Consider the following 49779-nt stretch of genomic DNA (forward strand, 5'->3'; position numbering starts at 1 on the left):
TCTAAAGGGTTGGGCTTCGAAAACCCGCAATCCTCTCAGACAGGAGGCAATCCTTGCTATGCCTCCCTACATGCCGCGCCAGCGGCTTCGTTCAATCCCTGATGCGCACCGCCTTATCGTCCAGGAAGTCAATCGACAAGCGTGGAGCATCTGCTCAGAGGCTACTAGCCCCAGCGATCATCGATCCTTTCGCGAGGCGTGCCAGCAGCCCTTCCACGAAACGGCGGCGCCAGAAAACGGAGCGCCGATCCAGCGCATGACGACTACGGGCAATCTGCTCCACAAAAGGGCGCAAGTTTGTGCTGAGCGCAAACGTGGTGGGTTGGGTTCGACGGGCCAATCACTCCTGGTGCCATTGGGCTTTCGACGCATGACACTCGAGGCCGCAACTGCGCGATAATGCCCGGAGGGTTCTGCAAAGCTCGGAGGGAGAAGCGGTCATGGTAAGTCTGGTGATTGCGAAGATCACCGCTCGTAGAGGAGCTTGGACCCACCACGACCGTGACGAAGATTAGGACGGATGTCTCTGCAGTCAAAGAGTTGTTTAGATTGGACAAGAGTTCCGGAAGCCGCTGATTCGCGGTGCGGTCCAGGAAATTCTCGAAGCCGAGATGACGGAGACGCTGGGTGCGGAGAAATACGCAGCGAGGGACGACTTGACTATCCCTCCGGCTGCTATTCCCGCTCGTTGATCACATGGGTCCGCAAGATCGAGCTGAAGGTACCGCAGGACCGGCAGGGACGGTTCTCGACCGAGCTGTTCGAGAGTACCAGCGCTCGGACAAGGCGCTGGTGTTGGGGCCCTGGCGGAAATGGACGTGCAAGGCGTCTCGATGCGGAAGGTGAAGCAGGTCACCGAGGGGCTGGTTGGTTACTCGGCCTCGGCGATCAGCGCGATCAACAAGCGGCTGGATGCGTCGCTGAGGGCGTTCTGCGAGCGCAAGCTCAAGGAACCGTTCCCCTATCTGATCCTGGATGCGCGCTATGAGCGGGTGCGCGAGGACGGCATCATCGCAAGCCAGGCGGTGCTGATCGCGATCTGCATCGACTGGGGAGGCCGGCGCAAGTGCCCGCGGTCGAGCTCGCGAACCGAGAGAGCCGATCGATTTGGAAGGCCTTTTTGGAAGGCCTGAAGACCCGCAGCCTGCATGGCTTGGAGTTCGTCGTCTCCGATGATAATCCCGGGCTTGAAGGAGGCATCCCCGAAGTTCTCATCGGCTTCATCTGGCAACGCTGTACGTGACTGCCATTGGCTGATTCCGTTCTCGTCGGTGATTCGCGATCGGCGAAGTAAACGAGATGCTGGGGCGCAAGGAGCGGGATCAGTTGGAGGTCTTCATCACTGGCTCGCTCAAACAGCTCGTCCCAGATGAGCACGTGCTGGCGCGGGTCGATCGCGTGCTCCATCTGTCTTGGCTGAGGCAAGAGATCTCCGACTGCTATTGCGCGAACGACGGTCGGCCAGGCATCGATCGAGCCGCGGTACGCCTCCGGGTTTGCGCAATGGCATCGTACACGATCGCAAGCTGATGCGTGAGGCTCAGATCGACATCGCCATTCGCCGGTTTGCTGGTTATGGCCTGCACGAGCAGCTACCGCACGATTCGAGCCTGACGCGTATCCGCCAGCGCTGGGGCGAAGAGCGATTCAGGAGGATCTTTAAACATAAGGTCGAGGCCTGCCTGAAGGCCAAGATCGCAACAGCCGAAGTGGTTCACATCGATGCTTCGCTGATCCGCGCCAACGTGAGTTGGGCAGCATGTGGTGGATGTGCTGAACGAGAATCATAGCGAAGATGAAAGCGAGACTGAGAGAAAGGGCCGGCACGGCGGCAGGTACAAGAAGATCTGCACCACCGATCTGGATGCGACAATGGCCACCAATGCCCGAAACCGACGGCTGGGGCCCGCTTGCAAGCAGCACACTGCCATCGACGACAAGGTCGGCGTTATTCTGGACGCCGCGGTCACGACTTGACACACGAACGAAGGGAAGATGATCGAGCCGCAAGTCAATGAGGTTGAAGCGATTAAGGGGATCGACACCAGGTGGTCACCGCCGACGCGGGCTGCCTACGCTAAAGTCTACAGTGTGCTCGAGCGGCGCGGCATCGATGCCCTGATCCCAGGTAAAGCCGAATCAATCAAGAGTCCCGTACCGCTCGGACGCTTGCCGTACGACGCCAAGAACGACATCTTGAAGTGACCGCGAAGACGCATCTTGCGCCTCGCGCGGTCCATCAAGCACGGCCGTTTCTTTTACTCAGAAGGCGAAGGATTGCGCCCGGTGTCCACTCAAGGGCGATTGCCTATCCCAAAGGGCGGGTTAACAGAGCGGTCGTTATCGGTGACGATTATCCGGCACTGCTCCGCGCCCGCTGCCGTCGCGAGCGATGGAGTAAGGAGGATCGACGGCTCTATCAACGCCATCGCTGGCGCTCGGAGGGCGGCACGGCGAAGCCAAAACCTGGCACGGACTGGCTCGCCATACGGCGCGGTCTACCGAATATGAAGATCCAGGCCCACCTGAGCGCCGCCGCCATCAATCTAAAGCGGCTGGCAGCCGCTCTGCAGTCGCCATCGACTTTGCGGGGGCACATAGTCGAGCGGGTTGCGCAGGAAGCATACCGCGTTTCGGAATTTTCTGCAGCCCGCGACCTACCATCTTTCAGCATAGTATTCCTAGCTGGTTTTCGTGTGCAGTCCTCGACCAAAATCGTTGAAGTTCAGATCGCCCGGCAATCGGCGGCCGTCCGCGAATGATAGCCGCGCCGTCAAGATCGCCGTGATCGTTGCTTTCGAATGTCCCATCGCAACCTCATTCGTCTGGTGGTAACGACGATCCATTGAGGCTGCCATGACGAGCTCGTACAGAATGGCGCGAAAGGGTAAATCGGAGATAGCTCGAAGCTGCGCATAATCGTTCCGCATCGGTTTGTACAGTATTGCTGGCGAGAGCGCGGCGTCTGCGCTAGCCACTTCCGCAGTCTTGTCGGCTCAAGCGGGTCGTGGAGTTCGAACTCGCGCTCGCAATGGCTCGAGCGCGCCTTCGCCCCGATCTCGAGATCGCATCGTGACAACCGAATTCGTGCAGGTAAAGCAGGCAAGCATTGCCACCCGGTTCCAGCCTGTGACAAGACTGGCGGTGTGTTGGTCGTCTTAGTCGGCCAGCGTTGCTGGCGTCGTGCCTTGGTCAAATCCGCATCGTCTCGCGAGAAAGCAGTTCTATGTTGCCGTTGCACGAAGTGATGATCACCTATCCGAACTGGAGGCTGCGGTCGCAATCATAGTTTTGACATGTGCCGCTCACTTAGGCGCACAACAAAGGTCAGCCATTCGACCGTCTTGATTTGCGCCGACAGATCAAGCCATGCAATCCCTCGCGCATCTCTGGATTGATGGGAGTGTCGATTTCGATTTCGTAGGGCACTTCGATGACGGTTTCTGAATGACGCCCGTTCTTGGAGAGTGCGTATTTCAATGCCTGGTCGCGGGTTACGAAGAGGCCGCCAAAAGCGCCGTTCTGCTCGCGGACAACCCAGTTGCCACGCCTATTTCTGCCAAAAAAGACGGTTGACGTATCCACTAGTTTCATCCTGCTCCCACGCCGCGGCCGTTCGACGGGTTTCGGCCCGAGATTGTCTTATCGCTACAAGAAATAGCATAGCGCGTGCCCAGCCCATCAATGTCGATGGAGAAAGATGCCAAAGAATGGAAAGAGAATCTCCTACCAATTCTGTAGGATAGCCAGATTGACCGCGCTTTATTTTCGTTTCTCTACGAGTCATGATGTTGAAGCTTTGAGACAGCGTTGCGATGGCTTCACTGGCCTGGAGGGTGTGCGCAAGAGCGCCCGTCACTTTTCGAGGGCACCTGAAAGCGCAAGATTCGAAGGCGTTGCCCACGCGCATCCATGTACAGCCTTGGGATGCAGGAGCATCTTCCGATCAGTGTCGCCGGTAGGGGCTGCCGGCCTTTTCCTGCAATCGTCGTATGTTGCGGGTTCGTATGCTGCGCGCGCATCGGGTCCACTCACCAACTGACTGCTTGGAGCGCCGGTGCTGGTGTTCTTGCTGGTCTCGTCGGCTGTTGCGCCGTACCCGTCTCTTGACCTACGTCCTCGAAGCGGGTGAACTAAGCGGCTGAGGCACTGCGGCCACAAACTCGATCTCGAACGCGCCGCCGCGGGCCGGCTCGACCGGACCAAGCGTCGGCCGCGATTCTGCGACCACTATCGCCGGTACGAAGCCCGTTTGATAGGCGGCATGCTTCGGCTCACGGCGAACGACGCCATCGAGCAGCATTGAGCGCGAAACGCCAAGTCGCCTGCCGTCGCGCCAACCTGGCGCGGCGACCGCAAGTGTCCAGGACGATCTTGCGTTTCTCATCCTCCGACCAGTGCGCCGTTGGTCTGCGTTCATTACTTCGAGCCGCTCGACTCGGCACTTCGCCATCACGGGGGGGCACCTCCTCACAGCACCTCCGTGGCAAGATGACGGCACGAAGTATTCAAAGCGGAGGTTTCGGAGGGTTATCTTACGTGAACAGCGCCCACGCGAGGCGGGCGGCAATATGTTTGCCCATTTCCTCGACGTGGCCTATATTGTAGCCGGCAACCCAGGTGGCAAGCTTGGCACGGGCGTCATCCAGATCGAAGAACAGGGTATCGTTGAGCAGCTCATCGCGCATCCGGCCGTTGAAACTCTCGATGAAGCCATTCTGCATCGGCTTTCCCGGCGCAATGAAGTGCCAGTCGATGGCTGCGGTCTTGCTCCAGGCCAGCATGGCGTTGCAGGTGAACTCGGTACCATGGTCGGACGCGATCATTCCTGGCTTGCCACGTCGTTCGACGATCGCCGTCAGTTCGCGGCGACGCGCTGTCCTGAGATCGACGTATCCGAAATGGCCCCCAGAAACTCTTCGGTCACGTCGTCGACGATGTCGAGAATGCGGAAGCGCCGGCTGTTGGCGAAGTGTTCGTGGACGAAGTCCAGCTGCCAGCGTGCATTGGGCTTAGCTTCCACTAGGATCGGGGCCCTCGTCCCCACGGCCTTGCGGCGCGGACGGTGAGCCCTTCCTCGCGATAAAGCCCGGGATCCGGTTGAGCCCCGATGGTTCTCCCTCCCGCCGCAGCAAGACGAACAGCCGGCGGTAGCCGAAACGCCGCCGCTCGTTGGCGAGATCCGCAACCGGCCGCGCAGAGCTGTGTCTGGAGGGCGGCTGGAGCCGTAGCGGATCATCTTCCGGTCCGCGCCGACAATCGAACAGGCCCGCCGTTCCGACAAGCTCATGACCGTCTGCAGATGCGGGACCGCAGCGCGCTTGGCGGCGGGCCCTACCATTGATTTTGGAAGAAGCTCGCGAAGGGCGGCCGCATCGAGCATCTGCTCGGCCAGGAGCTTCTTCAGCTTCCCGTTCTCCTCTTCTAGCGCCTTTAACCGTTTGGCCTCGGAAACATCCATGCCGCCGAATTTGGCCTTCCAATTGTAGATCGTCGCCTCGGAGATTGCATGCTTGCGAGCCAGGTCAACCGTCTTTGCCCCAGCCTCATGCTCCTTCAGCACCGCGATAATCTGCTCTTCCGTGAACCCTGCTGGCTTCATCTGTCCGTCCTTCTTCTGAGGCCGGCAAACTGGATCGTTTTGGTTAGAGTTTTCGGACAGATTCCTGGTACGAGCGAAGGACGAAAAGGTCTTAAGGTTTCGGAAAGTCAAAACGCGATCATTCTCAAAGCAGAAGGATGGAATGCCTGTGGCGGACTGGAAGAAGTACAACAGACTGCTGCCCACGAGATGCATCGGTTGGAGGCAGATCAAGAATAGAACGCGAAGCTGCGGAAGGCAGTCGCCGATCTCAGCAACGAGATGCTGCAACACGCCATCCACCGAAAGCTCTGAGGTAACCGTCAATCTCACGTCCGGCAATCTCCGCGTACGAAACCAAAGGAGGAAGCAGAACGTGCTTACGTAGCAAGAACTAAGCAATCGTCAGGCGGCGTATCAATTCCAATCCGGTATCGATGTCCTCAAAATCGGTATTGGCGTCGCCACAGGTTACTACGCAACATTAATTAATCAACTAGAATTGATCGTCTTGAGGGAGGAGACATACTCATGTGTCGCATGAAGTTCTCATGGCTGATTCTGCTGCTCGCATTGCCTGGTTTTTCGCCCTCGGCACATGCAGGAGCCGACGACGCCCTGCTTACTTCGATCCGCAAGACGGGCGAAGTCAAAGTCGCAATGGGATCGGCGCCCCCTTGGATGTTTGTTTCTCCAACGGGAGAGCCCAAGGGTATTACAGTTGACTTGATGAACAAGGTCCTCAAGGGCATGGGCCTGCCAACGCTTACGCCGGTGCTCACGGCGTGGGACGCCATGATTCCTGCACTGCAGGCCCGCCAGGTCGACTTCGTGGCCCCTGGCCTGAACGTCACCGAAGAACGCTGCAAAGTGTTGGTGTATTCCGCGCCCACTTTCATCATGCATGACGCGCTGTATGTCCTGCCGGACAATCCGAGGCAGCTTGCGAGTTACGCGGATGTGGCGCGCAACCCGGATGTCAAGCTGGCCGTGGTCACAGCGTCTACTCAGCAAGCATACGCGTTGTCCCATGGAATAAAGCCGGAGCAACTCGTGCGCGTCACTGACATTCAAGCTGGTGCTGCGACAGTGACCGGCGGCCGGGCAAATGCGTTTGCAGTCGGCCAATTCAGTATCGCTGATCCTGAGCAGAAAGGCCTGCACAGGGAGGTGGACAGCCAGTCTCCGATCAGTGTGCTCGGCGTCGCGTTCCGTAAAGAAGATGTGCGTTTTCGCGACGCCTTCAACGAGCAGCTTAACTTGTTGCGTGGTAACGGCGTGATGAAGGAGCTCTACGCCGGTAAGGGCATCGACTGGGATACGCTCGCCAGGCTCACGAAGGTCAGCGACGTCATGCCAAGCTGCGAGTGAGGAATGATGGCCGTCCTGGAGTATTGGCCTGTACTCTTGCAGGGCCTGTGGGTCACCGTGTGGGTCGCATGCTGCATCATCCTTGCTGCAGCACTCGGCGCGCTCATTCTCGGCCCGCTGCGGCTCTCCAGCTCCCGAGCGGTGCGAATAGCGTCGATCCTCTTTATCGAGTTCATTCGCGGTCCGTCGGCGCTGGTTCTCCTGTTCTGGGTGTTCTATGTGCTGCCGCTGATGCCGGGGATGCCGCAATTAAGTCCTCTGTTGGCCTCGATCCTCGTGCTGTCGCTCGATGGAGCGGTATACGGCGCCGAAATCGTGCGTGCTGGCGTTGAGGCCGTGCATCGCGGGCAAACCGATGCGTGCCATGCACTTGGGTTGAACAAAACGCAGAGTCTCACGAAGGTGGTTTTGCCGCAGGCGCTTTCACAGATCGTGCCTGGTTTCGGCAGCCTGGCGAGGGACATGGTCAAATGGACCGCGATCGTGAGCTTCGTTGGCGTGCATGACGTGCTCTACGTTGCGAACAATGTTCGCGGCCAAACGTTCGAGACGGTCACTGTCTATTGCCTGGTTGCTGCGGCTTACTGGATGCTGTGCCTGCTTTGCGCTGCTGCTTTTCGCGCGCTCGAACATGCGCTTCCGCTGAACCGTGCCTTGCGGGCCGCGCGCGTCTCGGTGCAGGTTCGAGCCAGCGCGGATGCGCTGACAGGAGCCGCTCAATGACGTGGGATTGGAGCTACGTCCTGCAGATCCTGCCGCGCTTGATGGTGGGTGTTTGGTACACCGTCCTGGTAACGTTTGCGAGCTCGGCGATTGCGCTAATACTCGGTCTCCTTCTTGCGATCCTCGAGAGCGTGAGTACCAAGGTCGGGCGAGCTTTCGTGCGCTTCCTGCTTGAGCTCTTCCGGGGAGTGCCGATCCTTGTGCTGCTGTATTTCGCTTTCTATGTCCTGCCGGAGGCGGGGCTCACGTTTCCGGCAATGCCCATTGGCATCGGCGTGTTGGGTATCGTCTATGCGGCTTTCTGCTCGGAAGTGTACCGCGGCGGCCTGATTACGATCCCCGCCGAACTGCGCGACGCGTGTGTGGCGCTCCATTTGAGTTCGTATGTTACATGGCGTTGCGTGCTCGTTCCGCTCATGATCAAACGATCTATCCCGGCCCTGCTCAACTACGTACTCGGGCTGTTCCGGACAACGGCGTTCTTGTTTGCCATCGGAGTACCTGTGCTGCTGGGCGAGGCTCAAGAGGTTGGAACCGAAAGCTTCCGTTACCTTGAGCCCTTCACCGTCGCAGGCGTCATCTATATCGCCATGAATTTCCCGTTCCTCTATCTCCTCTCCCGATTCAAGGACGAGCATGTCTAGCACCGTGGAATTTAGCCAGGCAGCACCTTTCGCGCACGCGGCGGCTGCAGCTTACGCAGTACATGAATCCACTCCTAAATCAAAACAGGCCATGTGGGCTATCGAATTCGAAAAGGTCTCGAAATCATTCGGCGCTCACAGCGTTCTGATCGATCTCGACCTGCAAGTGCAGCCAGGCGAAAAGGTCACGCTGATTGGCCCGAGCGGCTCGGGAAAGACGACCGTGTTGCGTCTGGCAATGACGCTTGAGAAGCCCACCAGCGGCGATATCCAGGTTTTCGGAGAAAGCATCCTCTTCGATGCAGCGGGCAAACCGCTCTCGGGCTTGCAAGAAGCGCGAATCCGACGCCGGTGCGGCATGGTGTTCCAGCAATTCAATCTGTTTCCGCATTTGACTGTGCTGGAGAACCTGATCTTAGCGCCAACGACTGTGCTGGGTCAGTCCAGGGCACAGGCTGAGAAGAGCGCGCTGGAATTTCTGCGCATGGTCGGACTGGAGAGCAAGGTGCATGCATATCCAGCTCAGCTGTCCGGAGGTCAGCAGCAACGCATCGCGATCGCGCGGGCGCTAATCTTGAAACCCGAGATACTCCTGCTCGATGAAATCACATCGGCCTTGGACCCTGAACTCGCTGGCGAAGTTCTCGACGTCGTGCGGGCTGTCGCGAATGAGACGAAGGTCACGCTGCTGATCGTCACGCACGAGATGCGGTTTGCACGCGAAGTGTCCGACCGCATCGCCGTGTTTGACGCTGGCCGCATCATCGAGCAGGGCTCGCCAGACAAGATCTTCACAAATCCCGAATGTGAGCGCACACGCGCATTCCTGCAGTCCGTCCTGAACCATTGAAGGTCTTCCATACCCATGCAGATCATTTCCGACCTCGTCCGAGCCCGCGCCCAGGATAGCGGCCAGCGTGTGTTCTGTTCTTTCCGAGGGCAACAAACCACCTTTGAACAACTGCGCAACGGCGTCCAGGAAATGGCCGGCGCTCTGACGGAAGCTGGCATCAGGCCGGGCGATCGGGTTGGCCTCATGATTGGTCCTTCGGTTGAGCACATCGAGCTGTTTCTCGCAGTTTCATGGATCGGCGCGATCGCTGTGCCCTTCAGCATCCACTTGAAGGCAGCCGGACTTGAGCTACAGCTCAACAGCTGCAGGCCACGCGCACTGCTTGTCAACCGCGTGCATTCCGATTCCATTCGGCAAGCCTTGTCTGCGATGCCCCATCGCCCGTTGGTAGTGTGGTTCGAGGATGGTGTCGATCGTCAGGGTGAGTTCCACCTCGATGCGCTTCTGCGCACCAGCCGCTCATCGCGCGTCGCTGTCGCGCGATCCCTGGATGACCCGTACGTGATCGGCTACACGTCGGGCACCACAGGCGCACCGAAGGGGGCTGTAGTGTCGGAACGGTATTTCTGGATCGGCGCAAAGAATGCCGGCATTCTCTCGGATGCTCAACGCGACGACACGTTTTTTCTGTGGGAGCCCTTCTATCACGGCGCGATGTTGACAGTCGCGATCGCTCTACAGCAGGGGCTGCGCACTCACATGGTGGAGCGTTTCAGTGCCTCACGGCTATGGGACCAGATCGCGGAAGCTGGCGCAACCAAATTCCATTATCTGGGCGGCATGGTCAACATGATCTTGGCGCAGCCGCAGGTCGAAAGCGAACGGGATAATCGGGTGTCGATCGCGTGGGGGGGCGCGTGCCCGGTGGACAGCTGGCGTAAATTCGAAGATCGATTCCAACTCAAGGTACGCGAAGGATATGGACTTACTGAGGGGCAAAATTTCACCCACATAAATTTGCGCGGCGTAGTTGGCTCGATGGGCACCCCAATCGAGGAGCTCGATAGCTGGATTGCTGATGATCAAGGTAAGCCCGTTGGCCCAGGAGTAATTGGAGAAATCGTGCTCAAGCCCAAAGTCGCGGGCGTTGGCATGACCTGTTACTACGGAGAACCGGAGAAGACTGCTGAGGTGCTGCGGGCCGACGGATGCATCTATACCGGTGATCTGGGTATGACCGACGAAGCCGGCAACTACTTCTTCAAGGGCCGGAAAAAGGATGCGATGCGCCGCCGCGGCGAGAACGTCTCAGCGTGGCAAGTCGAACGTGTGATCAATGCCGCGCCTGAAGTGGAAGAATCGGCGGTCGTCGGAGTCGATTCCTCTCTGGGAGAGCAAGAGATCCTGGCAGTCATCAAGCTGCGCAAAGGAGCGAAGCCGGATCCGCTCACGATCGTGAAGTTCTGCGACGAGCGGCTCGCCTATTACCAAGTGCCGCGGTTCTACCAATTCGTAGATGAACTACCGCGTGGCCCGTCACAACGGATCAAGAAAAACGAAATTATCGTCGATATCGAGAACGCATGGGACGCCGAGAAGGCCGGTGTGAAACCGACGCGAACTGTTTAAGGAGCCAACAATGAAAAAAGGCCAGAAATTTCCTCATCATCCCGACGATCTACTGTCGACTATGCACGAGCGGATACTCGTGCTTACCTTCAATAGGCAGGAACGCTACAACGCCTGGACCGAAGCCTTGCGCGATGAACTCACGCGCAGGCTACTCGAAGCGGACAACGACGCGAATGTCGACGCGCTCGTGATTACAGGAGCTGGCGACAAGGCGTTTTGTGCCGGGCAGGACCTTGGTGAATCGGAAGAAGAGTCAGACGAAGCGCACATGGAGTTGTGGGTGCAGCGGCTCACCGCGTGCTATGATGCCGTCAGGGAGTTCAGCAAGCCGCTCGTGGCTGCAATCAATGGTGTGGCAGCGGGCTCAGGTTTCCAGCTGGTGCAGTTTTGTGATTACACCGTCGCCCACCCGGCGGTGAGACTGGGCCAAACCGAAGTGAGCTCCGGGATTCCGAGCGTCTTCGGCACGTGGCTGATGTGGGAACGAATCGGCAGCCGGGCCTACGAGCTTTCGCTCCAGGGCCGTCTCATGGAAGCTGAAGAAGCAAAACAACTTGGCTTCATCAATGAGATGGTGGAGCAATCTAACGTGCTCGATGCTGCATTGAACGCTGCCCGCCGTTTGGCCAAGCTACCTCGCGTAGCATACAGGATCTCGAAATCCGCGAACCGCCAGTTCGACCAGGAGCGCTATACCAACGCCCTCAGAATGTCCGTTGCTGCGTTGCGGGAAGCGTTTGAGACCGGCGCCCCCCAAAAGGAGATTAGTGAGTTCTTCGAGAGCCGACGTACCCGGAACACTGGCGCACAGGGCTTTTGACCAGCGCGCGGTGTCAAAAGTTGAAAAATTCCTCCACAGGCCGGAAGATCGTCCTTCGGAAATCATAAGCGAGTCATGCTGCTCAATAGGCCACATAGTTATAACGCCTGGTCGGAGGCACCGCGCGATCAGTTCACGCGCAAGCTGCATTCAGCTGACAGTGACCCCGTCGTCGACGCGGTGATTATCACATGGACAGGAAACGATGCGTTCTGCGCTGGTCAAGATCTGTACGAAAGGCAAGAGAGCTCCGGCGGCGGCTATATTGACTCGTACTCTCAGCGCATTTCGGCGGGCTACGAGGCCCTCAAAGGCTTAGGGAAGCCACTCATTGGTGCGCTGAACGGCGTTGCGGCGGGGTCGGGTTTCCAGCTCACTCACTTCTGTGACTATGTGATCGCGCACCCATCGGTGAGGGTCGGCCAGACGGAGGTCAGCGTAGCCATACCGAGCATCTTTGGCACCTGGCTGATGGGGGAGCGGATCGGCAGCCGGGCCTGCCAATTGGCACTGCAAGGGCGCCTAATGGACGCTGAAGAAGCAACGCAACTCGGTTTCATAAACGAGTGGAGCAGTCTAAAACGCTCGATGCTGCATTGGAAGCCGCCGGCGGTCTTACCAAGCAATCGCAGGGCGCGTTCAGAATCTCGAAAGCGGCCAAATGCCAGTTTGACCAGGAGCGCTACTCAAATTCGATTGAAGATGCCCCTAATGACTCGCACGAGACGTTTCCCAAAGGGAAACGCTCAATTGTGGAGCGCCGGCGCGGTGAAAAGCGGATACGTACGCCACCTGAGGAGCAATAAATGGCCGCAACGCCTCTCTACCTGAACGCCAGCGCTGTTCGCGCCTGTCTTTCCGATGAGGAAGTCTATGAGATCGTCAGCAGTACGCTACGCCAGTTGAATACTGGACCAGTCGTGAAAGGACCGAAGGCGGGTTTTAGTGTCGAGATCGACGGAGAGACCTACTATATGGGAAGCTTGGCCGGTTGCGTACTCTCAAGCTCTGCGGCCGGGCTCAAATGGTTCGTCGTGCCGGGCAAGAACCGGCCACGGAATTTGCCGCGCGTGCCGGCAACGATTCTGATCTGTGACGCAAAGACTGGACTGCTCGACGGCGTGCTCGATGCCACGCAGCTGACCTGTGATCGGACGGCTGCGATGGCTGTTGCCGCAGCGTTTGCATGTGGACAGCGCCCACTGAAGAGTGCCGCGGTCATTGGGGCTGGCCACATAGGCCGTGCCCTCGTGAAGTTCTTGGCGGCGACGCAAGCTCTCGATCACATCGCCGTGGGGGCACGGACAGAATCGAGCGCACGGGAAGTGTGTGAACATGTAGCCTCATCTCTTTCACGAGATGTTGGGCTCTGGGCGACCTCGGACGTCCGTGAGGCTGTTCGTGACGCTGACGCCGTTTTCACTGCCACAGCCGCGTCCGAAGATAGCGATCTTGTCCGTACAAAGTGGCTCAAAGGCGACGCGATCGTATGCTCGCTTGGCTCACGGCGAGAAGTCGACCTCGACCTTCTCACTCAAGCCTGGATCGTCGCTGATGAACCTGAAAACGTGCAGATGCGGAGCAGCAATTTTCGCGAGGGCGGCGTAGCGTGGGGACGAATTGCAGGTGACGTCGGCAGCCTGATGTCAGGCCAGCTTCGCCTTCCCGAGAAGCAAACCAAAATCTACCTCGCCCTAGGAGGACTTGGCGTTCTCGATGTGGCATTAGGAGCCCGCGCGCTCTCGAATTCGAGGCTTAAGGGCCTCGGAATTCCACTCGAACCAAGCGGACTATAGCGGTGGCCAACTTGGACGCGCTGGTCAGGGCTGCCGGTATGGCCGGCCCAACACCAAGTCTGGCTCTCCAGCACCGTGGTCTCAAAGTCTTTGATACCGGACCAGCGCGCTCGCCGGCCCGGCGCCGTTTTGGCGATGCAAGCTGGGCGCGAGCTCCTGGCTCGAGTCGCGTTGGCCTAGGATGCTTCGACGTCGGTTTCGGGTGCTCTCGGTGGCATGGAGAGCGTTTGCTACCGGCACGTGAATGTCGACCAGGAATGAGAACAGCCAACGAGCTTTTATATGTAGCTCAATACGAGCGCTTGCGCTCGAGATGGAAGACATGTCCGTTTGGGGATCATGGTCCGGCAACGACAGATGGATGACCGCCATTGCGGTGATTGGCGGTGGCAATATGGCCGATGCCCCGGTCGCCGGCCTCGTAGTCGCTAAAGGATGTCCGTGTTCTCGTGAAGCGAAGGGCCGTAGCGCTACAGCCTACAGCCCCGGAGCTGGGTATACCACCTCGCGACCAAACAGCATCTAGACCGTCAAATTCCGCCGGAACGTCTCTTATCCGACACCATGACCGCCGCATTGTCGCGCTGATCTCGCTGGCTGTCGCGTTCGGAGGCGCGGCTGCACTCACGGCGCTCGCTTGGCTCGGCTTGGTCACGCCAAGCGTTTTGCTGGCTCTCTGCTTTGCTATCGGCAGCGGCATGGCGCTGATGGGACCGGCCTGGCAATCCTCGGTCAGTGAGCAGGTGCCCCCAGAGACGCTGCCTGCCGCCGTCGCATTGAACGGGATCAGCTACAACATTGCGCGCAGCGTGAGTCCCCCAATGGCCGTATTGTTGTTGCGGCGTCCGGCGGAGTGGCGGCCTTTGCGCTTAACGCCTTGCTTTACTTACCGCTAATCCTCGCGCTCTTGTCATGGAAACGGGTCGCCGAACACTCACGTCAGCCGCCTGAAAAGCTTAATCGCGCTATTGTTTCCGGCGTACGCTACATTGCCAATTCCCGATCGATCAAGATCGTGCTGACTCGTGCCATGGTCACGGGTGTGGTCGGCGGCGCGATCATTGCGTTGATGCCGCTGGTGGTGCGGGATCTCCTGCATCGCGGCGCCCAGACCTACGGCATTATACTCGGCGCCTTTGGCTTGGGCGGAGTGATCGACGCGCTCAATATCACAGAGGTCCGGAAGCGCATGAGCGGCGAGGCCGCGATACGGGCCTCCGCGCTCTCAATGGGGGGCAATTGCCGCCGTTGCGATGAGCGGCGAGCCGGTATTGACCGAAGCCGCGCTGGTTCTGGCGGGGGCGATATGGATGATGTCCTGGGTACTGTTCAACATTGGCGTGCAATTGTCGGCGCCACGTTGGGACATGGGGCGTTCGCTTGCTGCCTACCAGGCGGCCAGCTCAGGTGGCATTGCCGTCGACAGCTGGGGCTGGGGCTATTTGACCGATTCCGCCGCGCTCCTGATTGTGACAGCCTTGATGACAATTTCGCCCCTCTTTGGAATCCGGCTCCGCATGCCACGCATCAGCGCGCCTTACGAAGAGGCTGAGGTGGTTGAGCATCCCGAGGTGCCGCTGGCCTTGACGGGACGCAGCGGACCCGTGGTGGTTGAGATAGAATATCGGGTTGCACAGGAAAATGCGCAACCTCATGCAGGATGTCCAGCTTTCCCCCCAACGTACGGTACCTACGGCTGGTCGATTGCGCGCGACATCGCCGATCCCGAATCGTCGACCGAGCGTTACCACTGCCCGACCTGGTTCGACTACTTGCGCCAGCGCAACCGCTCGACCCAGTCAGAGCGCGCAATGGAACATCAGGCAATTGCTTTTCACATCGGCTCCAACCCGGTACGTGTCCGCCGCATGCTAGAGCGGCCGTTCGGCTCGGTAAGATGGAAGGATGACACGGCCTGATCGCGCGGCCGGGCGAAGTGCTGCCGGTGGTTACAAGCCCGGCGGGAGGCAGTACTTAGCCTTCCGTAAGCCAATCTGAACAACGCGTCTGGGGCGGCGAGTTGGCAGCTAATTTGGGCTCCGCCGCTGCCTGGTGAGCCTGTTAGCGTGCGGGTACCTCGACCGCGCCTAGGACGGCGCCGGCCACAAAATCTTAAGAGAGCCAGAGCCGGCATCCTTATTCTCAAGCGGAATGACATGGGACCTAAAACTCAATTGCGGGGCCGATATGTGCCCGCTAGATTCGCAGCTCAACATCACCTGTGGTGCGCGATGGAATGAGTCGCACGGCTAGAGTCGGAGAGGGCGGGTGCTCAGTCTGTGGCAACGCGATGAACAATAGCAGCCAGACGGACGTGGACGCGAAAATCGCCTCCCAGCATGAGACTAAGGTCGCAGTCATTGGCGCCGGCATCGTGGGGCTGATGACGGCGCTAGAAATTCAGCGGACAGGGCGGCGCGTGGTCGTCATCGATCCGGGCGAGCCAGGCGGCAGGCAAGCTGCATCCTACGGCAACGCCGGATGGATCAGCCCCTCAGCGATCATGCCGGTCTCGGTGCCCGGACTTTGGCGTCAGGTGATAGTATACTTGATGGATAAGTCTGGGCCCTTCGTAATCCGCTGGGCATATTTGCCCCGTCTACTGCCTTGGCTCCTCAGGTTTCTCTGGGCCGGTCGGAATTGGAAGAAGGTTGAAGAGTGTGCAAAGCTGCGCTTCGAGCTGTCGCGACACAGTCCAAGAGACCACCAAAATATTGCGGCCGAGGCGGGCGTCGGCCATCTCATTGAACAGAAGGGGCTGCTATCCGTCTGCCGGAACAAATCAGAGTTTCTCGCTAACAGCTTCGCATGGAACATGTGCCGGCGGCTTGGGGTGAAAATCACCGAATTCGATGCGGCCGATCTCCGAAGACTCGAGCCGAATATCTCTGAACGCTACCAGTATGGCGTACGGATCGATGAGGGCTGTCACTGTACGGACCTCGAAGCCTACTGCCGAGCGATTGCCGAACTGATTCAAGAGCGCGGCGGAGAGTTTATTCGGGGAAAAGCAACGGGCTTTGAAATTTCGGACGGTTGTTTGAAGGGCGTAAACATTGCCGGACGTGCCGTGGAATGCACGCAGGCCGTGGTGACAGCAGGCATTGGTTCGAGAGAATTGGCGGCCGCCGTCGGTGTTCGTGTTCCGCTCGAATCGGAGCGTGGATACCATGTCGTAATTGCAGAGGGGGGGAATACAATCACCCACCCGATAATGCCGTCTGATGGCAAAATGGGTATCACGCCAACACGGCAAGGGTTACGCATCGCGGGTCAGGTAGAGCTTGCAGGTGTCAAAGCTAGTCCCGATTGGCGGCGCGCAGAGCTTCTGCGTCAGTTCGTACCGCGTGTTTTTCAGGCGCCGTTCGAATCCGATGAGGCAATTGATCGATGGATGGGGCATCGCCCCTCTACACCTGACGGCCTGCCATGCATCGGCGCCACCCGCTCCTGCCGCGGCTTGTTTTACGGATTTGGCCATGGCCACACAGGTCTGACGCAAGCACCGGCGACGGCTAAGCTGCTTGCAGCACTCGTCGCGGGGCAGGAGCCTCAATGCGATTTATCTGCGATGAGCGTCCATAGATTTTGAACAAAGTCATTGTGATGGCAGTCGGCAAGCGCTGGATGAACCAGCATTGCCCCCGAGAGTAGCTGCTGAAATCTCACGTTCGGAAGGCGCGGGGTGGTTTTTACGGGCTATCGCGACAACACGGCTGCGCTCGCCTCAACCGGCCATCAACGCAGTTAAAGATCAGTCCTTCCGAGCGCGAGCGCGGCATACAACGCTAGCGGTGTTATGGCAGTGAAACGGGCGGAGGGTGGCTTTTGCGCTAACGCAGGCTGCCGCTCGGCATGGTAGAAGCAGACGGTTGCTTTACGCCTGGCGACGCGTGACGCGTCGGCTGCAAGCAATCACCGGACTGCCTATTTTGTCCTGCCGAACTGAGGCGCCCGCGCGCCGGGTTTTGGCCGCCGCGGTTTCCATTGCGACACCAATCGTTCGTAGCTTCGCTCCGCCTGGGCGGCAATCAACATCTCACGGGCGCGCAGCGCCTTGATGTTGTAGGGATAGGCTGGTTCGCGGGTGCGGCGGTCGGGACTGGGAGCCGCCCATCACAGTCGCATCAGCAAGATCGGCCGCAGTCACGGGCGCGCCATGCTGCGGCCTTGGCCTCGGCCCAGGCCGCCTCGACCCGTCCACTGCATGCGGCGGATGTCCAGCTTGAAGTTGCATCGCGCGGGTCTTGTTAGCGACCAGCGCCGGGCGCGCCCACAGGTAATCCTCGCCCTTCGTCACCAAATGCCAGCAGAGCACCGTGAGCTTGCGAGCCACGGCCACCGCGGCGACCTGATGGCCACGCCGGGCGCGCCGGGTTCAGCCCGAAATAGCTCACCAGCTTCCGAGGGCTGTAGAACCGGCTGATGTCACCGATTGCCGCCACTATGCCGGCGGCGACCGCCAGATTGACGCCGGTGATCGTCATCAATCTGTTGCCCGCGAGATCGTCGATGGCGTCCTGCGCGATCTCACGGTCGAGCAGAGCCAGGTCTTCCGCCAGCCGATCAAGCTCACGGACATGCCGATCGATGGCCGCGCGCGGTGAGGCTCAATGAGGAGATCCGGCGGCGCACTTATGTGGTGCGGATCTTCCCCAATGCCGAGAGCTGCTTGCGGCTGGTGCGCGCCTTGACCGTCGAGCGTCACGAGACTTGGCTCGAGGATCATCGCTATCTGAACATGGACCTGCTGAAGGAACACAAGAAGGAGGCACTACGCCAGGCGGCCTGACGATGCTCAGGCCCACCAAGGGGATGCACGCCGCCCCTCTCCACCGCCGTCGCTCGCCAGCGCAACGCTTTGGGCAAGCGAGCGACGACGGCTCCGAGGGGATGGGTCGGCCGGACCCATGTTCAATATTGCTGAATTTGACGCACAGAACGGCCCCGCGATCAACCTCATTCTTCGCTGCTCGCCGGCAGGCGGCGAGCGGCCTCGGGCACCTCATAGTTGTAAATTATCTCCCCGGTCTGCAGCGGTTTCCGCGAGCAGCCAATCCCGGAAGACGATTAGGGGCGGGTGCGTTGTTCGCTCGGGGGGCCATACCAAATAGTAACGCTCCGCGCTTTCCATTGGCAGGTTGAGAGCGCGAACGAGTTTGCCGCTCGCCAACTCGTCCTGAATAAGGAAGGTTGGCAGCAGTGCGACGCCCACGCCGACGAGAGCGGCCTGGGAAACGGTGGCAAATTGATCGAAGTACATTGTCTGTCCAGATCCACCCGCTATGTTCTGAGCCGCGAACCACTGCTCCCAGGCGTTGGGCCGCGTCGAGATACTCAGCCGCGGTGCCTTCTTCAGATCACCCGCCGCGCGAAATCCGTACTGCTTCTTCAGCTCGGGGCTGCAGGCCGGGATAACCTGCTCGGACCGCAACAATACCATCTCAACGCCGGGCCAATCCTGCGGTCCGAAATGGATAGCTGCGTCCAGAGCCTCGGTTCGGAAATCGAAGTAGGTCAGGCGCGTTGCAAGATTTATGGTGATCCCCGGATTCTGCGTTAAAAACTTGGGAAGGCGCGGCGCCAGCCAGCGCGTGCCGAAGGTTGGCAAAATCGCGAGATTGAGCGTGCCGCCTCTAGGATTGGCCCGAAGGTTGAATGAGGCGGTGCTGATCTTGCGCAACGCTTCGCGAATTTCTCGCGCATAAGCTTCACCAGCAGTAGTCAAGCGGATGGACTGGCGTTCACGGGTAAAGAGTTCGACCTCGAGCTGCTCCTCAAGAAGCTTGATCTGCCGGCTGACCGCGCTCTGGGTAAGGCTCAGCTCCCTGGAGGCCAGGGTGACGCTGCCTGTTCTGGCGGCTGCTTCAAATGAGGCTAGCAGCGCGGTCGACGGCAGGAAGCGGCGGGGCGTGTGCATGTTCATTCCATGTAAGAATGATCTCTTGAGGAAAGATCGTTTGATTGCATTGAAAACACAACAATAATCTCTGTGGCCACATACCAAATTTGTATGTGCCGGTGGGGCATTTTGGCAGCGAGAGAATCGGTGATGGAGCGAGTGATGGCTGCGGCAATCTCATCCGGATGACATCCGCGATCTGTTCTCGGTCGCGATGCCCGGCATGTATCGCGCGGAGGTCCCGCGTGGGACGCTTCTCGAGCTTTTCGCTGATGCCGAGGAGCCTGGAGAATTCCAGCTAAATCTCGGGGCCGACGAGCAGAAAAACTGCGCTGCGCAATCCAATCAGGCTCAGTTTCAAGCCGCGCTAGGTGTCGTGGCCTCGAAGGGTTGGAGCTAAACGAACAAGCGGAGAGAGCTTTGCCGGAGCGAGTGCTGAAGCAGCTTAGGTCTCTCGAGATGGCCTTGGCCTAAGCAGAAACTCAATTTACGCGCGCGCTGCTTTCAGCCGGCCAATTGACTTTGATATGCAGCCAATCACAGAGGTCTGCAAAAAGTTTAAAATTAACGCTTCACGGGAAAACCACCATGTCAGCTTCAACGGAAGTGCAAGCCCACAATCCCAATCTGTCTGGCGAAGTCGATAGCCTGCTCGCCGAACTCGGCGTCAGCCGGATCCGCTATAAAGATGGTCCGCTCAATGTGCATACCCCTATCACCGGGGAAATTATCGGACAGGTCGCGGAAACAAGCCCGAGCGAGGGGCTCGCTGCAATCGAAGCAGCGCATAGGGCTTTCCGCGCTTGGAGATTAGTGCCCGCGCCAAAGCGGGGCGAACTCGTACGGCTGCTTGGCGAAGAATTACGGGCCAACAAGGAGGCGCTCGGCCGGCTGGTTTCGATCGAGGTAGGCAAGATCGTCTCGGAAGGACTTGGCGAAGTCCAGGAGATGATCGATATCTGTGATTTCGCCGTGGGGCTGTCTCGCCAGCTGTATGGACTTACGATTGCTACCGAACGGGCTGAGCACAGGCTGATGGAGAGCTGGCATCCGCTCGGCGTGACCGGAATCATCTCGGCATTCAATTTCCCAGTCGCAGTGTGGGCGTGGAACGCAGCACTTGCGCTGGTGTGCGGCAACACCATTGTCTGGAAACCCTCGGAGAAGACGTCATTGACGGCGCTTGCAACGGAGGCGCTGCTTGAACGTGCGCTAAAGAGATTCGATCCCGATGGTGGGGTCACGCAAGGCCTGTCAGCAGTATTGTTCGGGGCGCGCGAAATTGGCGAACTCCTCGTTGACCACCCAAAGGTCACGCTGGTATCGGCCACCGGTTCGACAGATATGGGCCGCGCGGTCGGTCCACGGCTTGCAAGACGCTTCGCGCGAGTGATTTTGGAGCTCGGCGGTAACAATGCGGCGATTGTTGCGCCTACCGCCGACCTCGACTTGGCGCTCCGCGGTGTTGCCTTTGCTGCTATGGGAACGGCTGGCCAGCGCTGCACGACCCTGCGCCGGCTGTTCGTGCACGAGAACGTTTACGACGCCTTCTTGCCGCGGCTGAAGCGCGCCTATGCGTCCGTCACGATCGGAACCCCGCTTCATGCGGGCACCCTAGTCGGTCCCTTGATTGATGAAGCCGCGTATCGCGCTATGCAAACTGCACTTAAAGCAGCGAAAGCCGCAGGCGGGACCGCGCATGGCGGTGAACGTGTTGCCGTCGACGGAGCGGTTGCCGCCTACTATGTCCGCCCCGCCCTTGTCGAGATGCCGGCGCAATCCGGACCGGTCGAGCACGAAGCTTTCGCGCCTATACTTTACGTGATGAAGTACAGTGACTTTGAGACTGCGCTCGAGTTACACAACGCTGTTGCGCAGGGCCTTTCTTCCTCGATTTTCACCAATGACTTGCGTGAAGCCGAAACCTTCCTGTCGGCGCGTGGCTCAGATTGCGGCATTGCCAATGTGAATATTGGTCCGTCAGGTGCGGAGATCGGCGGTGCATTTGGCGGCGAGAAAGAGACAGGCGGCGGGCGGGAAGCCGGATCCGACGCATGGAAGTCTTATATGCGCCGCGCGACGAACACAATTAACTACGGCCGGACGCTGTCGCTCGCGCAAGGCGTCAAGTTCGACGTGATCTGATGGAGAACTAGTCGTGAATGCTCCCCTTCAAGTACGATCGTCGGAGTTTCGACCGGCGAGCCGTCTTGCGCCGATCGGCGTCTCCGAGATCCTGAAGATTACAAGCCTCGCCAGCGACCTCAAGCGAGACGGCAAGGACGTCATCGTCCTTGGGACGGGCGAGCCTGATTTCGATACGCCAGATCACGTCAAGGAAGCCGCCAAACGCGCGATGGAGGCTGGCGCGACAAGATACACCGCGCTCGATGGTACCCCTGAGCTGAAAGCCGTGATCCGCGCGAAATTTGAGCGCGACAATAGCATCGAGTTCGCGCAGGACGAAATTACGGTGTCAGCCGGAGCAAAGCAGATCCTGTTCAATGCTATGATGGCGACGCTTGAACCCGGCGACGAAGTCATCATCCCGACGCCGTACTGGGTGACTTATGCAGATATTGTCCTGATCATGGGCGGAAAACCGGTGTTTGTGCCGTGTCAGGAAGCCAGGGGTTTTCGTCTTACCGCGGAGGATCTCGATCGCGCTATCACACCACGCACGCGGTGGTTGATATTGAACTCGCCATCCAACCCCTCGGGGGCGGCCTATTCTGATGCAGATTACCGGCCCATCCTTGATGTGCTGGTGGAGCATCCGCATGTCTGGCTCATGGCGGACGACATTTATGAGCACATCGTCTACGACGAATTTCGCTTTGCTACCCCTGCTGCAATCGAGCCGTCGCTTCGGGACCGCATCTTGACCGTCAACGGCGTTTCCAAAGCCTATGCCATGACGGGCTGGCGGATCGGTTACGCCGGCGGTCCGAGGGCGCTCATTCGCGCCATGGCTGTCGTCCAAAGTCAATCGACCTCCTGCCCATCATCGGTAAGCCAGGCTGCCGCCATCGCGGCGCTCAATAGCCCCTCGGCCATTCTCGTCGAGCGATGCCGCTCCTTCGAGGCGCGGCGCGACCTCGTGGTTGCATCCTTGAACAGGATCGAAGGCATTACCTGTCGGGTGCCTGAAGGCGCGTTCTATACCTTTGCCAGTTGCGCGGGACTCATCGGCAGGAACTCGCCGGATGGCGCACGTATCAAGAGTGATACCGATTTCGCCGAATATCTGCTGCGCAGCGTCGGCGTCGCCGTTGTTCCAGGATCGGCCTTCGGGCTCGCCCCGTACTTTAGGATCTCGTACGGCACCTCGGCTATCGAGCTGGAGGAGGCATGCCGCCGGATTGCGCTTGCGGCGAGCCGGTTGACTTAATGTGGAGCATGGAGAAGAGCCTACGGAGCGTATGCTAGAGTTGCCCCCGTTAGACCGGACACTCGGCTGGTTTGAGTGACGCAATGTAATCCCGCGGTGAGCGGTAGCCCAGCCGGGAGTGCGGGTGTTCTGAGTTGTAATCCTCCATCCATTGGTCGATCCGCAGCAGGGCGGTGCTCGCGTCACGGATCGGGGTCACACGAACATAGTCACGCTTGAAGGTCTTGACGAACGCCTCCGCCCCATGCCGTTGCTCTCCGGGCTTTCGACCGGCGTGAAGCAGGGCTCGAGGTTCAGGGCGGCGGCAATCTCAAGGGTGCGATAGGCGGCGAAGATGGATCCATTGTCGGTCAGGCATTGCACCTTGCGCGGAGCCCGGATGTCGGCGAACCGCTGCTCGACACAGTGGACCATCATGTCCTGGATCATCTCGCCGGAGATCCCAGCCGTTGTGGCCACCCAGCTGATGACCTCGAGGTCGTGGCTGTCCAGGGCAAAGGCAACCCGCACCATCCAGTGAATTCCAGCGCGTCCGAACACCAACGTTCGTTGGAGCGGCTTGTTATAATCGTTCCGTCATGGGCCCGCGGGATGCGGGGCCCTGTATGCCGGGCCAGCAACAAGCCGCTCTTCTTCATCAGTCGGTAGACGCGCTTGGCGTTGATAGGGTTGTGGCCGGCGGATCGCCGCTCGCGCTTGAGGAGCGCGGCGATCGCGCCGGTATCCATAGCTTGGGCGGCTATCCACCAGGCGACGGATATCAGACGTGAGCTCCGCATCCCCGGCGCGGGTCTGGCGACCGCGCTTCGGACGCTTGCCACCCGCTCGCTCAACCAGGTTGGAATGGGCCACCCCGAGGGTCTCTGCAATCCGTTTCACGGGGTATCCTCCGGTGCCTGCGATCGCGACAGCAAGGTCGTTTTTTTCACCCTTGCAAGATCAAGAGCCTCCTTGAGGATCTCGACCTCCATGGTCTTGCGGCCCAGCAGGCGTTCGAGGTCTCGAACCCGTTTCCTCCAGCCGCCGGACCTCGGACGCGGCGACCACATTCTCGTCGGCCCGCACCGCTTCCTTGCCCCCTTCACTCATCAGCCGTCTCCATCGGAAGACCAGGCTCGGGGAGAGCCCATGCGACGAGCAACATAGACATGCCCGGTTGCAGCGTCTCGTTGACGGCCAAGAGCTGCTCCGTCGTAAACTGCCGCCGCCGGGCAACGCGGGTGATGACTTCCGCCTTCGAAAACGTGTCGGACATAGGCGTATGCCTAGGATTAGGCCTAGCTCCTCCGGCTAACGCCGGTGTCCGGTCGAAACGGAGGGCAGTTCATATGCATTTGGTGGTGCGGCTGTCTGGTTAAGCTTGATGACAGGTGCTTGAAGTTTTATAAGTACTTGATGGACATTAGACATTTCCGTTATTTCGTGGCAGTGGCGGAAGCCCTCAGCTTCGCGAAAGCCGCTCGCGACCTGAATATGAGCCAGCCGCCTCTTTCGAAGCGGATTGCCGATCTGGAAACGGAGTTGGGCGTAAGACTATTTGACCGGTCCAGCAAGAAGGTCGATTTGACCAAAGCCGGCGAGACATTTTTGCCGCAAGCGCAAGCTGCCGTGCGAGCATTTGATGCTGCCCTGCGTGGGGCACGGTTGTTGTCACCGAGCCACTCACGTCGCCTTCGGATCGCACTTCCGATTGAAACTTCGCGAAGCGTACTGTCAACCGTCGTATGCCGCCTGCAGCAGGAGCAGGTGGAAGTGCAGCTCGTTGAGGCGACTACAGCAGAACAACATCGTCTCTTAGGGTCTGGAGAAGTAGACATTGGTGTTCTTCGTTACCCATTCGATAAGCGCGGGTTTCGGGTCTCGGCCCCGCTAGGGCAGCCGCTCGGCGTGGTGATGTCGGCCGAGCATCCACTTGCAAAAGTGGATAGGCTGTCTCTTCACGATTTAAGACCCTATGCGCTAGTACAGTTTCAGCGCCACTTGGCGCCAGGCCTCTACGATGAACTGCTAGATCTTTGCCGAGCTGGAGGTTACGTCCCACCGCGCGTTCTGCATAGCTCCAGTATGGTGAAGGCGTTCCTCAGGACGGAGCTTGCAGTGGCGCTAGCGACGGAGCGGCTTGTGAAGCGGCGCGTTGGAGCCGAATTCGTCTGGAAACCTCTGGAAGGCTCACCAATCCATTGGTGGACATCGGTCGTCTGCAGACAAGATGAGTGCGTTGGATTAACTCGTGTGGCTGTCGATGTGATTTTTGCTTCTCTACAAAAATACGAAAACTGGGTTCCTATGCCTCGTCCGGCTTCAGTCCGGCGGACTGAGACGAAGTCCAAAGACAAAAAGCCCACGAAGCAACGCTTAGCCTCGTAAACACGCACTGAACCAAGTCAGGGACGGTCTGCTCATGTCGCCTTGTGTAAAGCTGCTATTCTAGGCCTCATTACTTGGCTCTAAACGCCTCACGCGGGCGGACAACAGCGCTGCACAGTACGTTTTGAGAATTTCATAGAGTGTTGTGGTACTGTCGCGATTGGGCCACCGGTGCTCTAATGGGAGGCCGGTCGTTTTCGCCGGCCACATTACCGATAACGTATCTAGAGACGATCTGAATCTTGAGCAGCACGAAATCACCCGGCCAACCGGTCAGTGCCACATCAACCAACGTCGCAGAGCGAAACATTTTCAGTGTTCCTGCACCATCAAGCAGGCGCAGCTAATTAGGCCGGAGCCACAGCCCTGCGCTCCGGGTGATTTTTGCGCGTTCCCGCGGCTATCCGGTGCTGATACTTGCTGGTCCCCGGCTCTTCTCACGCCTCCAAGCTTCCGGCAACTAATGCCGTGCGGAATCTTTGGTTAGTGCGCAAATCGCGAGCCGCTCCGGCAGTACGCGCAACCCTGCACGATGCACGCCACGATCTTGTTCTGAACCGTCAACGCGCAAGCACAAATCCTAACTACGAATCTTTGCCTACTCTATCGCGACGGTCGCGCGGACGAAGCTCGATGGCCTGCGCCGATCGAGCTTCGAGGAGTTCAAGTAGCCGCGGCACTTCGAAGTTGAACAGTGCCTATCTCGTTAATCGCCAGCGTTCCCGCGGTTGCGTCGCCCGTCAGCACGACCTGATATACGTCGCGAGCGCGCTCGAGAGTTTCGCGCATCTCGGACACGTCGCGCAGCACGAGGGCTGGATCTCGATCCGCGGGATCGCCGAATCCGCCGCCGCCATTGGTCGTGCCGCGCACAGCCTGACCTTTGTTAATAACCCGGACGCCGAAGCCTGGAATCCGTTCCTCCTGTCCGTCTTCATTTATGATGTATGACTCCGCGAGCGCTCCCGGCTGCCCTTCGAGCACGCCCTTCGGCGCGAACACTTGGCCGTCCGAGCTGGTGGCGACCGTCATCGCCCCTTCGCGCACACGGTAGCGTGTCTCTAAGGCCAGGCCGCCTCGTTGCGCACCAGCCCCACCACTCCCAGGCACGAGGCGTAGGTGGTCGACGATCATGGGAAACTTGATCTCGTTGATCTCGACACTATCGCGATAGGTCAGCCCCGATGCTGCGGGGATGCCGTATGTTCCCCAGCCATCAGCGTGCGGCGATGCCGGCCCCCCGTTCGAGGCTAATGTCATCTGGCTGATGTAGGGACGCCCGCCGTTTCGAAAGTCGGTGCCGGAAATGACCGCGGAGGCGACGCTCATGCATAGGCCACCTTCGGCCAATCCGATCCCCCCGCCCAACCCGGCGAGCGCAGACTGGACGAGGTTGACAAGTCGATCGGCAACATTCGTCGTAGCGATCGAGCAACTCGCCGGAAAGCGCGGAATACCTATAACGGAATTCTCGCGAAGCAATACATTGATACGGCGGAAGGCGCCAGAGTTACGAGGCAGACCGGCTCCCAGACTATGGTAAATCGCCGCCACGACGCTGCTGCGGGCGGTTGCTTCGGTCTGGTTGAAGCCGGCCTTGACGCAGTCTCCGTTGTGGCGGAGGTCGACAGTGATTTCGCACGCGGCCGGATCAACGTCGATTACAGCCTTGACCGCGACACCATCGGGCAAGAAGCCCGGCACGGGATCGTGCTTTGATTCTACGTCAAAACGGCCGCGCGGCAGGGCCGCGATTCGCGCCGCCATAAGGCGCTCGGAATAGTCGAGCCATTCCTTGACAAAAGCCTTGATCTTGGCGGTCCCATGCTCACGGCAGAGCTCCTTTAGCCGGCGCTCTGCGATACGTGCCGCGCCGAGCGTCGCAAGGAGGTCGCCGCGCCATTGCTCGGGAACGCGGATGCGGCGCATGCCCAAACGCATAACGTCGTCGATAGTGCGCCCGTTTCGTTGCAGCCGCATGCAGGGAAAGATGATCGCGCCCTCCTCGTACACGTCCTTTGCAAATGGATGGTAGGTAGTAGGCAGGCTGTTGCCGATATCGGCCTGGTGCGCCTTGGCACAAGCTGTGAAGAGATGTTCGCCATCGACAAAGACCGGCACCATGACGGTCTGGTCTGCGGGGTGCGTATTGCCCGTATAAGGATCATTGTCGATGAAAGCGTCGCCGTCTGACAAATCGTCATGCAGCCGCGCGATGTTGGCGGCTTGCATATGCGAGTTGAAGGTATGCACGGGCAGGCCGTCAGCGACGGCGACGAGTTCGCCATCGCCGGTCACAATCGAGCAAGAAAAGTCACGTCCGTTGCTCACAATCACGGAACGCGCAGAACGCAGAACCGTATTGGTCATTTCCCTGACGATCGCCTCGAATCGATTGGCCAACACGGCGGCCAAGACAGGATCGGTGAACGTAGACTGGCCTGGCTTTGGCGGCTTCTCGCTCGACGTTACACTGAGTTGGTGGTTCATCAGTTCACCTCTGTAGTTTCAGGATGTAGCTGCCGGTAGGGGAGAGGCAGGCGGATGCGTTCGGTGGTACGACTATGGTCGTCGTTGGCTCGAGGATGATGGCAGGACCCGCGACCTCCTCATCTAGCCGAAGGGCAGGCCCATCATAAAAGGGCGTATCGACAAGCCCACGTCCTGGGAAATAGGCGTTCTGCCGCTTGAGGAGACACTCGCGCTTCTCACCCGTAATCGGCCGTGCCACTGGACGCGGTAAGGCGACACGTAATCGCACTTTCCACGTCAGGAATTCGACGACCCCGTCTGGATCGTCAACGCCGAAGGTTCGCTCATGCGCTTTGTGAAAGCGCTCTACTAGATCGGCCGGGTTAAGTTCGTCACCAAGTGCGACACCCGGAAGAGGAACCTCGAGTTCCCAGATTTGCGCTCGGTAGCGCGCGTCCACCGCGATCTCGAAGCTGCAGGCTGCCTCCCGGGCAATCTTAAGTCCGGCCCGCAGAGTATCGAGTGCCGCATGTGCCCGCGCCAACGCCTGCCGAATGGCGGCCTGGTCAAAGGAGTCGGAATTCGTGATACTGCTCGCGGCCTCCTCCGCGACAACGTCCGAGAACTGCATGCCGCAGGCGCTTAAGGCGCTCGCGGTTTGCGGCAGGAGGACCGTCTTGCAGCCGAGAGCCCGGGCCACTGAGGCGATGTTCAGCCCCGCAGCCCCACCGCCCGCCACGAAGACGCTTTCGCGGGGATCTACGCCTTCGGAAACAGTGATATCCTGAATGGCGGAGATCATGGTCTCGTCAGCGACAGTTAAGATAGCGAGCGCCGTCTCCTCCACCGAGAGCGAGAGCGCGTCGGCAACAGTTGCTACGGCTGTCCGCGCCGCAGAGGCATCAAGGATGATGCGACCGCCCAGGAAAAGGTGTGGATCGATGTAGCCGGCGACCACTGCAGCGTCGGTCACTGTAGGCAGGATGCCACCGCCTGGATAGCAAGCCGGACCTGGCACCGATCCGGCGCTCTGCGGCCCGACATGCAACAGGCCTCCATCGTCAACCCACGCTATTGAGCCCCCTCCAGCGCCAACACTGCGGATATCCACGGATGACAGGGCGAGCAGTTCCCCGGTGTAGCGCTGGCCGAGCCACGTCTCACGCGTGCGGACGACCTCGCCACCCCGGATCAAGCCCACGTCGAAAGTGGTGCCGCCGGTGTCGCATATGATGACATCGCCGTTTGAGGTGACCCGGCCCGCATATTCCCGGGCCGCCAGCGGCACCATGGCCGGTCCGGATTTGGCGAGGTGAACCGGCCGGCACGCTGCGGCCGCGACCTCTATGCAGCCCCCCACCGTCGTCGAAACGAGCAGGTCGCCCGAAAAGCCAAGCCGCCCGAGATCGGCCGCCATGTCTTCCAGGAACTTCTGCATCACCGGCTTGAGCGACGCGTCGAGCACGGCAGCCGAGGCGCGGCGATATTCGCGCGGGATTGGGAGGATCTCGTGCGAAAGGGTTACGGCAACTCGCGGAGCGTGCTCGGCGAGGAGTTGCGCGATTCGCAGTTCGTGCGCGGGATTGACGATGGACCACAACAAGCAAACGCCGACAGCCTCAACGCCCAGCCGCTCCAGCTCGCGCGCTGCGGTGACGACGCCGGCTTCGTCGAGCGCCGCCTCGACGCCCCCTTCGGCGTTTATCCTCTCCGCAATCTCGAAGGTCAGCCGGCGGGGTACATAGGGCTCGGGAAATTGCGAGCGGAAGTCGTGCGCGTCCTTCTTGCCACCCTCCCTGATGTAGAGAATGTCCGGAAAACCCGCCGTCACAAACAAGGCGGTCCTTGCGGTTAAGCGTGTTACGATGGCGTTGGTGGCGCGCGTCGTCCCAAAAATCAGGCGGCTCGCTCGGCGGATCACGTGCTCAGGCGTCAGCTCGAGCAGAGCCGCCGCCGCGGAGATCGCGCCATACATTCCCTCGAAGGCACGCTTGGGCGTCGTCAAAGCCTTGCCAATGGTAAGTCGGCCAGTGTCGTCCTGAATGACGGCGTCCGTAAACGTTCCACCAGTGTCGATCGTGATCACGTAAGACATCGTAGCTTGCGCCCTCCAATGGTCGATGACGGTCGCCACGCGACCGGGGGTTACTTTTGTTGTGCTAAACCTCGAACTGCTGTCAGCGAGCGCCACTCACATGGCTGCGGCCGCAGATTGCATGAATATGGTGGTGCAGCCGATGTGTCGTTCGCCCGAATCCGTAAGAGTGGTCGCGCCGGACGCCATTAAGTCCGAGCTTAGTAGATCGGCCGGTATCAGCATGACCGCGGCCAGAAAGCATGCGTCCGCGCAGGGCGCTACTGAGTGCCAGCCAGGAGAATTGTTTTGGTACTCGGCAAGCACAAGCTGGCCCAACACTAAGCTACCCGCCTGGCCTGTGCTTCGCTCCCACCTTGCGTCGCCCTCGCGTAAACTGCTGCTCCGCATCTTCACGCCGCGGCTTGCGCTTGCACTTCCGTTGAAGCGAACATGGCTGCTTTCCCAGGATAAGGGTGAGTTCGTTTGATTGCAGGCGTCGCCGTAAGCCACGTGTGGCGTGGTTCTCCTCAGGCTAAGGCGATCTGGGGACATCCAAGCTGCTTCAGGGCTCGCTGCAGCGAAGCTCTCTCGGCACACTCGTAGAGCTCCACTTCATTGTGGACCATGGCACCGAGCGCAGCTTCGAACTGATTCCGGTTGGATTGCGCAGCATAGTTCTTCTGCTCGTCAGTCCCGAGGTTTGACTGGAATATACCTGCAGCACTTACAGGCAGGAAATCCTCGTAGACGATCGGATCAAATCGAAGGAAGCCGTCCGCGATCAGTTCGTCCAAGCATGAGGGTAGCGGGCCGCCGCGGTTTGATGCGAGCCCGGCTGCAGTTGCCGAATAGCGGAAGAAGGCCAGCCCCCTAGAGCGCAATTCAGCCCAGCTGTCCGGAAATGACCTGAAGTGCTCCGATAGTTCGACTTCGTAAACCGCCGCGTTCATGCCTGCAGCCCCGATCTGGAAATCGCGGCGGGCGGACGCGAGCAGCTCATCATAGAGCTTGCGGCCTTTAGCTGTCAGCGCGATGCCGCGCTGCTCGATCTCGCCAAAGCGAGCACTATGCGTTCCGACAGCGTTGTCGCTCCCGTTTTGCTTGAAGACGATGGGCTCTTCCAATGCCTTGAAGCTGGTCTGCCGCAGGAGGATCGGACACTTGCGGCGCGGCGGTCCTTCGATCACCGCCTTGGCCGTAATACCACGAAGTGGCATGCCGGCCTGGACGGCATCGATGTCGAGGGTCCGTGGTGTCAGGTGATTGATGTGCGGTCCCTTGAAGCTGACGATGTCCGCGATCAATCGGTGAGCACGATGCAGTTTTCGATAGGTATTAAAACCAACGGTCGCGTCGCTGTGCCAGCGGAAGGTTTCCAAGGCCCCGCAGACGAACTCCTCGGCTTGCGGGGGCGTCAACCCGCCTTCGGCTTCAAAGACGCCGACAAGCTCGAGGACACGCTCCGTGAGAATACGGCGAGAGGAAAGGATTTTCGCAGCCTCGGCGCGAAGCGCAACATCTTGGATCAAGTCGAGTCGGAGCAGAGATGTAAATACTCGGAACGGATTGCGGCGAAGCGCTTCCTCACCAATGGGCCGAAAAGCGGTAGAATGAACTGGAACGCCGGCCACCGATAAATCGTAGTAGCCGACAGGGTGCATGCCCATCACGGCAAAAACACGACGAATCTCGAACAGCTCTTCCGCCGTCCCGAGCCGGATGGCGCCATGACGTTCGACACCGAGCCTTTGGAGCTCGCCACCCTGTTCAAGGCACGCGCGCAACGGGGGATCGGCGCGCAGTGTCTTAGCATTGACATCAGCGACAAGCTCCAGGAGCGTTCCATATTGCGGGACCTCCGCACGATACATGTCAGACATCGCGCGTGAGAACAGGTCGCGGATGTCATCCGGATGAGTGTGCAGTGCGGCCATCAATAGCTCCGTTGCTGGTCTTCCGGCGCCCTCGGAGGCCTGACCGGCGATACTGTTTTGGTATATTCAGCTCGGACACTATTCTCGTGTTTTCGATGCAATCAAACGATCTTTCCTCAATAGATCATTCTTGTCCGGAATGAACGTGCGCGCGCACCCGGCCGCGTTGTTGTTGCGAAAAGTCATCGCGCGAAGGTGCGAAAACAATGCCTCGACGGCGGGATCGTGAGCTCTCCAATATTTGAATTCTGTGTGGCTGCTGAGCGGAGAGTGATTTAGGAAATGCAAAATCAGGTTAGCGGCGTCTTTGTCGAAATGCACGAGCATTCTCGGCGCGCCAGCCAGGCGGCGGGAACACGCAAGGCTCAGGGAAGACAATGGAAGACGTTTGTCATTCTTGCTGTCTCTCCCGCAGGTGCATTGCCGGCTCGCCGCGTTGAGGAGACTGGCGGCACAAATGTACGTCTCTTTGCAGGAGCGTTTTGCGTGACCTGGATGACGGGGTCTGCAAGCGTGCGCCGGTCCCATTGTGATTTGCATACTTCCACCCTCACTGGTTGCTGGCCACTGACCGCCGCCGCGCGATCGGCCAGATCGTAGCGTGTGTCGGCGGTTCATTCCGGATGAGAATGATCTGTTGAGGAAAGATCGTTTGATCGGTTTGGAAACATTCGAATAACCTGAGCCTCAACATGCCAAGCAGTATATGCGGCTAGCCGAAGGCGCCGGACTGCCACGGAGAAATCGATTGCCGAGGGCGCGCCCATCCAGATCACGTCCGGAGATCTGTTCTCGCCGCGCAGAATCTTCGATGCGCAGCGAGCATCGATTTACGTCCAAGAATGACAACCGATAAGGAATTCAAGGTGAGTCGAAGCTTTGCAGGTTCGAATGCTGCGACGGGGTTTGCCGGGTTTGGGCAGAGATCTAAAGAGAACTTTGCGCGTGCGCGGCACGTCTTTCCTGATGGCACGTCGCGAGTAACCATCGAGCGGGATCCGGAGCCGCTCTATATCGAGCGCGGGTCTGGCAGCTACCTGTTCGATGTCGACGGCCGGCGGTTTCTCGATCTCAATTGCAACTTCACGATGTTGATCCACGGTCATGCGTTTGCGCCCGTGGTGGAAGCGATCGCTCATCAAATTCTGCGCGGCAGCTGCTTCGCAAATCCGACAGAGGGCGAGATTGAGCTCGCTGAACTGCTTTGCGGGCGCATTCCGCAGGTTGATCGTGTTCGCTTCGTAAATACCGGCACTGAGGCCGTGCTCTTTGCAATTAAGGCTGCGCGGGCGTTCACCGGGCGATCGAAAATCGCCAAAATTGAAGGTGCCTACCATGGTGCTTACGATTGGGTGGAGGTAGGACAGGCGTCGGCGCCGGACAATTGGGGTGATCCGGCTGCACCCAAATTTACAGCCAATTAGCGCGGGATGCCGGCAAGTGTGGTCGATGAAGTGGTCGTGCTCCAGTTCAATAATGCCGAGAACGCGCGCCGGCTATTGTCATTGCATGCGCATCATCTGGCCGCCGTAATTGTGGATCCGATGCCAAGTCGTGGCGGTCTAGCTGCACCGAAGTCGGAATTCACTGCTGCTGTTCAGGAAACAGCCCGCAATAATGGCATTCTAGTGATTGCTGACGAGGTTCTGAATCTAAGGCAGGGTTTTCACGGTGCTGCTGCCCGCTATGGTCTTGTTCCCGATCTTGTCACTATGGGCAAGATTATTGGCGGCGGTTTGCCGATTGGAGCAGTCGGCGGCCGTCAAGACGTAATGAAGGTATTTGACGCCTCGGCGGGCCGGCCGAGGCTGCCGCAAGGTGGTACATTTTCCGCCAATCCTCTGTCGATGACCGCGGGCCTTGCCGCTATGCGGCACCTGGATCATGCGGCCTTTGCACATCTTGAGATGCTTGGAAACATTGTCCGTGACGGGATTACCCGGGCCGTCGAGAAGAGGGGGGTGTCGCTATGCGTGACCGGTGCTGCCTCACTCTTCCGAATTCATCCCATGGCACAGCCGCCGAACGAGTATCGTGAAGTCTATCCTACATCCGGCGGCGCAATTGTAATGAAGGAGCTCACGCGCTTTTGCGGGAAATGGCATTATCCTGCCGTGCAACGGTACCGCTGTCATATCGACGCCAATGACTCGCGCCGACGCCGAGTTCATCGTCGACGTGTTCGCAGGCTTTCTCGATAATGATCAAGGCAAGTTAGACGTGATTGAGGTACAGAAGTGACTGAAGCGACAGTTGCACAACGTATCGCCCGTGCCTTGCAGCGTCATGGCGTCAACGTGATTTTCGGCCAGAGCCTGCCGTCGGCTGTAATTTTGGCCTGCGAAGCAATGGGTATCCGGCAACTCGCCTACCGGCAGGAAAACATGGGCGGTGCCATGGCGGATGGTTTTGCGCGCGTATCCGGCCGGATCGCGGTCGTCGCAGCTCAAAATGGGCCCGCCGCAACCTTGCTCGTGCCGCCTCTCGCCGAGGCTTACAAAGCGAGCGTGCCTGTGATTGCGCTGGTGCAGGAGGTCGAGCGCAATCAATCCGACCGGAATGCATTCCAGGAACTCGACCATCTGGCGCTTTTCTCTTCCTGCGCCAAATGGGTGCGGCGGGTCATCACTGCGGATCGGATTGACGATTATGTCGATGCGGCCTTCGTCGCTGCGGGCAGTGGCCGGGCGGGGCCCGCGGTTCTGTTGCTACCAAACGATTTGTTGCGCGAGACGGCGGTGGCGCCAACTCGCGAACGCCGATCGAGCATTGGTGAATGGCCGATCGACCGGTCGCGGCCGAGCGACGCCGAGATCCACACCGCCGCCGTGTCGATCGCAACCGCAAAGGCTCCCGTCTTGATTGCCGGCGGAGGTGCAGCGTCTGGCGCCGCGGCTGCCGCGCTCGCGAAGCTGCAGGACCGCGCGCATCTGCCCGTCTTCACGACCAACATGGGCAAAGGCGCGGCCGACGAAACGCACCCGCTTTCCGCGGGCGTTCTGGGCGCCCTGACCGGTCCTCGCTCGCTTGGAAAGCAAACGTTGCCGATCTTGCAAGCTGCGGATCTCATCGTTTTGGTCGGGACGCGCACAAACCAGAACGGAACGGACAGCTGGCGGCAACTCCCTGCTAAGGCGCGACTCATCCACATCGATGTCGATCCCCAAGAGATCGGGCGCAACTATGAGGCCACGCGCCTTGTTGGAGACGCAACGGCAACACTGGAAGCACTTTGTGGTGCGCTCGAAAGGCTCGATTTGTCATTGCGCCGCGACATGCGCGCTGATCTGGAGAATCGTATCGCTGCGGCTTGGAAATGCTTTGAAGACGGCCGCTCTGTGTTTTCAGGCAGCAATAGCACTCCGATCCGTCCCGAGCGTGTGATGCACGAACTGCAGGCACGTCTGACGCCCGAGACGATCGTGGTGGGTGACGCAAGCTATTCTTCGATGTGGGTTGTCGGTCAACTTCGCAGCCGAACGGCCGGGCAACGGTTCCTCACGCCGCGCGGTCTGGCGGGACTTGGCTGGGGATTGCCGCTTGCCATAGGCGCCAAGGTGGCGCGCCCGTCTAGCCCAGTTGTAGCCTTGGTTGGAGACGGTGGCTTTGCCCATAGTTGGGCGGAGCTCGAAACCCTGGTGCGCAGTAATGTGCCCCTCGTCGTTATCGTTCTTAATAACGGCATTCTGGGCTTTCAAAAGGACGCAGAAACGGTGAAGTTCGGCTGTTACACGTCAGCCTGCCATTTCTCACCGGTCGATCATGCTGCGATTGCACGTGCGTGCGGGTGTGGCGGCACGGTCGTCACAGTGCCCGGCGACCTGGGCAAGGCGCTCGACCTTGCCCTCGCAGAGCAGCGGCCATGGCTGATCGAAGTCATGACCGATCCAGCGGCTCATCCGGCCCTTTCAGTTTTCGACGGTACTCTTGATCGTGCTGCTGCGGCGCCTTGAAAGCCGCTGCCTGTCAGATCGAAGGAGGATATGAGCTGGTGCGCTGTTCGACGGCGCCTTCATTCGCAATCGCTCTTCTGAGCTCCCTTGATTCGTCATCCCATCTCATCGCCGGCAGCGCATAACAGCTGCCAGCGCTGCCGCCGCAGGAGCTGAGACCGCAAGTGGACGCTTATCAAAACTACATTGCCGGACGCTGGGTTTGCCTCCCGCCTGTCCGCGCAATATCGAAGCGGGGCAGGTAGTTGGTGAACAATTATGTCGCTGGGGTGGCGTTGAATTGTCGTTCGGTGGCGTGAAAGGATCAGGCTTTAGCCGCGAAAAGGGGGTTGAGGCGCTGTACGGCTAAGGCGTTCTGAAGACGGTGACTATTCGGCATTGCCTGTAAGGGCCACGGCTACGGCCCGCTTCGAGTCGGTGCATAAAGTGACTGCCGCGCGATCTATTCGACTCGCTGGTCGTCATCTCCTCCTGCGGCGGACCGCCACTGGCCGCCCCTTCCTGGGGCACCATTTTTCCCCGGTGAACCTCCCAATTGGCTTCACACCCAAATCAAGTTGGATAACTGACTATGACCAGATCAATCTACGCCGGTCCCGTGTTCGAAATGGCTAGGCAGCAATTCGAGCGGGTTGCCGATCATCTGCAGATCGTGGAGATGGAGCGGGACCGGCTACTCTATCCGAAGCGGGCAATCGCCGTATCTTGCCCAATTCATAGAGACGATGGTAGGACGGAGGTCTATCAAGGATACCGGGTGCAACATCATCTTACTCTCGGATCAACCAAAGGTGGAACGCGATTCTCACCTTCCGTGGATGTTGGCGAGGTCGCCGCCTTGGCCATTTGGATGAGCTGGAAATGTGCGCTGGCCGGACTTCCTTATGGTGGAGCAAAGGGAGGCATTACGGTCAATCCTTACGCGTTGTCGCCGCGTGAACTCGAAGCGTTATCCAGACGCTACATGCAGGAGATGATTCCCTTCGTTGGCCCGCACACCGACGTTATGGCGCCGGATATGGGCACGAATGAGCAAGTCATGGCTTGGTTCATGGACACTTATTCGATGTATCAGGGCCAGACAATCAACGAGATCGTCACCGGGAAACCGATATCAGCAGGAGGCACGCTCGGCCGCCGCGAAGCGACCGGGCGCGGAGTAGCATATCTCGTCGGCCGCGCGCTTGACCACCTTGGAATCGTCGCAGGCAGCGCGACAGCCGTTATCCAAGGGTTCGGCAATGTTGGGTCAGTTACAGCATATTCTCTTGCGGAAAGAGGCATTAAGATTATCGGTGTCAGCGATCATACCGCTGCTTACTACGATCCTGCCGGCCTAGAATGCGGAGCTGCAACGTCACATGGCGAACCGTGGGCAACTTGCTGGGTTCTCTACAGAGGGCCTTATTGAGCTGTCCGAGCTCTTGGTCTAAAAATGCGATGTCTTGGTACCGGCTGCAATCGAGCAGGGCATTACGGGCCAAAATGCCTCGCACCTAAAATGTCGCATTCTTGCCGAAGGCGCCAATGGCCCAACGACGCCCGACGCTGATTCTATCTTGCATAACCGAAGAGACGAGATCTTTGTGCTTCCCGATATACTCTGCAATGCAGGTGGAGTCATCGTCAGCTATTTCGAATGGGTGCAGGACCTCCAGCGGCTATTCTGGGAGGAAGCCGAGGTATTTGATCGCCTCTATCGAATTCTCGAGCGCTCCTTTCAGCAAACGACAGCTCGCGCGAAACGCGACCGTATTTCACATCGCATGGCGGCCATGGCGATCGGCGTTAGCGTGGTGCAATCGGCTAAGCGGACCAGAGGCCTTTTTCCTTAATGATCTCGCAACCTGGTGGGGCGCCATTCTGAAGTGAACGCACGTGCGGGGAATCTCTTGCGAACAGACGATCTTCCGGGCGTATTCATCCTGTGAGTGTGAACTGCCAACCTGATAAACGCCACGCCTGCACCGGCCTTTCCAAAAGGACTCAACACGTAGACTGACGTATCTTCGACGGCGATAATCCGCGAGTCGCTCCGTGTCACAGCGTTCTGGCGAGGTACAGAACCCGGAATGGCGAGCAGCTCGGGTCGGCAGGATATCGGCTTCTCGTTCAAGGCGATGGGTTTACTGACGGTGCGTCTTAGTTTTCGGCAAAATCGCGCTCAACAATGAGTAAGTGGAAAAGATAGAGGACATGAACATCACCAAGCCTGCCATCTTTCCGATTCCATCAGAGTTGATCGAAGAATTCCGGGCCATTGTCGGCGGGAAATATGCAGTAACCAACGCCGCCGACATCGCGCCTTACCTCTGCGAGGATCGTGATCTGTTCCACGGCCGTTCGCCGCTGGTGCTGCGCCCCGGCTCGACCGCGGAAGTTGCTGCAATCTGCAAGCTCGCAACCGAGCATCGGATCGCGCTGGTGCCGCAGGGCGGCAACACCGGTCTTGTCGGTGGCCAAACGCCACTTACCGGTGAAGTGGTGGTCTCGATGCTGCGCATGGACAAGATCCGCGATGTCGACGTCGAATCCAACATAATGACCTGCGAAGCCGGGGTGGTGCTACAGGTGGCGCAGCAGCGCGCCGCCGATGTCGACCGCCTGTTCCCGCTGTCGCTTGGCGCGGAGGGAAGCTGCACCATCGGCGGCAACCTCTCGACCAATGCCGGAGGCACGGCGGCGCTCGCCTACGGCATGGCGCGCGATCTGGCGCTCGGGCTCGAGGTGGTGCTATCAGACGGGCGGGTGCTCAACGCGCTATCGAAGCTGAAGAAGGACAACACGGGCTACGATCTGCGCAACCTCTTCATTGGCGCCGAGGGCACGCTCGGAATCATCACCGCGGCGTCGCTCAGGCTGGTTCCCAAGCCGCGCGCTATCGAGACCGCCTACGTCGGCCTGAAATCGCCGTCAGCCGCGCTGAAGCTGTTGTCGATCTCGCGCGACGAGGCCGCGGGCGCGCTGACTAGCTTCGAGCTGCTGGCCGACATCGCGGTCGACCTCTCGCTCCGCCATGGCATCGACATCCGCGATCCGCTTCAAAGCAAGTACCCCTGGTACGTGCTGATGGAATTGTCGTCCTCGCGCGACGACGCCCGCGACACGCTGGAAGCAATCCTCACCAAGGGCATGGAGGACGGCATCGTCGATGACGCCGTCATCGCGGCGAACCGGAGCCAGCGCCAGGCATTCTGGAAGCTGCGCGACGAGATGTCGGCGGCGCAGAAGCCTGAAGGCGGTTCGATCAAGCACGACATCTCGGTGCCCGTTGCCGCCGTGCCAGCCTTCATTGAGGAGGCCAATGCCGCGGTGGTGAAGCTGATCCCGGGCTCGCGCCCGGTGCCGTTCGGCCATCTCGGCGACGGAAACATCCACTACAACGTCTCGCAGCCGGTCGGCGGCAACGGCGCCGAATTCCTGGCGCGCTGGCACGACGTCAACGCGGTCGTGTTCGAGATCGTGCTGCGGATGGGCGGCTCGATCTCGGCTGAACACGGTATCGGCGTGCTCAAGCGTGACGAGTTGCCCGCGGTCAAGGACAAGGTGGCGATCGAGTTGATGCGACAGATTAAGGCGATGCTCGACCCCTTCGGAATTATGAACCCGGGCAAAGTGCTGTGAACGGATCCCTCTTGCCTGCCGAGTATCCACCAAGTTGGCACCAACTCGCCGCTCGCTTCAAATAAGCTGCAGGTGTCTGATATCATCTCCGATTCTCGACGGTAGCGGGACGGAGCTTGCCATTGTCTCCTTCGCCAATGGCTATTACCTGGCCCGCCAAGCTGCCCGGCGCCTACGCGCAGTCCGTGTGATTGACTTGCTGGCTTCGCCATGCCTAAGAAAGCTCTTCTTTCTGCGGTTGCGGCGTGCGCAGCTATCCGGATCGTCGACGAGACACGAGGGAGCGGCGGTGTCTCCGAAGGTCTGATGCTGTTTGCAGGACAGCAATCTGCGCCAGTCACGCGGCTTGCTGCGGCCGATAGCTTTATCCCAACGGCCCAGCCTTTGCGGCAACTATGCCGTCCGCCGACGATATCTTCTGGGCCGCTTAAGAAAATGTTCGAGGAGGCGAAGTGAGGACGGCGGTCGTTGTTTGCCCAGGACGTGGCACTTACAACAAGACAGAACTCGGCTGGCTTTCGCGCCACTTCGCCGACTGAGATCTCCTCAAGAAATTTGATACTGAGCGTACGGCTGAACAAACCGACGCTTTCGCAGCTGGACAGGGCACTGGCCCACTGGGCCTTAAACCATTCACGGGCGACAACGCTTCGGTTTTGATCTGCGCCGCACCCTATGGAGATTTTACGGCCATAGCCGGGGACATTCGGATTGTTGCAGTGACAGGCAATTCGATGGGGTGGTATTCCGCGCTTTCTTGCGCGGGGACGCTGACGGCTGAGGATGGGTTCACGGTCTTCGACACCGTGGGCTCGCTGATGCAGGAACGGCTCATCGGCGACAGACCATATATCCGTTCGTTGGTGAGGACTGGCGGCCAGACTTGAACGGAAGGCCGAGCTTCTGGATCTGGCCGCCGAGATCAATGAGCGGAATGGCCATGATCTCGCGCTTTCGATCAACCTCGGCGGCATGCTAGTCTAATTAGTGCTTGGTGGAAATGCCGCCGGCCTGCGCGGTTCGAGGCGAGCGTACCCCCGCGAGAAGGCCGCTTTCCCTTACGTCTCGCCAACCACGCCGCGTTCCACTCGGCTGCAAGCACCAGTGTCGGCCATGGCACGCGAGCGCATATCACCCCATCTCTTCCGCCAGTCTGACCTGCCGCTTATCGATGGAGGCGGTCACGTTTGGTGGCCCCGCGCAAGCGACCTCGGTGCGTTCTGGGACTACACATTCGGTCACCAGGTCACGGAAACGCGGCGGACATCTTCATTGTGACTGGCCCCGGTACCACATTCGGCGGAGCGGTTGCCCAGTCGCTCATCCAAGCGAACTGGCGGGCGATCGGCGACAAGGAGGGGCAAAATCGACTGGCAAAATGCCAGTACTGGTTTCGATGGGTGTCGAAGAACAGAGGCCTTGCAACTTCCACAATAGCATGTAAGCATTTCACATTCAAACGTTGTGTACGACCACAAGAGAAAGCTTGTCTAGTGGTGACCGGCCCATCCTTCGCTGCTGGATGGCCTCGCCGCGACGAAACGCGATCGTTCTCCAACTGAGGATCAGCACAGCGGCGGCTTCTCGTCGACGTTCCATCCCAAACTTTCCGGCGATCCTGGCCGAATCATTGACATGAGTCCGCGCACGTCCGCTACGCGAGCGGTACGGGATTTGCTCGCAAAGAGTTAGGGCCGCGCAGTTCTTCCAGACTTGGATCTCGCGGCTCACCGTGTTCTGGGTCGGCATGCGCCTCCTTCCTGTCTCGAACTCTGCGTTACGACGGCTTCGGCCTCGGTCTCGGAACATTTTCTGGATACCAAGCATCATTCTCAAGTGGAATGACATTGGACCGAAAAACTTGAGCTACAGCTCAATAGCTGCAGGCCACGCACTGCTCGCCAATCGCGTGCATTCCGATTCCATTCGGCAAGCCTTGTCTGTGATACCTCATCGCCCGTCGGTAGTGTGGTTCGAGGATGGTGTCGATCGTCAGGGTGAGTTCCACCTCGATGCGCTTCTGCGCACCAGCCGCTCATCGCGCGTCGCCGTCGCGCGATCCCTGGATGACCCGTACGTGATCAACTACACGTCGGGGACGACAGGCGCACCTAAAGGGGCTATCCAGTCCGAACGCTCTAATTACGTTGCAGGCAAAAACACTGCGATCATCTCGGATGCACAGCGGGAGGACGTTTTCTTCCACTGGGAGCCGTTTTACCATGGCGCCGCCTGGAAGGTGGTGATGGTAGCGCTCCAAAGGGGGCTCAAGATCCACATGGTGGAGCGCTTTAGTGCCTCGCGCTTGTGGAACGAGATCGCTCGGGCCGATGCAACCAAGCTGCACTATCTAGGCGGACTGGTAAACATCATTTTAGCACAGCCGCAGGCCGAGAGCGACTGTAACAACAAAGTCTCGATAGCTTGGGGAGGAGCCTGCCCAAGAGAAAGCTGGCGCAAGTTTGAAGAACACTTCGACCTCAAGGTACGCGAAGGCTATGGCCTCACCGAGGGGCAGATGTTTACTCACATCAAATTGCGCGGTGTGATTGGTTCGATCGGTACTCCCATCGAGCAGCTCGATAGCTGGATCGCTGATGAACAGGGCAAGCAAGTAGGTCCAGGCGTGTCGGAGAGATCGTGTTGAAGCCGAAAGAGCCTGGCCTCGTGATGACTGGTTATTGGGGCGAGCCGGAGAGGACCGCGGAAGTGCTGCGGGACGGGTGCGTTTACACAGGCGACCTAGGGATGCTCGACGAGGACGGAAATTTCTACTTCATGGGGAGGAAGAAGGACGCGATGCGCCGTCGTGGTGAGAACGTTTCGGCTTGGGAGGTGGAGCGCGTGATTAATACCGCACCCGAAGTCGAAGAGTCTGCCGTGATGGGAGTCGATGCCGCTCTAGGAGAGCAGGAGATCCTGGCAGTTATCAAGCTGCGCATGGGAGCAAGCCTGATCCGCTCATTATGTCGAACTTTTGCGCAGAACAGCTCGCTTACTATCAGGTTCCACGCTTCATCCAGTTCGTCGACGAGTTCCCCCGCCGCCCATCACAACGGATCAAAAAAAGAGATCGTCATTGATCTTGAGAGCGCATGGGACGCTGAGAAGGCCGGTGTCAAGCCAACGCGGGTTGTTTGAGAAGAAAAGCGCCTTCAACCGTCAACATGGAGGAGTCGGCAAACGTATGTGTGCGCCACCAACATACCCTTAATCTTACTGTACTGCTAAAGAAAGGAAGGACTTATGCTGAGACTTGAAGCGAATGACGGCACTCTCGTCGTGACGCTGGACGTGCCCGCGAAGCTAAACGCGTGGAGCAGTGCGATGCGCGCCGAACCGGCTGCCTCACTTCGCGATGCGGCAGACGATGCGTCGGTTCGCGCGGTGGTGGTGACTGGGGCTGGAAACGACGCATTCTGCGCTGGCGCCGATCTAGCGGAGGCCGGGCTCTCCACGCCCGAGCACGCTCAAGCCCGCATGGAGGCCTACCGCGATTTCTACCTAGCCCTTCAGACTTTCCCGAAGCCGCTCGTGGCTGCGCTCAACGGCATTGCGGTCGGATCCGGCTTCCAAGCAGTCCTCCTGATGGCTGCCCGCATCGCCCACGATAAGGTCCGCTCGGGGCTCCCCGAAGTGAGTTCCGGGATTCGTGTATCACAGGCTCGACCATCCTTTCCTGGTCCGTTGGCGTGACCCGCGCGCAAGAGCTCGCCACCAGTGGACGCTTTATATCCGCGGACGAAGCGCGCCAACTTGGGGTGATCGATCGAATCGTTGCGCGCGATCAAGTGTTCAAAGAAGCTGCCGCGTGGCAAATCGTCTCGCCGAGCAACCGGCGAGCGCATTCACGGAGACTAAATTGTGGTTCCAGGCGTCGCTGCAGTCCTCGCTGGATGCGGCTTTCGCGCGTGCGGCGCTTGTGCGGCTTGATGCGCGGGTGTCCAAGAGCATACACACCGGCATCAATCGGTTCTTCGCACGCAGTCGCGCAAAATGAAGACGCGGCGAAATCAGTAACTAATGATCCCCTTGTAGAGCTCAAGAGTACAATCGAGGAAGGCAGCTCACAGCAAGATAATTTGTGTTGAGGGCTGCACCTTTATTCGGCGAAACCTAATCGGCAATCAACTAGACCGAGCTTACTGGTATTCGACGGACACCTTGCGATCTCAATCAATATTCACACTAGACTGGCGGACCGCACCGCGCTCGGGCGAATGCAGACGTTCTTGTCCTCGAAGATCCTTTCGTCTCTTTTAAGTGCCGCGGCATCACTATTGCGATGATATTCAGATACGGAGCTTGGCGGAGCCCTGGAATCAAACACCGAAGCCGCATCCCTCCTTAGTGGCTGAGCTCAATGAGGCCCTTGCCGGAGGCGCTGTGGTCTCGCTGCACCTTACGCTTGATCTGCAAGGGAATGGCGCCTGAGCCAATCCGTACCGACGTTTTTCTGATCAATACAGCGCGTACGCCCACGAAGCGGCGCTTGGTCCGGCCGACGGTGGAAGGGCTGACCCGGACGGTTCGGACAATCTCCGCGTCGTAGCTGCCGGCATCGGCCGCCAGCAAGATCTGCACCCGCTTCAGCTTGCGGGCGGCGTGCTTGCCGCCGCTGAGCATCGCCGTCAGTTCGTCCCGATCGGCTTGGCTCGATTCGACCCGATAACGTACATTCATCCTTTGCCTCCTTGTCGGAGGCCGGGACGAATCCAACGATGAGTCAAAAATCAGGCACGCGCTTCACCGAGAACAGGGACACTACCTCGCTTTCATCCATACCTATTCGTACATGTTCGGACAGCCGCCCGCCGAAGCCGACATCCAGCGCCATTTCCGCGTCAGCCCGCCGTCATTCCACCAGATGATCGTCACCCTCGAACGAAACGGCTTCATTCGCCGTCAGCCCGGTGTTCCCCGAAGCATCGAGATTCTCCTGCCACCCGAGAACTTGCCGATCCTCGAATGGCGCGGTATCAAAACGTCAAAATCACTGTGATGAACCACTTGGTCAATACGAAGCCTAGCAGGCTGTTGAAGAAGTGGGTAGCGAAGCGCTTCGTATCGTGATTCCCTGGGACCAGGATTTAACTAGGGGAGCGCGCGATGCGGGGGAGTGACGAACGGTCCGGCTCGCTTTTCAGTTATGTGGACCTGGAGGCTCGAGTTCGCGTCGGCCATCCGCTACGGGTGATCCGAGACTTGGCGAATGCGACGCTGGGCGAGCTTTCTGGGGAGTTCGGCAAGCTCTATACGGACTTCGGTCGCCCCTCGATCGCACCGGAGAAGTTGCTTCGGGCGATGCTCCTCCAGGCGTTTTATGGCGTTCGCTCGGAACGGCATCTGATGGAACGGATAGAGTTCGATCTTCTGTTCCGCTGGTTCGTTGGGCTTGTGGGGTGGACGATGCGGTTTGGGACCATTCGACCTTCTCGAAGAACCGCGACCGGCTGCTCGAAGGCGAGATTGCGGCCAAGTTCCTGAACGCGCTTTTGGCGCAGCCAAAGGTCAAGCGTCTGCTGTCGAGCGATCACTTCTCGGTGGATGGTACGCTGATTGAAGCCTGGGCTTCGATCAAGAGCTTCCGAAAGAAGGATGGCAGCGACAAAGACGAGGATGGTCCGGGACGCAACGCCGGGCGCAGCTTCCACAAGGAGAAGCGTTCCGACGAGACCCATGCGAGCACGACCGATCCTGAGGCGCGGCTCTACAAGAAGGGTGACGGCCAGCCAGCCAAGCTGAGCTATATGGGCCATGCTCTGATGGAGAACGGCAATGGTTTAGCGGTTTTGGGTGGGGTGAGCCAAGCGACGGGCACCGCCGAACGGGAGATTGCGCTTGCCATGATCGACAGGCGGAGGTGCGCGAAGCGAACCACGCTGGGGGCGGATAAGGCCTATGATGTCACGCAGTTCGTGCACGACCTGAGAGATAGATCGGTTACGCCGCTCATCGCGATTGATGGACATCTGAGTAAGACCGGCAAGCGGCGCAAGACAGCAATCGACGCGCGTACCACGCGTCACAGCGGCTACGACGTCAGTCAACGCTGCCGCAAACGCATCGAAGAAGTCTTCGGCTGGATCAAGAGTTCCGCTGGTTTGGCCAGGGTCAAGCTGCGAGGCCGCGACCGCGTGGATGCCGTCTTCGTCCTGGCGCTTGCAGCCTACAATCTGATCCGGCTTCCCAAGCTTCTGGCGGCACCGGCATGAGCATTCGAGGCAGATGGCAGGTCGTCGAGACGCCGGGCTACGATATGGCCTTGGCGGGCGCCTACATCCTGTTCGATGACGCCGGCGGCGAATTCGCCTTCGATTGCCTCACTGGCTCCATTCATGGAGCCTGCCACGGCGATACGGTCGAGTTCGGCTGGCAGGGAAACGACGAAATGGAACCAGCCGAGGGGGGACGGCTGGGCCGAACTGCAGGATGACGGCTCACTCGAAGGGGAGATCTGCCTCCTCAACGGCGACAACATCCCATTCATCGCGCCCCGTTCAAAGCCTTCTTCAACAGCCTGCCAGGTTTTTCGCCATGCGTGTTCGAACTGAGCGGCGGCGTGAGAGTTCGCGCAATCGCGCATGCCTGCAGCCCTCGGCAGATCAACCCACACAGCTTGTACTTTTCCACGTCGGTATCTGCTCCGATCAAGATACCCTCACCATATGCGATAGTTATGCGAGCTTGCGAGGCTAGGCGGCGGACCGCGCCGGCGCACTGTCCCCACTCACCTTAAGCGTCACGCAGCACCGAGACAATACATTCGACGTCTGGTTGGATTTCGATGTTTAATGCGGTTTGGATTATCTCATTCGCGCGCGCCGCGGACAGTCCGCTTACAAACCGAAATTTTTCGCTTACGTGTTCGTCACCGTATGCTGTGCCGCTCGTCCACGGGTCGCCCAGCGCAAACTCGGTCTGCGCATCAAGGCGAGTGCCGTCGCGCATCACGATCGTGGCGCGTGCAGGCATATTGCGCACCTGCCCGCGTACAATATGGATTGCCTGCCCTTCTGCGGGGGCCCAGTCTTCGACGCAAACTTTCTTTCGCAACGCCCTCACGTTTTGATCGTCGTCCTGCGACTCATCTAACCACGCGGGGCCGACTGGAATGCTGAGCAGAGCCATCGCGACTGCGTGCGGGATGCTGAATTGCCGCGAACAGAACGTGCGCGGTGCAGGATTGGTAAAACGCGGAGTACATAGTAACATGTTTGTACCGATGATGACGCGTTCAATTTCCAGAGGATCCACATTGGCCTTAGCGGCAGCCTTGATTAGTGCGGTGAGCGGCTGATGGATCCATCGGCAGGTCGGCCATGGCTTGTAAGTAATGTCCGTGAGCATCCATCGCGAGCCGAAGCCGCCGACCAGCGTGTCGGGATCGAAGCGCTCCGTGCCGCACATTCTAATGAGGCCACGATCGCCATCAAAAATCGTAATAAAGCCTGTCGCGCCAAGCGCTGCTGACTGCGCAGCGAACACACCGGCAAGGCTTGCCCAGCCTGCATCGACGTATTTGCAGTCCGGCAGATCCTGCGACTCGGCCCACTTGCTCGAAGCGGGCACCGGAGTATTCGAGCCGGCTATACCGAGCGTTTGCTGAGCCAAAGTCTCGTCCTGCGCCATCAGTTGGATGGCCGCGCCAGCCGCCGCGAACACAACTGATGCAGAGCAACTGTAAAGAGTAGGGGAGCCCGTGACGCGACCATCCTTGACGAACATCGGCGCCCCACATGCACTCGCGACGCGGCCGCCCAGTTCATATCCCGTGATCAGAGCCTGCAGGAAATCAGATCCGGTTGCTTTGTGTGCTTCTGTTAGCGCGAGCGCAGCAACGACCGCACCCACGCCGAAGTGATGACCGACTGGAAATGTCTCGTCAAGGTCCATACAATTAGCAAGCCGGCCATTAGCATACACAGCCGCCGCAAGGCTCGCTCGCTGCTTGCGCCCCACGATGGACGCCATGTTACCCTCCCCTAGAAAATCTGCCAAGCCGTAGGCGATCGGGGTGATTCGCGTGTGCTTGGCAGCGAGCATGCAGCCGATCGAATCGAGCAGAAGACGGCAAGCATCAGCTTTGACGCTGGTGGGCACATCAGACAGCTTTAGATTAGAGGCAAATTTCGCAAGCGCGCGGGTCAGATCAGTAGAGGTATGTTTCATCAAGGTCTCCTGAGAGAGGATACTGCACAACCAAGAGCTGCGCTAAAAGACAAAAGGAGCCTCTTATCTTTGGCGATAACGTGGGTGCTACGCGGAGGTTGCTTCGCCAGGGTATCGAATTCTCTCTTCTAAGCGATTTTTCGACTTCGCGGGGTACGATTAGATTGATCGAGGGAGCGTTGCTCATCGAGACGGTGTGAAGCGATAAACACGCTGATTGATTTTTGCATCCTCCAAATCTACCATGGTGGGAGCCAGAGCTCGGAGTACTGGTCGGTCGCGTTTCTTTGCACTCAAGCGCATCAACTAGAGACGCTGTGCGTCAAAAAGCGCTTTCAGATCTTCGAAGGGATAGTTGAGCCTATATCTGAAGCGAGAGCAATCTCGTGCCCCCTATCAGATGTGGCGGGGGACTTCCTTCATGTCTGCTGTATTCTCCAGCGCCGACATAACGTTTCAGCACGTCGGATTGCTATGAAGCAGATGCGATCTTCTCCCGGGATGTATGGAAGCATGTTAGCGAATCGTTGTGTTGAGAAGGCAGAAGTCCCGGGTGGCTCCGTCGAGAGCGGTTTCAAGCATCGCTATTTGTAAGTCGCGGGAAGTGCAACGATAATTTAGGAAGATCAGAGCCATGAGAGGTCCTTAAAGGCTTATACGCAACGTTGATCTGGATGAGTGCCCGCCTGCCAAAAGCTTTTCCGGAATGCGACTGATTGCCAGCGCTATTGCAGATTGATCGGATGCGGACTTGCATGAAGTGTTCCCCTGCTCGCCACAAATGTTTGAACCACCTGCTCATAGGTGAAAACGCCGACGTCGTTCGCGCCATCGGGAGCGTGTCTCGTTGTCGGATGACGATCGACCACCGCATGCTTGATCTCATCAGGCCATAAATCGGGCTATCACGATAATGACCAACTCGCTCATCTTCCCGTTTAGCCCGCCAGCGCAAGGCGAGTTCACCGAAATTGCGCCGGGCGTGCGCTGGATTCGACTCCCGATGCCGCACCGTCTCGACCATGTCAACGTATGGGTTATCGACGATGGAGACGGGTGGGCGCTGGTGGACACCGGATTGCGCACCCACGAGGTGATGAGTATCTGGGAGCAACTGGTCGCGAAGCCTCCACTGACCAGACCGCTCAAGCAGCTACTGGTGACGCACATGGACGCGGACCATATCGGACTAGCCGGCTGGCTCACCCGACGACATGGCGTGCAGCTATGGATCTCAAGCTTGGAATATCTGATGTGCCGCACGCTGATGTCCGACAGCGGCAGAGAGGCGCCTGCCGATGCCGTGCAGTTCTACCGCAATGCTGGTTGGAGCGAGGCGGCCGTCGAGAGATACCGACTCCGCTTCGGCAATTTTGGGACGCAGATTTATCCTTTGCCGGATAGCTTTCATCGTCTGCAGGACGGGATGAGATTAGAGATCGGCCAACACGCGTGGGAGGTGATCGCTGGCCGCGGACATTCCCCAGAGCACTGTTGCCTGTACTGTCCTGAGCTGAAGCTGCTGATCTCTGGCGACCAGGTTCTGCCGCGGATCTCCTCTAATGTCTCCGTGTATCCGCTGCAGCCTGAGGCCAATCCGATGGCCGAATGGTTCACCTCGCTTGAGTGCTTAAGGCAACGCGTGCCGGACGAGGTGCTCGTTGCGCCAGCCCATCAGGATGTCTTTCTTGGTCTGCACGCGCGTATCGAGCAGCTACTGCAAGGCAAACGAAGGGGACTGGAGCGGTTGCGCGCGCTACTTGAGCAGCCGCGCCGGGCTGTTGATACATTCGGCGCACTATTCCGACGCCGCATTTCCGAGGCTGACCCGGAGCAATTCCGGACAGCGACGGGCGAAGCAGTGGCGTCCCTAAATTACCTCATTCATGTGGGGGAGATAGCGAGAGAGGTAAGAGACGGCCTCGCTTGGTACCGGCTGATCGGGTCTTGAGTTTCACTTGATTGTTAGCGCACATTTCGTCCACATCAGCATTTTGATGCGCTCGGGTTCAGCGTATTAGTGGACGGCCCATGCTGGGGCTGTGGCGTTGATCATCTGGAGCGCACACTGCCGTCAGCTCGTCGGCGCGTACCAGCCGAGCGAGGGGAACGACGTCACGGCAGTTTGTCTTCACGCGATCGCCCGGCTTGCTCAGGACCAGCGGTGGCGCAATCACGGTGCGTTCATGGCCGAACGACCGGATCAAGCGATAAAGGCCATACTCAGCGTTCCAGCCTTCGTAATAGAAATGCGGACACTGCGGCTGGCGATCCTTTCAACCGGTTGCCACGGTCGACCACCCCGTCAACAAAGTCGCCGACCTGCTCCCGTGGAATTGGAAGGCGACCCAACAGTCCAGAGCGGCTGCCGCCTGAGCGCCACGGCTGACCGGCGCGCCTGCCCGGGGTGCTGACCGGATGCGTACGCGTACGCATCCGGCGGGCGCCGTCTTGTCTGACACGCTGTAATTCGCCAAGCGTGTGACCTTAAATTTAGCTTCAAGGTCATCAGGCGATGCAGGTCCAT

31 protein-coding genes and 11 pseudogenes are annotated in these 49779 nt (G+C 59.1%); 29 read left to right on the top strand and 13 right to left on the bottom strand.

The window, feature by feature from the left end; genetic code table 11:
- Positions 1–456: 456 nt before the first annotated feature.
- Together IVA91_RS00270 and IVA91_RS00275 are read left to right on the top strand one after the other, a co-directional pair.
- Positions 457–1237: pseudogene (locus tag IVA91_RS00270) on the top strand (transposase); the annotation flags it as partial.
- A gap of 62 nt (positions 1238–1299) precedes the next feature.
- Positions 1300–2567 (top strand): annotated as a pseudogene (locus IVA91_RS00275) (transposase); the annotation flags it as partial.
- A 114-nt stretch (positions 2568–2681) separates the two neighbouring features.
- Here IVA91_RS00275 and IVA91_RS00280 read toward each other — a convergent pair.
- The 3 genes and pseudogenes from IVA91_RS00280 to IVA91_RS00290 all read right to left on the bottom strand — a co-directional run.
- A complete protein-coding gene (locus tag IVA91_RS00280; RefSeq protein ID WP_247458255.1) occupies positions 2682–2978 on the bottom strand; it encodes a hypothetical protein in 297 nt (98 codons plus the stop codon).
- 349 nt (positions 2979–3327) lie between these two features.
- Positions 3328–3594, bottom strand: coding sequence for a hypothetical protein (locus IVA91_RS00285; protein ID WP_247458211.1), 267 nt, complete (start codon positions 3592–3594; stop codon positions 3328–3330).
- A 1022-nt stretch (positions 3595–4616) separates the two neighbouring features.
- Positions 4617–5602 (bottom strand): annotated as a pseudogene (locus tag IVA91_RS00290) (IS3 family transposase); the annotation flags it as partial.
- Between the two features lie 510 nt (positions 5603–6112).
- Between IVA91_RS00290 and IVA91_RS00295 the strand changes: the two are divergent.
- From IVA91_RS00295 to IVA91_RS00340, 11 genes and pseudogenes are all read left to right on the top strand, one after another.
- A complete protein-coding gene (locus tag IVA91_RS00295; RefSeq protein ID WP_247458213.1) occupies positions 6113–6952 on the top strand; it encodes a transporter substrate-binding domain-containing protein in 840 nt (279 codons plus the stop codon).
- Between the two features lie 3 nt (positions 6953–6955).
- Positions 6956–7675 (top strand): amino acid ABC transporter permease, encoded by a 720-nt coding sequence (locus tag IVA91_RS00300; RefSeq protein ID WP_247458215.1) that lies wholly within the window; start codon positions 6956–6958, stop codon positions 7673–7675.
- Positions 7672–8319: an ABC transporter permease subunit gene (locus tag IVA91_RS00305; protein ID WP_247458216.1), complete on the top strand. Its 648-nt coding sequence runs from the start codon at positions 7672–7674 to the stop codon at positions 8317–8319. Before IVA91_RS00300 ends, IVA91_RS00305 begins: the two co-directional genes overlap by 4 nt.
- Before the next feature lie 91 nt (positions 8320–8410).
- Complete coding sequence (locus tag IVA91_RS00310; RefSeq protein ID WP_247458251.1) at positions 8411–9169, top strand: amino acid ABC transporter ATP-binding protein; 759 nt, start codon at positions 8411–8413, stop codon at positions 9167–9169.
- Between the two features lie 15 nt (positions 9170–9184).
- Positions 9185–10741, top strand: coding sequence for an AMP-binding protein (locus IVA91_RS00315; protein WP_247458218.1), 1557 nt, complete (start codon positions 9185–9187; stop codon positions 10739–10741).
- A 10-nt stretch (positions 10742–10751) separates the two neighbouring features.
- Positions 10752–11564, top strand: coding sequence for an enoyl-CoA hydratase/isomerase family protein (locus IVA91_RS00320; protein ID WP_247458220.1), 813 nt, complete (start codon positions 10752–10754; stop codon positions 11562–11564).
- A 75-nt stretch (positions 11565–11639) separates the two neighbouring features.
- Positions 11640–12395, top strand: a complete 756-nt coding sequence (locus tag IVA91_RS00325; RefSeq protein WP_247458221.1) for an enoyl-CoA hydratase/isomerase family protein — start codon at positions 11640–11642, stop codon at positions 12393–12395.
- Positions 12371–13360, top strand: a complete 990-nt coding sequence (locus tag IVA91_RS00330; RefSeq protein ID WP_247458223.1) for an NAD(P)-binding domain-containing protein — start codon at positions 12371–12373, stop codon at positions 13358–13360. The genes IVA91_RS00325 and IVA91_RS00330 overlap by 25 nt, the downstream gene beginning before the upstream one ends.
- Before the next feature lie 449 nt (positions 13361–13809).
- Positions 13810–14528: pseudogene (locus tag IVA91_RS36610) on the top strand (MFS transporter); the annotation flags it as partial.
- A gap of 85 nt (positions 14529–14613) precedes the next feature.
- Positions 14614–15279, top strand: coding sequence for an MFS transporter (locus IVA91_RS36615; protein WP_256466395.1), 666 nt, complete (start codon positions 14614–14616; stop codon positions 15277–15279).
- 371 nt (positions 15280–15650) lie between these two features.
- On the top strand, positions 15651–16952 hold the full coding sequence (locus IVA91_RS00340; RefSeq protein ID WP_247458225.1) for an FAD-binding oxidoreductase: 1302 nt from the start codon (positions 15651–15653) through the stop codon (positions 16950–16952).
- Positions 16953–17610: 658 nt separating this feature from the next.
- Here the strand turns inward: IVA91_RS00340 and IVA91_RS00345 are convergent.
- Positions 17611–17847 carry a transposase gene (locus IVA91_RS00345; RefSeq protein WP_247458227.1) on the bottom strand — a complete coding sequence of 79 codons (237 nt, stop codon included), beginning with the start codon at positions 17845–17847 and terminating at the stop codon, positions 17611–17613.
- A 119-nt stretch (positions 17848–17966) separates the two neighbouring features.
- Here IVA91_RS00345 and IVA91_RS00350 point away from each other — a divergent pair.
- Positions 17967–18152, top strand: a pseudogene (locus IVA91_RS00350) (transposase); the annotation flags it as partial.
- 213 nt (positions 18153–18365) lie between these two features.
- On the opposite strand, the gene IVA91_RS00355 reads toward IVA91_RS00350, so the two are convergent.
- Positions 18366–19286 carry a LysR substrate-binding domain-containing protein gene (locus tag IVA91_RS00355; RefSeq protein WP_247458228.1) on the bottom strand — a complete coding sequence of 307 codons (921 nt, stop codon included), beginning with the start codon at positions 19284–19286 and terminating at the stop codon, positions 18366–18368.
- Positions 19287–19850: 564 nt separating this feature from the next.
- Here IVA91_RS00355 and IVA91_RS00360 point away from each other — a divergent pair.
- Positions 19851–21407, top strand: coding sequence for an aldehyde dehydrogenase family protein (locus IVA91_RS00360; RefSeq protein WP_247458230.1), 1557 nt, complete (start codon positions 19851–19853; stop codon positions 21405–21407).
- A 13-nt stretch (positions 21408–21420) separates the two neighbouring features.
- On the top strand, positions 21421–22653 hold the full coding sequence (locus tag IVA91_RS00365) for a pyridoxal phosphate-dependent aminotransferase (RefSeq protein ID WP_247458231.1): 1233 nt from the start codon (positions 21421–21423) through the stop codon (positions 22651–22653).
- A gap of 49 nt (positions 22654–22702) precedes the next feature.
- Here IVA91_RS00365 and IVA91_RS00370 read toward each other — a convergent pair.
- A pseudogene (locus IVA91_RS00370) lies at positions 22703–23908 on the bottom strand (IS3 family transposase).
- Positions 23909–24027: 119 nt separating this feature from the next.
- Between IVA91_RS00370 and IVA91_RS00375 the strand changes: the two are divergent.
- On the top strand, positions 24028–25020 hold the full coding sequence (locus IVA91_RS00375; protein ID WP_247458233.1) for a LysR family transcriptional regulator: 993 nt from the start codon (positions 24028–24030) through the stop codon (positions 25018–25020).
- A gap of 663 nt (positions 25021–25683) precedes the next feature.
- On the opposite strand, the gene IVA91_RS00380 is transcribed toward IVA91_RS00375, so the two are convergent.
- The 3 genes from IVA91_RS00380 to IVA91_RS00390 all read right to left on the bottom strand — a co-directional run bounded on the left by IVA91_RS00380 (position 25684) and on the right by IVA91_RS00390 (position 31503).
- Positions 25684–27510 carry a hydantoinase B/oxoprolinase family protein gene (locus IVA91_RS00380; protein ID WP_247458234.1) on the bottom strand — a complete coding sequence of 609 codons (1827 nt, stop codon included), beginning with the start codon at positions 27508–27510 and terminating at the stop codon, positions 25684–25686.
- 4 nt (positions 27511–27514) lie between these two features.
- Positions 27515–29578 carry a hydantoinase/oxoprolinase family protein gene (locus IVA91_RS00385; RefSeq protein ID WP_247458236.1) on the bottom strand — a complete coding sequence of 688 codons (2064 nt, stop codon included), beginning with the start codon at positions 29576–29578 and terminating at the stop codon, positions 27515–27517.
- 518 nt (positions 29579–30096) lie between these two features.
- Positions 30097–31503, bottom strand: coding sequence for a VOC family protein (locus IVA91_RS00390; RefSeq protein WP_247458237.1), 1407 nt, complete (start codon positions 31501–31503; stop codon positions 30097–30099).
- An 842-nt stretch (positions 31504–32345) separates the two neighbouring features.
- On the opposite strand from IVA91_RS00390, the pseudogene IVA91_RS00395 reads away from it, so the two are divergent.
- The 4 genes and pseudogenes from IVA91_RS00395 to IVA91_RS00410 all read left to right on the top strand — a co-directional run bounded on the left by IVA91_RS00395 (position 32346) and on the right by IVA91_RS00410 (position 39080).
- Positions 32346–33744, top strand: a pseudogene (locus IVA91_RS00395) (aspartate aminotransferase family protein).
- The gene (locus tag IVA91_RS00400) at positions 33741–35456 is read left to right on the top strand and encodes an acetolactate synthase catalytic subunit (protein WP_247458239.1); all 1716 of its coding nucleotides are present in this window, start codon (positions 33741–33743) and stop codon (positions 35454–35456) included. The pseudogene IVA91_RS00395 and the gene IVA91_RS00400 overlap by 4 nt, the downstream one beginning before the upstream one ends.
- Positions 35457–36027: 571 nt before the next feature.
- Positions 36028–37291: pseudogene (locus IVA91_RS00405) on the top strand (Glu/Leu/Phe/Val dehydrogenase).
- A gap of 361 nt (positions 37292–37652) precedes the next feature.
- Positions 37653–39080: an FAD-binding oxidoreductase gene (locus IVA91_RS00410; protein WP_247458240.1), complete on the top strand. Its 1428-nt coding sequence runs from the start codon at positions 37653–37655 to the stop codon at positions 39078–39080.
- Positions 39081–40535: 1455 nt separating this feature from the next.
- On the opposite strand, the gene IVA91_RS00415 is transcribed toward IVA91_RS00410, so the two are convergent.
- Positions 40536–40829, bottom strand: a complete 294-nt coding sequence (locus IVA91_RS00415; RefSeq protein ID WP_247458257.1) for a hypothetical protein — start codon at positions 40827–40829, stop codon at positions 40536–40538.
- A gap of 112 nt (positions 40830–40941) precedes the next feature.
- Between IVA91_RS00415 and IVA91_RS37020 the strand changes: the two genes are divergently transcribed.
- From IVA91_RS37020 to IVA91_RS00430, 4 genes are all read left to right on the top strand, one after another.
- Complete coding sequence (locus IVA91_RS37020) at positions 40942–41727, top strand: AMP-binding protein (RefSeq protein ID WP_346015452.1); 786 nt, start codon at positions 40942–40944, stop codon at positions 41725–41727.
- Positions 41721–42221: a hypothetical protein gene (locus IVA91_RS37025; RefSeq protein ID WP_346015453.1), complete on the top strand. Its 501-nt coding sequence runs from the start codon at positions 41721–41723 to the stop codon at positions 42219–42221. Before IVA91_RS37020 ends, IVA91_RS37025 begins: the two co-directional genes overlap by 7 nt.
- A gap of 105 nt (positions 42222–42326) precedes the next feature.
- A complete protein-coding gene (locus IVA91_RS00425; RefSeq protein WP_247458242.1) occupies positions 42327–42776 on the top strand; it encodes an enoyl-CoA hydratase/isomerase family protein in 450 nt (149 codons plus the stop codon).
- 115 nt (positions 42777–42891) lie between these two features.
- On the top strand, positions 42892–43080 hold the full coding sequence (locus tag IVA91_RS00430) for a hypothetical protein (protein ID WP_247458244.1): 189 nt from the start codon (positions 42892–42894) through the stop codon (positions 43078–43080).
- A gap of 479 nt (positions 43081–43559) precedes the next feature.
- Here IVA91_RS00430 and IVA91_RS00435 read toward each other — a convergent pair.
- Positions 43560–43763, bottom strand: a pseudogene (locus IVA91_RS00435) (helix-turn-helix domain-containing protein); the annotation flags it as partial.
- Between the two features lie 112 nt (positions 43764–43875).
- Between IVA91_RS00435 and IVA91_RS00440 the strand changes: the two are divergent.
- The 3 genes and pseudogenes from IVA91_RS00440 to IVA91_RS00455 all read left to right on the top strand — a co-directional run bounded on the left by IVA91_RS00440 (position 43876) and on the right by IVA91_RS00455 (position 45516).
- Positions 43876–44082, top strand: a complete 207-nt coding sequence (locus tag IVA91_RS00440; RefSeq protein ID WP_346015454.1) for a hypothetical protein — start codon at positions 43876–43878, stop codon at positions 44080–44082.
- A gap of 107 nt (positions 44083–44189) precedes the next feature.
- Positions 44190–45295 (top strand): annotated as a pseudogene (locus IVA91_RS00450) (IS5 family transposase).
- On the top strand, positions 45292–45516 hold the full coding sequence (locus IVA91_RS00455; protein ID WP_247458247.1) for a hypothetical protein: 225 nt from the start codon (positions 45292–45294) through the stop codon (positions 45514–45516). The pseudogene IVA91_RS00450 and the gene IVA91_RS00455 overlap by 4 nt, the downstream one beginning before the upstream one ends.
- Positions 45517–45815: 299 nt before the next feature.
- Here IVA91_RS00455 and IVA91_RS00460 read toward each other — a convergent pair whose 3' ends face one another.
- Positions 45816–47252 (bottom strand): MmgE/PrpD family protein, encoded by a 1437-nt coding sequence (locus IVA91_RS00460; protein ID WP_247458248.1) that lies wholly within the window; start codon positions 47250–47252, stop codon positions 45816–45818.
- A 913-nt stretch (positions 47253–48165) separates the two neighbouring features.
- Here IVA91_RS00460 and IVA91_RS00465 point away from each other — a divergent pair.
- Complete coding sequence (locus IVA91_RS00465; protein WP_247458250.1) at positions 48166–49203, top strand: MBL fold metallo-hydrolase; 1038 nt, start codon at positions 48166–48168, stop codon at positions 49201–49203.
- Positions 49204–49303: 100 nt separating this feature from the next.
- Here the strand turns inward: IVA91_RS00465 and IVA91_RS00470 are convergent.
- Positions 49304–49474, bottom strand: a pseudogene (locus IVA91_RS00470) (IS110 family transposase); the annotation flags it as partial.
- Positions 49475–49779 lie beyond the last annotated feature (305 nt).

The organism is Bradyrhizobium sp. 153, assembly GCF_023073835.1.
GTDB lineage: Bacteria > Pseudomonadota > Alphaproteobacteria > Rhizobiales > Xanthobacteraceae > Bradyrhizobium.

What these genes read in the sequence shown, in the direction of transcription:
- IVA91_RS00285 (WP_247458211.1), bottom strand. Translation starts at nt 3,594, where the DNA reads ATGAAACTAGTGGATACGTCAACCGTCTTTTTTGGCAGAAATAGGCGT.
- IVA91_RS00295 (WP_247458213.1), top strand. Translation starts at nt 6,113, where the DNA reads ATGTGTCGCATGAAGTTCTCATGGCTGATTCTGCTGCTCGCATTGCCT.
- IVA91_RS00300 (WP_247458215.1), top strand. Translation starts at nt 6,956, where the DNA reads ATGATGGCCGTCCTGGAGTATTGGCCTGTACTCTTGCAGGGCCTGTGG.
- IVA91_RS00305 (WP_247458216.1), top strand. Translation starts at nt 7,672, where the DNA reads ATGACGTGGGATTGGAGCTACGTCCTGCAGATCCTGCCGCGCTTGATG.
- IVA91_RS00310 (WP_247458251.1), top strand. Translation starts at nt 8,411, where the DNA reads ATGTGGGCTATCGAATTCGAAAAGGTCTCGAAATCATTCGGCGCTCAC.
- IVA91_RS00315 (WP_247458218.1), top strand. Translation starts at nt 9,185, where the DNA reads ATGCAGATCATTTCCGACCTCGTCCGAGCCCGCGCCCAGGATAGCGGC.
- IVA91_RS00320 (WP_247458220.1), top strand. Translation starts at nt 10,752, where the DNA reads ATGAAAAAAGGCCAGAAATTTCCTCATCATCCCGACGATCTACTGTCG.
- IVA91_RS00325 (WP_247458221.1), top strand. Translation starts at nt 11,640, where the DNA reads ATGCTGCTCAATAGGCCACATAGTTATAACGCCTGGTCGGAGGCACCG.
- IVA91_RS00330 (WP_247458223.1), top strand. Translation starts at nt 12,371, where the DNA reads ATGGCCGCAACGCCTCTCTACCTGAACGCCAGCGCTGTTCGCGCCTGT.
- IVA91_RS36615 (WP_256466395.1), top strand. Translation starts at nt 14,614, where the DNA reads ATGAGCGGCGAGCCGGTATTGACCGAAGCCGCGCTGGTTCTGGCGGGG.
- IVA91_RS00340 (WP_247458225.1), top strand. Translation starts at nt 15,651, where the DNA reads ATGAACAATAGCAGCCAGACGGACGTGGACGCGAAAATCGCCTCCCAG.
- IVA91_RS00345 (WP_247458227.1), bottom strand. Translation starts at nt 17,847, where the DNA reads ATGACGATCACCGGCGTCAATCTGGCGGTCGCCGCCGGCATAGTGGCG.
- IVA91_RS00355 (WP_247458228.1), bottom strand. Translation starts at nt 19,286, where the DNA reads ATGAACATGCACACGCCCCGCCGCTTCCTGCCGTCGACCGCGCTGCTA.
- IVA91_RS00360 (WP_247458230.1), top strand. Translation starts at nt 19,851, where the DNA reads ATGTCAGCTTCAACGGAAGTGCAAGCCCACAATCCCAATCTGTCTGGC.
- IVA91_RS00380 (WP_247458234.1), bottom strand. Translation starts at nt 27,510, where the DNA reads ATGAACCACCAACTCAGTGTAACGTCGAGCGAGAAGCCGCCAAAGCCA.
- IVA91_RS00390 (WP_247458237.1), bottom strand. Translation starts at nt 31,503, where the DNA reads ATGGCCGCACTGCACACTCATCCGGATGACATCCGCGACCTGTTCTCA.
- IVA91_RS00410 (WP_247458240.1), top strand. Translation starts at nt 37,653, where the DNA reads ATGAACATCACCAAGCCTGCCATCTTTCCGATTCCATCAGAGTTGATC.
- IVA91_RS00415 (WP_247458257.1), bottom strand. Translation starts at nt 40,829, where the DNA reads ATGCCGACCCAGAACACGGTGAGCCGCGAGATCCAAGTCTGGAAGAAC.
- IVA91_RS00425 (WP_247458242.1), top strand. Translation starts at nt 42,327, where the DNA reads ATGCTGAGACTTGAAGCGAATGACGGCACTCTCGTCGTGACGCTGGAC.
- IVA91_RS00440 (WP_346015454.1), top strand. Translation starts at nt 43,876, where the DNA reads ATGTTCGGACAGCCGCCCGCCGAAGCCGACATCCAGCGCCATTTCCGC.
- IVA91_RS00455 (WP_247458247.1), top strand. Translation starts at nt 45,292, where the DNA reads ATGAGCATTCGAGGCAGATGGCAGGTCGTCGAGACGCCGGGCTACGAT.
- IVA91_RS00460 (WP_247458248.1), bottom strand. Translation starts at nt 47,252, where the DNA reads ATGAAACATACCTCTACTGATCTGACCCGCGCGCTTGCGAAATTTGCC.
- IVA91_RS00465 (WP_247458250.1), top strand. Translation starts at nt 48,166, where the DNA reads ATGACCAACTCGCTCATCTTCCCGTTTAGCCCGCCAGCGCAAGGCGAG.